Here is a 56,046-nt window from a genome sequence, read left to right as displayed (position 1 = left end):
ATATCCATTTGACGGAAGTGTTCCTCGGGATCTTCATTGGTGCGGTAACGTTCACGGGCTCTATCGTGGCGTTTGGTAAACTGCGCGGCAAAATTTCGTCTAAGCCGCTGATGCTGCCTAACCGTCACAAAATGAACCTGGCGGCGCTGGTGGTCTCCTTCCTGCTCCTGCTCGTCTTTGTCCGCACCGAGAGCGTGGGTCTGCAGGTGCTGGCGCTGCTGGTCATGACCATCATTGCGCTGGCATTTGGCTGGCATCTGGTGGCCTCCATTGGTGGCGCAGACATGCCGGTGGTGGTTTCGATGCTGAACTCTTACTCAGGGTGGGCAGCGGCGGCCGCAGGTTTTATGTTGAGCAACGATCTGCTGATTGTCACCGGGGCACTGGTGGGCTCTTCAGGCGCGATTCTGTCCTACATCATGTGTAAGGCAATGAACCGCTCCTTCTTTAGCGTTATTGCAGGCGGTTTTGGTACCGATGGCTCTGCTTCCAGCGGCGAAGAAGAAGTGGGTGAGCATCGTGAAATCAGTGCGGAAGAGACGGCAGAGATGCTGAAAAACTCGCACACCGTCATCATCACCCCAGGCTATGGAATGGCGGTGGCGCAGGCACAATATCCGGTGGCAGAAATCACCGAACGACTGCGTGCGCGTGGCATCAAGGTCCGTTTCGGTATTCACCCGGTCGCGGGCCGCCTGCCAGGACATATGAACGTCCTGCTGGCAGAAGCCAAAGTGCCATACGATGTCGTTCTGGAAATGGATGAGATCAATGACGATTTCTCCGATACCGACACCGTTCTGGTCATCGGTGCGAACGATACCGTCAACCCGGCAGCACAGGACGACCCAGGCAGCCCGATTGCCGGGATGCCGGTTCTGGAAGTGTGGAAGGCGCAGAACGTGATCGTATTTAAACGCTCAATGAATACCGGTTATGCTGGCGTACAGAACCCCCTGTTCTTCAAAGAAAACACCCACATGCTCTTTGGTGATGCCAAAGCCAGCGTGGATGCGATTCTGAAAGCGTTGTAAACGTCTTATTCAGACGTAAAAAAAAGCCGCCATCACTGGCGGCTTTTTTATGGGCGAGGGCAGCGCGACTTAATCGTCTTCCGCGTCGTCCAGTTCAACCGGCGTCTGGTACTGATCGGGTTTTATCACCAGCAGATCGCAGCGAAGATGGTCAATGACCTGCTCGGCGGTATTCCCAAGGAAGGCAGCAGAAATACCTGTGCGGCCTACCGTACCGAGGACCACAATCCCGGCCTGTAGATGCTCTGACAGGTCTGGGATCACCTCTTCAGGCAATCCTTTCTCAACGTGCGTCATCTTCTCATCGATACCGAATTTCTGACGCAGTGACTTCATGGCCAGCAGATGTTGTCCGCGAATGGCATCGTTGTAAACGCTGGGATCAAATTCCGGCAGCTCGATGGCAATATTAATCGGCGTGACCGGGTAGGCGCCAATGAGGTGCACTTCCGTATGGTTAACCTGCTCAGCAAGCTGGATGGTCTCCTTCACCAGCTTTTCATTCAGAGCATTGTGATAATCCTCTTCGCTGGCAAGATTAACGGCAACCAGCGCTTTGCCGCCTTCCGGCCACGGTTGATCTTTCACCATCCATACCGGACACGGGCATTTACGCAGCAAATGCCAGTCTGTCGGGGTGAAGATCACGGCTTCCAGTTTGTCGTGCTGATGGGCCATTTTCAGGAGCAGGTCATGGCCGCCGGCGATAACTTCCTGAATGATGGCTTCGAAGGGACGGTTATGCCAGACCACCTTGATTTCGATGGGCACACCCGCATCAAGATAAAATTTAGCCTGCTCACGGATCCATGCGGTACGCTGGCTGATCACTCCCTGACGCATGGCGGTGCGTTCGTCAGGCGACAGAAGGGTGGTCATTTCGTATGAGAAGTCATAGATCGGCAGAAACGCTTTGATTTTGCCACCAATCCGTTGATGTAAATACACGGCTCGACGTAATGCAGGTTGATCGTCCTGATTAGGATCGATGGCCACCAGCATATTTTGATACTTTGCCATACAGGTCTCCTTACTACTGTCACCACAGTCTGTAAGTAAAAGAGTAACCTATATATCTTGAATGAAACAGGGGAGAAGTTTTTACCAGATCAATAAATCATGAAAATTTATTGATCTGGTGAGGCTCGTTTAAAGGGATCAGGCTACGTTACGCGCGTGTCCGGCGAGAACCGCCAGCGCTTCACCGTTTTCGATGGTGATATATTTGCCTTTAACGGCCAGCATGCCGCTTTTCTGGAAACGACCCAGCAGACGGCTGATCGTCTCTACGGTCAGGCCCAGGTAGTTGCCAATGTCGCCACGCGTCATGGTCAGGCGGAACTCACGCGGGGAGAAACCACGCTCGGCAAAGCGGCGCGAGAGGTTATAAATAAAGGCGGCCAGACGCTCTTCGGCATTCTTTTTAGAAAGCAGAAGAATCATGTCCTGATCGCCTTTAATCTCGCCGCTCATCAGGCGCATCATCTGTTGACGCAGGTTAGGCATTTTGCCTGACAGATCGTCCAGCGTCTCAAACGGGATTTCGCAAACCATAGAGGTTTCGAGCGCCTGAGCAAAGCTCGGGTGATGGCCCGTACCGATAGCGTCAAAGCCGACCAGATCGCCTGCAAGATGGAAGCCAGTAATCTGCTCATCACCCTGTTCGGTGATGGTATAGCTTTTAATGGTGCCAGAACGGATAGCGTAGAGAGACTTAAGCTCATCTCCCGCTTTAAACAACGTCTGTCCTTTCTGAATAGGCTTTTTACGCTCGATGATATTATCAAGCTGATCGAGTTCATGCTCATTCAGAGTAAACGGGATGCAGAGCTGACTGATGCTGCAATCCTGACAATGGATAGCGCAACCGCCAGACTGAATACGTCGTATAATTCTCTTTTCCGGGATCATAAGTCTACTCAAGCCTTAATTGATATTGGTCAATTTTAACATCTTTTTGGTTCGGGCGTAAGCCTGGGAAACCATCAATGAGGACAAGAGAAGACAATGTGCTTTCATCTTCTTGAAATTCCACAGTTTATGTGTGGAAAAGTGACCTAAGAGGTAGAAAATTAAGCACAAAAAGCCTGGAATCTACAGCAGAAGATAGCCTTCATGACGCAACAGCCACTCTTTACGCTGTACACCGCCCGCGTAGCCGGTCATTGTGCCGTTTCGTCCTATGACACGGTGGCAGGGGACAACAATACTGACCGGATTTGATCCGTTCGCGGCACCGACGGCGCGGGCAGCGCCAGCACGTCCCAGCTTTTCAGCGAGCTGACCATAATGCATGACCTGCCCGCAGGGGATGGTGCGCAAGGCTTGCCACACTTCGCGCTGGAAAGACGTGCCAGCCGTCGCGGTGGGAAGGGTATCAATAATGGCTAAGTCCCCTTCAAAGTAGGCGGAAAGCTTTTCACTGAATCCACCGGGATTAACGGTATCAACCCGCTGAAATCCTCCAACCCGATAATGAACGTTCAGCAGTTGTTCCATACGGTCGCTATGCTCTTGCCATTCCACCGCGCGCAGCTGGTTCTGCTCATCGCACATGATCCAGAGGGGGCCGAGCGGCGTCGGAATGAGTTCCTGCAAAAGTGTTAACATCAGATTCACCTGAGATTAAGAGAAACTAAATATTGTCCGCAAACGAGGTCATAATCAAGAGGATACATTAGAATTAACGTAGTAAATCTTTCGGATTATATTTAGACGTACAGGGATTACTTTCAAATATTCACTCGTTAAAATAGCCTGATATTGTCACTGGATACTATTTACGTGTGTGAATCGCTGGTTCTATTCATAAGATTTATATTTGTAGGTGTTGCTAATACCGCCATTCATGCGCTTATATTTCTTCTTTTCTACATTTTGTTTTCCTTTCCGCAAAGTATGGCCAATGTCATCGCCTTTATTGTTGCGGCGACCTTTAGTTTCGTCGTCAACGCGACATGGACCTTCCGCAAGCGAAAATCCGCCCTGAAATATCTGTCATTCATCTCCTTTATGGCGTGTCTGGCCTGGGGGACAGGGAGAACGGCAGATCTGGTCGGGCTACCGGCTATTTTCACGTTATTAATTTTTTCGGCGATAAGCATGGTCGTCGGGTTTTTGCTTTCACGCTATATAATATTCACGGATTGAATATGTTAATTTCTCTTGTGATACCTGTTTTTAATGAAGAACAGGCGATTCCGCATTTTTTTGCAGCGCTTCGCAATGAAACGCGTTTGCAGGACTATCAGATGGAGCTGGTGTTTGTAGACGATGGCAGCACCGATGATACCGTGCAGGCTATTCATCGCGAGCATTACGCATCGGCTCAGATAAAAGTCGTTGAATTCAGCCGCAATTTCGGTAAGGAGCCTGCGCTCCTTGCGGGCCTTAAGACGGCAACGGGTGAGGCGGTTATCCCCATTGATGTCGACCTGCAGGATCCTCTCCACGTGGTGCCGTTGCTGATTGCCCGCTGGCAGGAGGGCTATGAGACCGTCCTTGCTCAGCGAATCGACAGGCGATGTGACACCTGGCTCAAACGTAAAACCGCAGAGTGGTTTTATCGGGCACACAATAAAATAAGTTCGCCGGGCATTGTAGAAAACGTGGGGGATTTCAGGCTTCTGTCACGCCAGACGGTGGATCATCTTCTTGAATTACCCGAAAGAACGCTCTTTATGAAAGGTTTGCTTTCCTGGGTAGGCGGCAAAACTGCCATCGTTGAATATACGCGTGAGAACCGTAAGGCGGGTAAAAGTAAATTCAACGGCTGGAAGTTATGGAAGCTGGCAATAGAGGGCATAACGTCATTTTCGATATTCCCATTACAACTCTGGACTTATCTTGGGTTTGTTATCGCATCGATTTCTCTTTTTTATGCCATCTGGATGGTCATCGACAAAATTGTCTGGGGAAATGATGTTCCCGGTTATCCCTCTTTAATGGTGGCTATTCTTTTTATTGGGGGTGTGCAGTTGATAAGCATAGGTGTGCTGGGTGAGTACATCGGCAGAATTTTCATCGAGGTCAAAGGAAGACCGCGCTATATCCTGAAGAATGGATGCAAAGGACAGCAAGATGTTGAAGAATAACGTTGTTTTATTTTGGTTGTTTGTAATTTGTGCAGTCGCTTATTTTCTGCCTGAACTTACGCAGACTTATTATTTCAATGATGATATCGGCCGCAATGCGATTGGTTTTGGCTTGTATGACAATTCTGGATGGGGTGAATATGCTGATAGCGGTCGTCCTGCGGCAGAAATAGTGATTCGTTTACTCTCAGGATGGATAGGGCGCGCAAAGGATGTTTTGGCAGTCGATATTGCTCCTGTGACTAAATTACTGAGCGCACTTTCTCTGGCAGCAACTGCGTGGATAATCTACCGCAAAGTGATTGAACATGTTTCATGGATGGGCTTTCTGCTTGCATTATCGGTGGTTTTTTCACCGTGGTTTATTCACTGTATCCAGTACAGTTTTGATTCTGTGACCATGGGGGCCGCATTACTTCTTACGGTGCTTCCTTTTTTAAGCCAAAGAAACAATAAGAGTTGTATATTTTTCTTTATTAGCTATTTTATTTCGCTCTGCTTTTACCAGTTATTCCTGGTTTCACCTTTTATAATCATAATCCTTATTCTTCTTAAAATATGGCTTGAGGAAGGGAAAATAAGCGATGATGTGCAGAACTACTATGGACGCGTAATTGTTTCCCTTGTGACGAGTTTTATAACTTACAAAGCTGCTCTCATGTTACTTCCACTACGGGATTACGCATTAATTCATAGTAAGTTGCTGTCAATCAGCCTTGTTTTACCGGCGCAGGTCGTTACCCGCATGGGGTATCTCATAGATGTATACTTCTCACCATTCTATGGTGTTGCGGGAATCGTTCTCATTGGGCTCATTTTTCTGGCTCTAACAGGGGTGGCAATGCAGGCGAAGATGTCGGGGCGTAACATCTGGCTGGTTATCCTGGCACATGTGATTATAGGCGTTTTCACCTTACTTGTTGCGTTGTTGCCCCAGTCTCTGTTACGTGATCCGGTATATGCAGGAAGAACGATGGCGGGAAATCAGTTTGTCATGCTGGTTTGGTTATACCCCCTTATCTATCTGCGCTCAGCCTTCTTTAAAACCGTCTGTATATCCTGGATAGTCTTTTTCACCTTAATGGCCGCATTAAATGCTGCGATTACTAACGCAATTCGTGCGCAATACAATTATGAAGACAGGTTGCTGAATGTGATCCTGACTTATCCCATGCATGACGTACTGCCGGCATCGATAACCTATATCCCACCTTATAATGCAAAAAATAAAATCTGGTTACGGCAGGCAAGGAATGTGCGTAACAATTTCCCTTTTGCAAAATATGTGCTTCATAACACTTATATGCTGAGTACCTCAATTTGGGCAACCCGGCAAACGCAGTTGTATAATCGCGAAGTAGCATTTAGCTTCGGCGATGGAAGCCGAGACTTTTGTCAGTGGCCCGACAAATTAGTGATGCAGGAATTTATTATGTACGGAAAAGGCGATAGACGCTATGTTGATTTTGGTAAAACAGCGTGTGATCCCGTGAAGTGAGTATTTGATATATTCTGAAAAAAAATAGAGCCTGCCGACATCGTCAGGCTCTACAGTACACACAGCAGTCGATCTTCTTGCATGCCCACTTATTATTTCCTTGTAGCAGGTATCCTTATTTATAGCATCTTTACTGAAAAAATAAAACTATTGAGAGTGATTGATTTCACGAATCCTTAAGATAAATCCTGACTTTTAATTTCTGGTAAATTTAACTTAAGCGTCATTTAAGTTTGCCAGACCATTATTTTACGCATGTTCCCACGTTATTATTTCGCTGTTGAGCACCCGTGGTTGTGCGGACGCCGTTGAGCCCCATGCTTAGCCCGGGTATAGTAAGCTTTCAGATGTAGCCGGAGAATTTCCATGAAACCAGACGACAAATCGCTTTTTCTTGACGCCATGGAAGATGTCCAGCCTCTGAGACAGTCAGCCGACGTTCACTGGCAGTCAGTGCGTAATACACGCACGCGGCAAGCCATGGATACCCTGCAACTCGACAATTTCCTCACGCTGGGCTTCCTTGAAATCATTCCGCTCGCCGAGCCGCTGGCCTTTCAGCGAGAGGGCGTGCAGCACGGCGTGTTTGATAAACTCCGCAGTGGCAAATACCCACGCCAGGCCAGCCTTAATCTGTTGCGTCAGCCAGCAGAGCAGTGCCGGCAAAAGCTGTTTGCGTTTATCCACCATGCCCAGCAGGACGGTTTGCGCAACCTGATTATCATTCACGGGAAAGGTCGCGATGATAACGCCCATCCCAATATTGTTCGCAGCTACCTGGCGCGCTGGCTAACAGAGCTGGACGCGGTTCAGGCCTTCTGTGTTGCGCTTCCCCATCATGGTGGAAGCGGGGCGTGCTATGTGGCTCTGCGTAAATCGGATGAAGCCCGGCTGGAAAACCGGGAACGGCATGCCAAGCGCAGTCGTTAGTCACCCCTGGAGCATCGCTGCCAGGAAATTGACGGCGATAAAACAGGCGAGGGTTGTTGTCCGCTCGCCTTTTGCGTGAACAGGTATTCAGAACGTTTCCCAGTTCCCTTCGGTTGCTGGCTGCAGCACTTTTACCGCTTTAACCGGCGCGGCGCGTGGTGTCTCGACGGAAGGCTGTGCATTAAGACGAAATGCCGCGACAGCCTGACGCAACTGTTCTGCCTGATCTTCCAGAGCGGCGGCAGCTGTGGCTGATTCCTGCACCAGCGCCGCGTTTTGCTGCGTGACGCTATCCATCTGCGAAACGGCCAGGCTGATCTGCTCTATACCGCGACTTTGCTCGTCGGAGGCAGAGGCAATTTCACCCATAATGTCGGTGACCCGTGTCACTGCCGCGACGATCTCCTTCATGGTATCACCGGCTTCGCTAACCTGATCGGAACCGGTATTCACGCGGTTGACCGAATTTTCAATCAGGGCTTTGATCTCTTTAGCCGCTTGCGCGCTGCGACTGGCCAGGGTGCGAACTTCACCGGCGACGACGGCAAATCCACGCCCTTGCTCACCCGCACGAGCCGCTTCTACTGCCGCGTTCAGGGCCAGAATATTGGTCTGGAAGGCGATGCTGTCGATAACGCTGGTGATGTGGGCAATTTGCTGAGAACTGTCGGCGATCTCGGTCATCGTGCGCACGACGTTATCCACCACGCGCCCGCCGCGCGCTGCCGTATCCGAGGCATTTTTCGCCAGCAGCGTGGCCTGACGGGCATTGTCGGAGTTTTGTTTTACCGTTGCCGTCAGCTCTTCCATGCTTGTGGCGGTTTCTTCCAGCGAGGCAGCCTGTTGTTCCGTGCGCGCAGAGAGATCGTTACTCCCCGCTGCAATCTCACCGGCGCCAGTGTAGATGGAATCCGTACTCCCGCGTACGACGCTGACGGTTTTGACCAGCGAGTGCTGCATCTCATGCAAACCGGCAGCCAGTTGGCCCATTTCGTTGCGGCTGTTGATGGCGAGGGTGTGGGTCAGATCGCCCTGAGTGATGGTGCGAATATGGTTCATCACGCTACGAAGCGGTTTCAGGAGCAAATTCTGCAGACCGTACCAGATCACAATCAACGTGGCGATCACCACCAGGAAAATGGTACCCAGCGTCCATTGCATATGGATGAAACTGTTTTGATTCTCAATGGCTGCGGCTTTAGAAAGGGTGTTATTTTCTGCACGCCAGCGGTTATAGACGCTCTCCATGGCATCCTGCGCCTGCTGTGCATCAAGATCGCCATAGGCCTGATAGTTATCGGCACGCAAATACTCAATCGACAGGCGCATGACGTTGTGCATATCGCCGTAGGCTTTTTTCATTTCAGCGGTTAATGCGGAATCTTGTCCTTTAACCGGCGGCATGGCTTCCCAGGCGCTGTAATAGGCTTCGGCTTTACTCAGTGATTGATCGGCCTGGCCAAGGAGTTTATTGATCCCCGCCAGAGCGGCCGGATCGCGTTGGTTCTTAAGAAAACGTATTGCTACCCGCGTGATGGTGACGCGCGTTTTGACCAGCGTGTTCACGCTATCACTCAGATTTTCCTGTTGAGCGTTGAGGCTACCGGTATTCTGGAAATTATGACGATCGTTGTTAACGGCCGAATAGAACAAGCCTCCCGTAAGGGCTTGCAGCAGACAGAACAAGACCAGTGCAAATATGATCCCGGTAACTACGTGCAGATTTTTCAGCATGACGGACGTCCATTATGTTTGCAGGAGTTGCATCATTACTATCGACGTAGCCGCCCTAAACTTTAATGTACTATCGCTTAACTAATCGATTTGTTTTTGTCGAATCTTTATACGAATGAGAGAAAAGCAGCGCGTCCCGATCCTCGTGTGACGCTAAGCTGTTGACGCGATTAGATTCGTGCCTTTTTACGCACCACCAGCCAGATTCCTGCCAGCACAGCGAGCATTGAAAAGAACATTCTCAGCGTCAGCGTTTCGCCTAAAAACAGTACCCCGGCGAGCGTCGCCAGGCAGGGGACACTGAGCTGCACCGTACTGGCGGTCACGGCGTCTATTTCAGGCATGATGGCATACCACAGCACATAAGCGCCTGCCGAAGCGAGTGCCCCAGACATGACGGCCAGAACGATACCGTGATAGTCATAGTGCAGGTCCGATCCCGAAACGAACAGAGCAACCACGGCAAAGGGAACCGCCAGTAAAAAGTTGGCGGCGGTAGACATCCCCGGATCCGTTGAAGATCTGCCGGACAGCGAATAGGCCGCCCATGCCGCGCCCGCAATGCCCATCAACAGCGCGCTCTTCAGAGGCGGCGCGACCACGGCAGGCAGCAGGAGTAGGGCGATGCCAGCGATCGCCACGATCAGCCCACAGCTTCTGGTGAGGTTAAGTCTTTCGCCGCGCAGTAACCCGGCCATGACCATCGTGATTTGCACGACGCCAAAAAGTAAAAGGGCACCGGTCCCTGCGTCCAGGCTGATGTACGCAACGGAGAAAAACAGCGCGTACAGTGCCAGAAAAAATGCCTCGCTCAGTTTCCAGCGGCGCGTTGCCTGCGTCCGCTTTTTTAAAAGCAGCGGTAACAACACCGCCGCGCCGCTGAGCAGCCGAAGCGTGCTGAACAAAACCGGTTCAATATGCGCGCCCTTAAGGGCGAGGCGGCATAAAACGGAGTTCGCGGCAAAGGCCACCATCGCCAGGCAAATTTTCACAGCGAGTGAGGAGCGATTAACGGACACAGCATCTCCGGCTTAAATTCTGAATGTCATCAAGACGTTCATTCAATTAAAACACACGCGGCTTGATCTGAGGGCAAAAAACATAATACTGTATATAAATACAGTTAACGATGTGGCAGGCAATTATGAGCGCGCTTTACGCATATGCATCCGGCAATATCATGGCGTTACCGCTTTTTCTTGAGCGTGTGGCCTGTGGCTTCCCCAGCCCAGCGCAGGATTATGTCGAGGATCGCATAGATCTAAACAAGCTGGTGGTGACGCACCCCAATGCAACTTACTTTGTCAAAGTCAGCGGCGATTCCATGATCGGCGTCGGGATTGGCGAGGGTGACTTACTGGTTGTCGATCGCGCGTTAACGGCGGGGCACGGCAACATCGTGGTGGCGGCTGTGGACGGAGAATTTACCGTAAAAGAGCTGCAAACGGTCCCTTTCCTGGCGCTGGTGCCGCACAACCCGCAATACCAGCCCATTACCTTTCAGCCAGACGAAGAGGTACAAATCTTTGGCGTGGTTACTCATAGCTTAAAAAGTCATCTTCATGTTCGCGCTGGTTGATGTTAATAGCTTTTACACCTCCTGTGAGACGGTTTTCCGGCCCGATTTGCAGGGTAAACCGGTGGTCGTGGTCTCGAATAATGACGGCTGCATTATTTCCCGCTCCGCAGAAGCAAAAGCGTTGGGCATTAAGATGGGCGCGCCCTGGTTCAAGATCAAGCACGATCTGCGGCGTCAGGATGTGGCGGTCTTCAGTTCGAATTATGCCCTGTATGCCGATCTCAGCCATCGGGTCATGGCGACGCTGGAAGAGATGGCCCCGGCAATCGAAGTCTATTCCATTGATGAGGCTTTCGTGGATCTCTCGGGTATCGCAAACCTCATGCCGCTGGAAAGCTTTGGGCGGCAGATGCGTGAACGGGTTAAAAAAATTACCGGCCTGACGGTCGGCGTGGGGATTGCTCCGACGAAAACGCTGGCTAAAGCAGCCAATTACGCGGCAAAAAAATGGTCGCAAACCGGCGGCGTTGTCGATCTATCACAGAGCAAACGCCAGCGTAAATTGCTTCCCCGGGTGCCCGTCGAAGAGGTCTGGGGCGTTGGGCGGCGGATTGCCAAAAGACTCAGGCTCATGGGCATTGAAACGGCGCAGCAGCTGGCAGACTGTTCTACCTGGGTGATACGCAAAGAGTTTAACGTCGTGATGGAGCGCACGGTCCGCGAACTGCGTGGAGAGTCTTGTCTGGAAGTCGACGAGTTAATCCCGACCAAACAGCAAATCATCTGTAGCCGCTCCTTCGGCCATCGGATCACGCAGTATGCAGATATGCATCAGGCGGTCTGTGCCTATGCCGAGCGTGCGGCGGAAAAGCTCCGGGCCGAGCACCAGTACTGCTGTGCAATCAGCGTCTTTTTACGCACCAGCCCGCATGCGGGGGATGACATTTTCTATGGTCCGCAGGCCAGCGGTCGACTGGCCGTTCCGTCTGATGACACGCGCGACATCCTTCGTGTCGCAACCCAGGCGCTGGACAGGATCTGGCGCGATGGCTTTCGCTACATGAAAGCAGGCGTCATGCTGAGTGATTTTTTCGGGGAGGGCGAGGCGCAGCTTAATCTGTTTGAGGAACATCAGCCGTACGCCAACAGCCAGGCGCTGATGGACGTTGTCGACAAACTAAATGGTTCCGGGCGGGGAACCATCTGGTTTGCCGGGCAGGGGGCGCAAAAAAGCTGGGCGATGAAGCGGGAAATGCTCTCACCGGGATACACCACGCGTTACGCCGATTTTCCGATAGCAAAATAGACCGTATCCCGGGTGCTAACGGAAACGAGCGGCAGGCCCTGCTTACAGGCAAGCAGCGGGCAGATTAAGTACGCCGCTTTCTGCTTATCGATGATTCATGTCGCTCAGTAAGACGGCGAGGGTTTTCCCGCCAGCCGTTTGTTCCAGGGCAATTTTAACGATTATCGTCAGCGGCACGGAGAGCAGCATTCCCACCGGGCCTAACAGCCACCCCCAGAAGATCAGTGACAAAAATACCACCAGCGTCGACAGTCCCAGGCCTCGTCCCATCATGCGCGGTTCAACAATATTGCCAAAGACCAAATTAATGACCAGGTAACCGGCCAGGACGATTAACGCGTCGTACAGTCCGCCGAATACCAGCACCTGCGCGATAGGCGGAATGGCCGCCAAAACGGAGCCAATGTTGGGGATATAGTTGAGGGCAAAAGCCAGCAACCCCCAGACAAAGGCGAAGCGCACATCCAGTGCCGCGAGCATGCCCCAGGCCACCAGCCCGGTCACAATGCTGATAGCCGTTTTCAGCACCAGGTAGCGAGAAACGCTATCGAGCGCGCGTTGTATCGCGCCCATCCCTTCAGCCGGACGGCTCATAATATGCTGCAGCTTAGCGGGTAACTGAGGCACCTCGAACAGCATAAAGACCACCGTCAGCAACAGTAAAAAAATGGAGGTCATGGCGTTAGAGAGTTGCGACAGAATACTGGTGACCAGCCCCATCGCGGCGTTAGGGTCGATGTATTTGAGTAACTCTTCAACCGAGACTTCAATGCCCGCCCGCTGCAACCAGGGTTCGATTTGTTGCAAAGGAATGACCAGCGATGAACGATACTGCGGCAGGGTACGGGCCAGTTCGTTGAGTGAGGTGCCAAGATAGGCCATCAGCAACACCATCGCCATGATGATCACCGTGATGAGCAGGGTAATCGCCAGCACCCGGGGAACGCGCAGCCGCACCAGACGCTGTACCAGCGGGTTCAGAATCACGGCGATGAACAGGGCCAGTATAAACGGCACGATAATATCCGCCGCAAAGCGGATCCCCGTAAGGATAATCACCAGCATTCCCAGCATAATGACAATTTTTAATCCGTTCAGGGTAATAATAGGTTTGGCCATGGGTGTTCCTGCATTTGTCCTTTTATTTATAATAGATGCAAAGGGCGGACAATATACTAACGTAAGTCAAACAGGCTGGGTAAAGAATTGAAAATCCTTTGAGTTTAAACTAAGCTTATGATACAAATCAGCCGTGTTTAACTACTGAGGACAATTTTCATCCGCAATGACGAGAAGCAATACCGCGGATAATTGTAATATTATGGACAATCGGTTCAGGACGTACGTTTCAAAAAACTTCGCTGATATCTCTACCTCCTTCTTCCTGCTGTCAGGTGAGCAACACTGGCGCAACGCACTGTAGTCCCGTCTTCTGCCTGAGCTGGCGCATCGCGCTTAGCTATCTGATTTTATATCTTTTTTCTGGAGTTTGTCGCTATCGGCAAGCTGCTGTAGATCATATTCTCATGCAGGAGAAAAAACATGTTTTACTGGATCCTGTTAGGCCTGGCGATCGTTGCTGAAATTACGGGTACGTTGTCCATGAAATGGGCAAGTATGAGTGATGGCAGTACCGGGTTTATTTTAATGCTGGTGATGATTTCCCTCTCGTATATTTTCCTGTCGTTTGCGATTAAAAAAATCGCCCTTGGCGTGGCGTATGCGTTATGGGAAGGGATCGGTATTCTGTTGATTACGCTTTTTAGCGTACTGATATTTGATGAAACTTTATCAACAATGAAAATTGCCGGACTGACCACGCTGGTGGCGGGGATTGTGCTGATCAAATCAGGCACGCGCAAACCGTCGAAAAAACAGAAGGAGCAGACTCATGCAACAATTTGAGTGGGTTCATGCGGCGTGGCTGGCTCTGGCAATTGTACTGGAAATTGTCGCCAACGTTTTCCTGAAATTTTCTGATGGTTTTAAGCGCAAAAGCTATGGGTTGATGTCCATTGCTGCGGTGCTGGGCGCGTTCAGTGCGCTATCGCAGGCAGTAAAAGGGATCGATCTGTCCGTGGCCTATGCACTGTGGGGCGGTTTCGGTATCGCAGCCACGCTGGCGGCAGGCTGGATCCTCTTTGGACAGCGACTCAACGCGAAGGGCTGGATAGGCCTGATCTTATTAATCGCCGGTATGGTGATGATTAAACTGGCCTGATGTGATCGCTGCCTGCATTTACAGGCAGCGAAATCCGTCGCCTGTATTACGCTTAGAAAAGGCGTGTTTCCGAGGGCGGCGAATGTATAACCCGTTAAGCTGGCGCAATATTTCTACCGCAAAAACGTTGTTTGTGATGACTTTCATGGCGGGGTTGGGCCTTATTGTCTCTATTGTCGCGCTACTTTACCTTTCGCTGCACCTCATCAGCAGTAAAACCAACGAAATTGACGAACACCGGACGGCATTGTCCGTAGAGGGTGCCATTCAAACGTCGGTAAACCGCGTCTGGTCTTTAGTGATTGATAACGCCGTCTGGGATGATGCCGTACGCGAAGTTTACCGTCCCGAGCTGGATACCGACTGGCTCTACAACACCTGGGGTGCAGGGTTTAAAATCAATAATCTCTACGACGGCACCTTTGTGCTGGATGAACATTTTAATGTCATGTGGGGGTCATCCTTCAGCAAACCGTTCACAGAAAAAGACCTCTCATTTTTTGGCGCTGGCCTGCACGCGATGATCCGTGAACACGCGGAGGGTTTAGCCTCAGAAAACACGATTTATGCCGGCATCACCCGCACCCGCAGCGGGATAGCGTTTATCGGAATCGGCCTGATTCGGCCTATGGTTGGCCGTCTGCAGGCCCGCGACGGCGTTCGTCGCTATCTGGTGATAACGCGTCACCTCAATCCGCAAATTCTTACCGCTCTCGGCAATACCTTTCAGATTGAAAACCTCACCTACACCCAGGATCGTATCACTCAGTCCAGCGTCCCGTTAAAAAGCGCAGGTAATGAACGTGTCGGTTATCTTAACTGGACGCCCGGGCAGACGGGGGCCCTGGCGGCGCGTGCAGCGTCCGGTGATTTCACCCGGATCGTTGTTTTGGCCGCAGGCTTAATCCTGCTGTTCATCCTGGTCAGCAGCATTGGGCTCTACAAGCTTGCGCGGGGAGAAAGTCTGGCCCGCAGGGTGGCGAGAACCGACTGGTTGAGTCATTTACCCAATCGCCGGGCTTTAATTGAGGAGCTGGAAAGCGTCAGCCAGCGCGGTGATAGCGATGTTAAGAGCGTGGTCTTCCTCGATCTGGATGGTTTTAAGGACGTGAACGATATCTACGGGCATGACGTAGGGGATGAGTTGATCATTCTGATTGCCCGCGAGTTGCGGGATCGCGTACCCCAGGGCGGCATGCTGGCTCGAATGGGGGGCGATGAGTTCGCCATGACCGTCGGCGGCGATCGCTCCGAAGCCCTGGCGGCTGAGTTCGCCGGCAACGTTTTGACCTTACTAAACACGCCCATCCGTCTGGGTGAACGCACTCTCTATATGAGCGCCAGCATTGGCATCGCCACCGGCAGGTTAACTGAATGTACCAGCTCAGAACTCTTTCGCCGGGCGGATATCGCTATGTACCACTCAAAAATAACCGGAAAAGGGCGAGTCACGCTTTATGATGCGGCGCTGAACAGCGCGCGCGAGCAACGCCTGTCTATTGAAAATGAGATCCGCGCGGGACTGGAACGCAATGAGTTCGAGGTGTGGTATCAGCCCATTATAGATGCCCACAGTCAGAAGATGACCAGTGTTGAAGCGCTGGTTCGCTGGCCGCGCCGTCCTGCGGGGGAACTGCGTCCGGATGCGTTTATAAGCATTGCGGAGACCAGCGGACTGATATATGGGCTTGGGCAGTTTGTGCTGCGCCGCGCCTGTCAGGATTTGGGTCCTTTCAGTGATTTAAAACTCTCGGTAAATATCTCTCCCGCACAGTTCCGCGATCCAGAATTTGAAGAGAAAGTGGCGAACGTCATCGAGATGACCCGATTCCCGTCAAATCGGCTGCAGCTTGAGGTGACCGAAACCTACGTTCTGGAAAACCCGGAGCGCGCACGTGTGGCCATTGCCAGCCTTAAAACACTGGGTATAGCGATGGCGCTGGATGATTTTGGCACCGGTTACTCCAGTATTGGCTATCTGCGTCAGTTTAACTTCGACACCATCAAAATCGACAAATCACTGGCAGGGCTGGTGGATAACGATGAACAGGCTGCGGCACTGGTAAGCGGGACCGTACGTATTGCCAACGCGCTGGGCATGACCGTGGTAGCGGAAGGGGTTGAAAACGAAAAACAGATGAAGCTGTTACGGCTGGCTGGCTGCGATCAGTTGCAGGGTTTCTGGTTCAGCCAGCCGATGCCAGTCGAGGCGTTAAGGGCAGTACGTCAGGTACGGCAGTGTTGATTTACTGCTGCGCCAGGGCATCCAGCTTGTCGCGAAAACCGGTCACCGAAAGTGCACGGTTATCGGCCCGATAGCGATCTTTTGCCGCAGGTGCAGAGCTTTGCACGCCGATTAACTGCCAGCCGCTGCCGGTGTTGAGCATTAACGGTGAGCCACTGTCGCCGGGCAACGTGTCGCATTGATGGGACAACACGTTATTTTGCGCCCAACCGGTGACGATGCAGTCGGTGTGCGTATAAAGCGAGTCCAGATGATCGAGCGGATAGCCTGACTGCGTTACTTTACGATCCACCGTTTTAAGCGCGGCGGTTAATGCCGCTTTATCTCCATCGAACAGCGGCAACGGGGTGATGCCGGAAGGGGGATTGCGCAAAATGATCAGCCCGAAATCCCATTCAGCCGCGCCGGGTGGCACAATCCAGCCGTCACCGTCGGGCTTCAGGTGTTTACCTAACGAGGCATCTACCCGGCCTTCAACGTCATGAATTTCATAACGCCACAGACCTTTTTTCGAGATAAAGCGCAACGCTACCGCTCTGTCCGGTTTCCCTTTCGGGGGGATCAGTAAACAGTGCCCGGCCGTTAATGCCAGATGCGAGGAGATCAACGTTGCAGTACATAAATTACCGCTGGCGGTTTCCAGTTGCCCGATAGCATCCCAGGGCGCTTGCGTTGGATCGGAGACACGCGTCCGGTCGTCATGACCAAAGAAGAGGGTTTTGACCTCCGGAGGCGTTATCGCATCTTCATCGCCATCATCCGCGTGCGAAAAGCCCGACATCAGGCATAACGTTCCCAGTAACAGCACAAAAGTTTTCCGCATATCTCACTCAAATGGGGTAATTATGATTATTAAAAGTGAACCCTATGAAAATACTATAGACGGGACGACGGGAAAGTGGGAGTAAAATCAGCGTGCTACATTCAGGAAAGATAAAAGTGGCTGGCGATGAGCGCGCATAAAATAAGCATGATAAGAATGAACTCAAACCGATAGCGCCGCAGCATACGCCCTCCGGATATCATTACGGCGCTGAGCCTTGTCGGGTTCAGCGCCGGTTTACTCACCTGCCCGTTAGGGCACGAATGACCTTGAAGCTTAAGCCGCTGGCTGAGCAGCAGGTTTAGCCGCGTCGTGTTTTACCGCTTTTTTGTGGTGCTTTTTAGCGGCCTGCGCTTTTTGCTCTACAGCAGGTTTTGCTGCTTTTTTATGATGTTTCTTAGCAGCCTGGGCTTTTTGCTCAACGGCTTTTTTGTGTTTTTTGTGATGCACAGTTTTTGCAGGTGCTGCTTTGGTGGTTGCAGCAGCAGTTGGCGCTTGCGCAGGGGTAGCGGTTGCGGTCATGTCAGCAGCGAATGCAGCAGAAGACAGACCCATAGCAGCGGCAACAACCAGAGCTAATACTTTTTTCATTGTGAAACCCTCGAATTTGGTTTTTCAGTTAACCCCACTGCGGGGCCGTTGAAAGAACTATATCCTTGTCGGTCGGGGGCTTCCGTGAGTGATTGGTTTCGGCGTGTAACCGTTTGTACAACGCCGGGGCACGCCCCGGCGAAGGCATTACAAATAGCGTGAGGTGAGATGTTCGCGGAAGTAGCGAATATTCAGATCTTCCCCTGTCGCCTGTGTAATAAGCTGTGAGGTGGTAAAGCGGCTACCGTGCTGCCAGATATTCTGGCGAAGCCACTCAAAGAGTGCAGAGAAATCACCTTCAGCGACGGACGCGCTCAGGCCCGGCAGGGCCGTTTTGGCCGCGCTGAACAGCTGTGCAGCATACATTGCACCGAGCGTGTACGACGGGAAGTAGCCGAAACCTCCGTCGGTCCAGTGAATATCCTGCATACATCCGTTACGATCGTTACCTTTCGTCGACAAGCCGAGCCAGGCCTGCATCTTTTCATCCCACAGGGCCGGGATATCCTCTACCTCGATTTCCCCGTTAATCAACGAACGTTCGATCTCATAGCGTAAGACCACGTGCGCCGGGTAGCTCACCTCATCTGCATCGACGCGGATATAGCCAGGCTTCACCCGCTGGTTCCAGGCAATAAAGTTTTCTTCGCTAAAGGCGGCCTGGCTGCCGAAGCGGGCATGAACCGCCGGGAGGAGATGTTTAAGAAATGCGTCGCTGCGTCCAAGCTGCATTTCAAAGAACAGGCTTTGTGATTCATGAATCGCGGTAGATCGCGCCAGCGCGATGGGCTGACCGAGCCAGTTTCGCGGTAAATTTTGTTCGTATCGTGCGTGACCTGTTTCATGGACTACGCCGAACAGCGCGCTGAGCAGTTCATCTTCATCATAACGGGTGGTGATACGTACGTCTTCGGGCACCCCGCCGCAGAAGGGATGCGCGCTTACGTCCAGGCGGCCGGCGTTAAAATCAAAGCCGAGCATTTTCATGGCTTCCAGACCCAGTTCGCGCTGAACGGCCGTCGGGAAAGGGCCTTGTGGCGGGACAAAAGCGTGCTGCGATTGTTTTTCTACCACCCGGGTCAGGAGATCCGGCAACCAGGTTTTCATGTCGCCAAACAGCCCGTCCAGCCGTGCGCTGGTCATGTCCGGCTCAAACAGATCGAGCAGCGCGTCGTAAGGCGTACAACCTTTCGCGTCTGCACGCAGTCGAGCCTCTTCGCGGCTGAGTTTAACCACTTCTTTCAGGTTGGCGGAAAAGCCCTGCCAGTCATTGGCGGGGCGTTGCGTGCGCCAGGCGTGCTCGCATTTGCTACCTGCCAGCGATTTGGCTTCAACAAGGGATTCCGGCAGCAAAGCGGCTTGCTGATAATGACGTTTCATTTCACGCAGGTTGGACTGTTCAACATCGTTCAGATCTTCACTTTCGGCTGCGGCCAGCCAGTCTGCCACCTTTTTATCCGTCAGTATTTGATGCTGCAAAACGCTCATTTCGGCCAGCGCTTCACCGCGTGCGGTGCTGCCGCCCGGCGGCATCATGGCGAACATGTCCCAGCTGGCGATGGAGGAGAGGTGAGCGAAACGATGCAGTCGCTGAAAGGTACGGGTGAGTTGTTGATAGTTGTTTGTCATAGGATCCTGTCAGGAATTTTATTCTTCGGTATGAGTGAAACGTTAAAAAAAGGTTGCGTTCAACTATCCACGCCAGCCGGGGCATGTCAATCATTCATATACCCAAAGACAGTATGAAAAATGATCGTTCGATCGGTGTTAACGATCAATAAGTTAAATTCATTTGATAAATCCTTTCAATGGCTTACTCTATGGGGGTTTTGCTTAATATGCCAACACCAGCTGAAGCAAAACGGACTGTTGAAAAAGCAGTCAACTAAAAAGGCCACGCGTTTGCGTGGCCTTTTTTTGTACTTTAGACGAGAGCAAATGACCTATTGTCAAAGAGGCGGGGTAGTGAGGCTATCGAGGTCAACTTCTGCATCGGCGTTCTCTATGAGTCTCGCAATGGCGAGCAGTTCGTTAAATTGCGTCAGCAGCATTTGTGCATCCGAGCGCAGAAGATCGTCAGATAACTCCATGGCAGAGTTAATGGCTTTATTGACACTTTCAACCATTTTTTCTACTCCGCCATTTTTGCCGACGGTCAGCAAAAGGGCGCTAAGCATCAGCGACTGTGCTTCTACCTGCGCGGTAAGCAGTTTTGCTTCCGCATCCATTTTTGAAATCTTGGCAACCATGCTGATGATGATATTTTTCATTTTTACCCCCGTTAATAATGCCCTGATTGTAGCGTGGCTAAAGAAGGAAACAGTGACGGTGGGTAAATATTTTAACTGGATATATCAGCGCAAACGTTTATGCACGCTTGCCCCGACCAGAAGGGCCGCGCAAAGCATCAAAGCGATGAAAATACCCACCCCGTTCCAGCCATAGCGATGCCAGAATACACCTCCAAGCGTGCCGGCGATACTGGAACCAAGATAGTAGCTAAACAGGTAGAGCGAAGAGGCCTGCCCCTTGGCGCGGCGCGCGCGTGGGCCAATCCAACTGCTGGCAACGGAGTGTGCAGCAAAAAAGCCCGCTGAAAAAAGTAACATTCCCGCAAATATCAGCCATAAAGAGGAAAACAGCGTCATCAGCAGGCCCAGCAGCATCACGCCGGTTGAAGCCAGCATGACCGGGCCACGGCCATAACGGGTGGTCATTGCCCCGGCTCTGGGCGAACTCCAGGTCCCGGTGAGATACGCCACGGAAAGCAGGCCGACAACGGCCTGGCTCAAATGCCATGGGGAGAGCATTAAGCGATAGCCAATGTAGTTAAAGAGCGTGACGAAAGATCCCATCAACAGAAATCCGGTCAAAAACAGGCGAGGTAAACCTTTATCTCGCCAGTGCAGACGAAAGTTAATTAATAATGTCTTAGGACGTAAAGCGGTGGGCCGAAAATGGCGCGATTCGGGCAGGATTTTCCAGAACATTAAGGCGGAGGCCAGGGCAAAGCAGCCGATGACCGCCAGGGCGATACGCCAGGTGAAAAAGTCGGTAAACAGCCCGCTGAGCAGGCGTCCACTCATCCCGCCAATTGAGTTACCGCTGATATAAAGCCCCATCGACAGGGCGACAAAGCTCGGGTGGATCTCTTCGCTCAGGTAGGTCATCCCAACGGCGGCCACGCCGCTTAACGATAAGCCAATCAGTGCTCGCATGAAAAGGATCCCGTGCCAGCTGGTCATCATGGTTGAAAGCAGGGTACAGACGGAGGCCAGTAACAGCGCCGTCACCATGACTTTTTTGCGGCCGATCGCGTCGGAGAGCGGGCCGGTGAAGAGTAAGCCAATCGCCAGCATCCCGGTTGAAATCGAGAGCGAAATACTGCTGGCCGCAGGCGACACGCCAAACTCATGCGACAGCACGGGCAAAATCGGCTGTACACAATAGAGCAGGGCAAACGTCGCCAGACCGGCGGAAAACAGCGCCAGCGTAACGCGCATAAACTGAGGGGTACCACGTTTTATAAACTGAGCGGGCTGGGTCACGGCGGGTGAATCATCAATATCGCTTACCGGAGCGTCATTGACGGTGGTTGAACGGCTCACATCGGGTCCTTGCGTTGGGGGTATGCTGTTTAGGGTAGGAAAATGTAAATATTCTGTCTAATATATTAATAATCTCAAATGATACGTATAAAGTATGAATATAGAGTTACGTCACCTGCGCTATTTTATCGCCGTGGCTGAAGAGCTGCATTTCGGACGTGCCGCTGCGCGGCTTAACATTTCTCAGCCACCCTTAAGTCAGCAAATTCAGATGCTTGAGCAGCAGGTGGGGGCGCGACTGCTGGCGAGAACCAACCGTAGCGTAAGCCTGACCGCCGCAGGCAGGCAATTTCTTGCCGACAGCCGCCAGATTCTGAGTTTAGTGGACGAAGCCGCCGCCCGGGCGGAACGTCTCCACCTGGGCGAGACCGGCGAGCTGCGCATTGGGTTCACCTCCTCGGCACCTTTTATTAGTGCGGTGTCAGAGACGCTATCCTCGTTTCGTCGGCATTATCCCGATGTCCATATCCAGACGCGGGAAATTAACACCCGTGAACAGATCGCCCCGCTTAATGAAGGCTCGCTGGATTTGGGACTGATGCGCAACACCCAACTTCCGGATACGCTGGCATGGCAGGTCATATTACGCGAGCCTTTGCTGGCGATGATCCCCCGCGATCATCCTCTTGCCTCTCAGCCGACGGTGTCTCTTTCGGCGCTGGCGAAAGAACCTTTTGTCTTTTTTGATCCCCACGTCGGGACGGGCCTTTATGACGACATACTGGGGCTGATGCGTCGCTATGGGCTGGCACCGATGATTACGCAGGAGGTGGGCGAGGCGATGACGATCATTGGTCTGGTCTCGGCCGGGCTTGGGGTTTCTATTCTTCCCGCCTCGTTTAAACGCGTCCAGCTAAGCGAAATGCGCTGGGTACCGATTGCACAAGAGGATGCGATATCCGAAATGTGGCTGGTATGGCCTAAACATCACGAACAGAGCAATGCGGCACAGCGTTTCAAAGAGCGGCTTATTGCCGCTTCACATCATCACAATTAAGCGGAAATACCCACAAAAATGTGCGGTAAATCACATGGCTAAGTAAAAATTTGACGACTGCGGGTGAAGTGCTTCACCATAGCTAAAGTTTATTTCGAAGCGCGAAAATAAGGGAGTAACAGGTGGTTGCTGATAGTCAGCCAGGACACATTGATCAGATTAAGCAAACCAATGCGGGTGCGGTGTATCGCCTGATTGATCAGCTTGGTCCGGTGTCGCGTATCGATCTTTCTCGTCTGGCCCAACTGGCGCCCGCCAGTATCACCAAAATCGTGCGCGAGATGCTGGAAGCGCATCTGGTGCAGGAGACGGAAATTCAGGAACCCGGCAGCCGTGGTCGTCCGGCCGTCGGCCTGGTGGTCGAAACCGAAGCCTGGCATTATCTCTCTCTTCGTATTAGCCGCGGTGAAATTTTCCTCGCGCTGCGTGATTTAAGCAGCAAGCTGGTGGTGGAGGATCGGCTGGAACTTCCGCTTCAGGCCGAACAGACCTTGCTTGAGCGCATCCTGACCCATATCGATCAGTTCTTTATTCGTCATCAGCAAAAGCTGGAGCGACTCACCGCGATCGCAATAACGTTGCCGGGAATCATCGATACCGAGAACGGTATCGTTCACCGAATGCCCTTCTACGAAGATGTTAAAGAGATGCCGCTGGGTGAAGCCTTGGAAAAACATACGGGCGTGCCGATCTATATCCAGCATGATATCAGCGCCTGGACCATGGCGGAGGCGCTCTTTGGTGCTTCGCGCGGGGCGCGGGACGTTATTCAGGTAGTGATTGATCATAACGTAGGCGCAGGGGTGATCACCGATGGACGCCTGCTTCACGCGGGCAGCAGCAGCCTGGTCGAAATAGGCCACACGCAGGTCGATCCCTATGGCAAACGCTGCTACTGCGGCAACCATGGCTGCCTGGAAACCATCGCCAGCGTAGAGAGCGTGATGGAACTTGCCCAGCTGCGTTTGAGCCAGTCAATGAGTTCCTCGCTGCACGGCCAGCCGCTGACTATTGATTCATTGTGCGATGCGGCACGGCAGGGCGATCTGCTGGCGAAAGACATCATTACCGGCGTGGGCAGTAACGTTGGACGCATCCTGGCCATTATGGTCAATCTTTTTAATCCGCAAAAAATCCTCATCGGTTCGCCATTGAACCAGGCGGCAGATATTCTGTTCCCGGCGATTGCTGATTGTATCCGCCAGCAGTCACTGCCGGCATACAGTAAAAATATCGCGGTCGAGGGAACCCAGTTTTCCAACCAGGGCACCATGGCCGGTGCGGCACTGGTTAAAGATGCTATGTACAGCGGCTCACTGTTGATTCGTCTGTTACAGGGTTAACTCTTTTCCACTGATTTACGAAAAATTGCGCTATCTCAAGCTGGCGTGTTCACGCATACCTTAGACTCACTCCACTGAATTATTTAGGTGGTTTATATTTTCAAAGCATAACGGTGGAGTAAGTGATGCTTAAGCGTTTCTTTGTAACGGGTACTGATACCTCTGTTGGTAAAACAGTGGTCTCCCGCGCCTTGCTGCAGGCCCTTGCGGCAAGTGGTAAATGCGTGGCTGGGTACAAACCGGTCGCGAAAGGAAGTAAAGAGACGCCAGAAGGACTACGCAATAAAGATGCGCTGGTTCTGCAAAGCGTCTCCAGCCTTACGCTGCCTTACGAGGCAGTGAACCCCATTGCGCTTAGCGAAGATGAGAGTAGCGTCGCGCACAGTGGCCTGATCGATTACACCTTGTTATCGAATGGCTTGCTGCATCTCAGCGAGCAGGTTGATCACGTCGTGGTGGAAGGCACGGGCGGCTGGCGCAGTCTGATGAACGACCTGCGCCCCTTATCTGAATGGGTTGTGCAGGAACAACTGCCTGTGGTCATGGTTGTCGGCATCCAGGAAGGGTGTATCAATCATGCGTTGCTGACCGCGCAGGCTATTGCGAACGATGGCCTTCCGCTCATTGGATGGGTGGCGAACCGCATTAACCCGGGCCTGGCGCATTACGCCGAAATTATTGACGTCCTGAGCAAAAAATTGCCGGGGCCGCTGGTGGGCGAATTACCTTATCTGCCGCGCGCCGAACAGCGTGACCTAACGCCCTACATCGATTTGGCGATGTTCGGCGACATGCTCTCCGTAAATCGAGTTGTGGCGTAAGGTCCGCGACAGCACGGAAGCAATAACGCAGGCAATCAGTAAACCGGGCAGAAGGACATACTGCCCGGTCATTTCACAGACCATCAGCGCGGACATGATCGGCGCGTGCGTCGTCGCTGCAAGCAGGGTTGCCATTCCGGCCAGCCCCGCCAGAATCGCCATTTCAGTGCCGGGAAAGCCCATCGAAATCACCTGAGCAAACAGCATACCTGTGGCCATTCCCACGAACAGTGTTGGGGTGAAAACCCCGCCCGGTGCGCCTGAGCCGCTACTGGCTAGCACCGCCAGCAGTTTGCAGATAAAAATGCCGGCGATGACGGACAGCAAAGGAGGCGACAACAAAAAGGCCTGCACCACGCTGTAACCGTTGCCCCAGACCGTCGGCGTCAGCAGGGACAACGCCCCAACGATCAATCCGCCCAGCGCCAGCTGCCAGGGCGGGGAAAGTTTAAGGCGTAAAAAGAGCGAATGGCTGTACTGCATCAGCCACATCAACAGCGGACCGCACAGTCCGGCCAGCAGACCTGTGCCTACCATAAGCGCATAATCCAGCGCGGTGAGCGTTCCGCTTAACTTAACCTCGTACAGAGTAGTAGCCCCCGGGCTGAGCAGGTGCGTGGTTAAAAGTGCGACCACTGCCGCGATAGCCACGGGTCCGAGTGAGGCCAGCATTAAGGTGCCAAAGAGAATTTCCGCAATAAACAGGCTGCCCGCCAGCGGTGCGTGATAAGCACTGGACATCCCGGCCGCGGCTCCGCAGGCGATCCACAGTTTCCATTCCGATTTTGGCGTATAGCGCCGGGCAAATAACGATGCGGCAAGGGCGGCCAACAGGATCATTGCCCCTTCGCGACCAATGGCGCTGCCGCTTGAGACCACCAGCAAAGAGGCCAGTGATTTGACCAGACTTCCACCGTAATCGAACTGCCCCTCGTCGGTGTCGAGGGCTTCCATGTAATCCGTGGGGGCATGGGGGCGTTGCTGATTCAGCCGTTGCCAACCCCAGAGAAGCAGACCTGCCGCAAGGCCGCCGAGGGCAGGCGTCAGTGCCCGACGCCACGGCGCGAGCTCACTGGCCGCCGCGACCAGGCTTCCGCTATGGTTACCTAAAAACAGCCCTTCGAGTAAAAACATCGAATGGCGAAAAACCGCCACGGCGAGCGCGGCGAGTACGCCGATCAGGGTGGCAATCAGTAAACGGCGGAACATCGCGCGAATGTCCGGATACACGTGAAGACGTTGCATGGTGATTCATCAGGCAGGAGCGATACGATATTGTGCGGTGAAAACGTGGGGTTAGCAAAAGTTATGCGTGCGAAAAAGGCAAACCCGGCATCAGGAAAGACTGCCGGGCAGGGGGATTAACTGTCGGTGTGAATATTCAGTGCACGACGCGTACGGCCGGAGCTGAGGTATTCCGCAATGTAATCCTGCGAAATTTCGCCGTTATAGCGACCCTCTTCATCCACGATAGGCATCCAGCTGGTATTACTCTCGTAAAGCCGTGAGAGCACCACACGCAGGTTATCTTCAGCTTTACCGGTCATGCGGAACGGATGCAGCATGTCAGCACACGAACCGGTAGCATGGCGTGCTTCGCGACGCTTAACAAAACCTAATGGTTTGCCCTGCGCATCTACCACCGTTATCGCGCGGATGTCGTTGTCATCCATCGTGGCAAAGGCTTCGGACAGAGAGGTAGATTCACGGACCGTCAGGGTCGGCTGCTGATCGGTGACGTCACCGGCAGAGACCAGAAGCAGGCGTTTCAGCGTTCGGTCCTGGCCGACAAAGGAGCCGATAAACTCGTTCGCCGGTTTCGCCAGCAGTTCATCGGGGCTGGCGCACTGTACGATGCGTCCCTGACGGAAGACCGCGATGCGATCGCCCAGCTTCAGCGCTTCGTCAATATCATGGCTCACCAGCATGACGGTTTTTTTCAGCTTTCTCTGCATCTCCAGGAACTGATTCTGGATCACTTCACGGTTGATCGGGTCTACCGCGCCGAAAGGTTCATCCATCAGCAGTACCGGAGGATCCGCCGCCAGGGCGCGGATCACGCCGATACGCTGCTGCTGGCCGCCCGACATTTCACGGGGATAGCGGCTAAGGAATTTATGCGGGTCCATCGCCACCATATCCATCAGCTCTTCGGCGCGGGCTTTACAGCGTGCCTTGTCCCAGCCGAGCATGCGCGGCACGACGGTAATGTTGTCTTCAATGGTCATGTTCGGGAACAGACCGATTTGCTGAATAACGTAACCAATATTGCGACGCAGGGTCACCGTATCCATAGCGCTGGTGTCTTCACCGTTGATCAGGATTTTACCGCTGCTCGGGGTAATGAGTCGGTTGATCATTTTCAGGGTGGTGGTTTTACCACAGCCCGATGGGCCGAGCAGTACGCACATTTCACCTTCAGGTACGTTCAGATTAACGTTGTCCACGGCCTTAAAGGTCTGGCCGTTTTTCTGTGAAAATTGTTTGGTGAGGTTTTCCAGTTTTATCATTATCGAATCCCCTTCGGAGTCAGTGCGATCTGCAATCGATGGAGTAACCAGTCGAGCACAATCGCTAAAAGACAGATCATTAATGCGCCAGCAATCAACATACGAATATCGCTACCGCCAATACCGTTCAGCAGTAACAGCCCCAGGCCGCCGGCGCCAATGACCGCGGCAATCGCCATCACGCCGATGTTCATCACGACGGCAGTACGGATACCGCCGAAAATCACCGGAAGCGCCATCGGAATTTCGACCCAGCGCAGACGCTGCCAGAAGGTCATGCCAATCCCGCGACCCGCTTCACGTAATCCGGGAGGCAGACTGTCGAGCGCGGTATGGGTGTTACGCACAATCGGCAGTAACGAGTAAAGGAATACCGCGGTAATCGCGGGCAGGGCGCCAATCCCCTGGCCGACCATCGAAAAGAGCGGGATCATCAGGCCAAACAGGGCGATGGACGGGATGGTCAGGACAATGGTGGCAATCCCGAGCACCGGCGTGGCCAGCCACTTGTGGCGGACGATCAGGATACCCAGCGGGACGCCGATAATAATCGCCAGCCCAACGGCCAGCGCGACCAGCCACAGGTGTTGAAACGTCAGCGAAAGCAAATAACCCCAGTTATCAATAATGTAATGAATCGTCTCCATAGCGCCTCCTTACAGCAGCTTTTTGCTTTGCAGGAACTCACGCGAAACCTGCTGCGGTGACTGATGGTCGATATCCACCCTCTTGTTCAGTTCGGTGATAACGTCGTTATTTAACTGGCTGGAGAGGGTATTTAAGGCCTCTTCCAGGCCCGGATTCGCCTCCAGCGTATCCTTGCGTACCACGGGCGTCACCGCGTAGCTCGGGAAGAAGCCTTTATCATCTTCCAGCACCTTCAGATCGAAGCCTTTCACGCGCCCGTCGGTGGTATAAATCAGCCCCGCCTCGACGAAGCCGTCGCGCACGGCGTTATAGACCAGGCCCGGATCCATCTGACGGATCTGCGGGCGATCCAGCGGCATGTTATAGGCGGCCTGCAGCGGCTTCATGCCGTCGCTGCGCCCGGAAAACTCCAGATCCAGCCCCAGCAGCCAGTTATTATCCGGATCGGTTTTGCGAATGTGTTCAATCTTCGCCACCAGCTCGGACATCGTATTGATGTTTTCGGCTTCCGCACGTTTGCGCTGCATGGCGAAGGCGTAGGTATTATTCATGTCAGCCGGTTTCAGCCAGACCAGACCATGTTTTGCATCCAGGCGTTTCACCGTCTCATACGACTCTTGTGGTGACATGCGTTTGTTGATGTGGTTGAAGATAATCAGCGAGGTACCGGTGTATTCCCATGTCATATCAATCTGTTTATTGATCATCGCATTTCGGGAAATCACCGTGGCAATGTTGGTTTTGGGCTGGACTTCAAACCCTTTCTTTTGCAAATACTGCACGGTCATTGCTGACAAAATGTGCTGCTCGGTAAAACTTTTTGTCGCCAGAATCAACGGGGCAGCGAGCGTCTGGCTGGAAAAGAGCGCAGCGGCGCACAGGGCCGTCAGGCCAGAAAGCAGTCTCATAAAAGCTCCTTGTTATTGTTATCGTGCGATGTGTGGGCTCATCACACGGCCCAGTAAGGCGAGCAGCGTGTCCAGAATCAGGGCGAATAAGGCGGTGGCGGCGGCGCCCAGAATCAGCGTCGGGAAGTCGTTAAGATAAATGCCCGGGAAGATCAGTTCCCCGTAACTGCTGGCGCCAATGAGGAAGGCCAGCGGAGCCGTGCCGACGTTAATCGCCGTTGCAATGCGAATGCCCGAAAGCATCACCGGCCAGGCGTTGGGGATTTCAACCTGGCGCAGACGCTGCCATTTGGTCATGCCGATACCGTTGGCAGCCTCCAGCAACGAGGCCGGGACGGAGCACAATCCTGCATAGGTATTGCGCACAATCGGCAGCAGAGAAGCCAGAAACAGCGCGATAATGGCCGGCGTATCGCCTATGCCCAGCACGACCATCGCCAGCGCCAGCACCGCCAGAGGAGGCAGGGTATTCCCGACGTTAAAGATCTGCATCACATATTCCGCTATACCGCGAGCGGCAGGGCGGCTCAGCAAAATTCCGCTGGGGATCCCGACCAGAAGTGCGAAGAACATGGATGAGAAAACCAGAATCAGATGCTGTTGACCCAGATAAAGCAGATCAACCCGGCGCGCTTTAATCGTCTCGAGTCCAATTCCCCACGTCAGCAGGGCAAGGACCACGGCGATTGCGCCGATAAATAACAGCGTACGTTTCAGTAATGATGATTGCATTGCGGTGTGTCTCCCTGTGCGCATGCGTTATAGCAATCCGCTGATTGCCTGTTGTTATGCCATGTTTCGGCAGGGGTAGATGACCTATAGCAAGCGATTGGGAGAGGTTCCAGCGAAGCGGCAAAATAAATGCGTGCTGAAAGCAGTATAAACAGAGGGTTACGCCTTATGGCGTCAAGGGTGAGGGCGACCAGGCAGAATAGTCTGAAACAGAAAGTGAAAAAGTGACGTTGTCACAAGTAGGGTGTTACCCGCACGGTATTCGTGCGGGTGGCTGGATTAACGGTAGAGCGGTTTTTCCGCAACGGGAATGATGAGCGTGGATTGCCAGTCAGCCAGCGTCAGCTGAGCAAGCCGGGCTAATGCGACATAAAACGGATGACCGGCTTCCTCAATAAAGACGGTCAGAAAACGGTGGCTCCAGGGCAGCAGATGCCAGGCCAGCAATTGAGCGCGTTCCACTTCTCGCCCGTTCTCTGCCAGCCAGGCGGCGAGCATGAGCAGGGTACCAAAATGGTCTTCGGGTTCGTTTTGTTTCATTTCGAAGGCGATGCCGTTTTCGCGCATCCATTGACGCAACGCAAGGGTGGAATCACCAAACAGAACGGACTCACGATCGAGCCACACGGAGCCCCACGGCGGCGCAGGTAGCGCCCAGGGTCCGATAAACAGACGCTGCCAGGCATCGGGCAACGGCTCATCTGACGGCGATTTCATCGCGCTGGCAAGCGGCAACAGGCTTTCCGACGTTAGCGGCCAGTCCTGATACCAGTCGGTGGAGGTTAATGCCGCGACCAGCGGAGATGCTTGTTCACTGTCAGGGGCAAAATAAAACAACGCACCCAATACCCGGGCGCTAAAAGCAAATCTCTCGCGTTGTGAAACGTCTCTCATTACTCTGTTCCTTACTCGCACGGCCAGCGCCGTGCGTCTGTGTTAACCGGCAACTGCCATACCCACGGTCATGTGTAACCCGTAGAACATTCCCCGGCCTATTAATTCACCTGCAATGACCAACACCAACCCTACGGCCAGCCCAGCCGACAGCGGGTCTTTACGTCGGACCAGCGGACAGATCCAGCACCCCAGTCCAGCGGCGATCAACGCGATTCGCCAGACCTGTAGTGAACCATAGTCAGGCAGAAGCGCGCTGGCTTGCTGCACAGAGCTGTGGATCGTATCCAGATGCGTGCCCTGTAGCACAATAATCGCCACCACGGCGAACAGTGCCAGCACGCTGACTGACGCGCCCATTGTTCCTCTGAGCGGAATGCTGGAACCGCGCAGCAGCAGAGCAGCAAACAGAGGGCCGCTTACCAGTGCGGTCAGGAAGAAGGCCAGCGTTGTATAACCCGTATACCAGGTAGGTACCGTCTCAATCTGGTAGACGCGCGTCATGGCCCAGATAAAGACAATACCGAGCGCCATGCTGACCATCAGCCAGATTTTACCCAGCGCAACGGGCATCTTACGCACGACTGAAAGCAACCACCAGAACCCACCCACGGCAAAAAAGAGGGAGCCTGCCGCTATCTCGTTACTTAACGCCGAGGCGCCAATACGGTTCAGGGAGTTAAATGCGCGTAATGGCGAGCCCAGATGTAGCACCGAGGCTATAAACCCTATGCCCATGACCAGCCATAAAAAGAACATGCTGCGTACGAGGCGGTCGCGCGCGGCTTCCTCTTTCAGGTTAAACCAGGCGATGCCGCAGACAATTAACGCGCCGGCCACGCACTGCCCGAAGACGGTGAAAATTACCAGCGGCCATTCATGCCATCCACTTCCCATCTCACACCTCCTTCGGGTTAGCCAGATAGCCGGTGGTATCACCCGTCGGACGGCTATTAGCGTTAGGTTTAATTACAATGCTCGGTCTGGTGAAGTGCGCTGATGGCAGCGGGGCAACGGCCGCAAGCTCACCATGTTTTTTACGCAGTTCGTCAATCGGACCAAAGTCCAGCGCGCGCAGCGGGCAGGACTCAACGCAGATCGGTTTCTTGCCGTCCGCGACGCGGGAATGGCAGCCATCACATTTGGTCATGTGGCCTTTGGCGGCGTTGTACTGCGGCGCGCCGTACGGGCAGGCCATATGGCAGTAGCGACAGCCGATGCAGACATCTTCATCCACCACCACAAAGCCATCGTCACGCTTGTGCATCGCCCCGCTCGGACAGACTTTGGTGCAGGCCGGGTCTTCGCAGTGGTTGCAGGCAATCGACAGATAATAGGCAAAGACGTTCTGATGCCAGACGCCGTTGTCTTCCTGCCAGTCGCCGCCCGCGTATTCATAAATCCGGCGGAAGCTGACGTCCGGGGTTAAGTCCTTGTAATCCTTGCAGGCCAGTTCGCAGGTTTTGCAGCCGGTGCAACGACTTGAATCAATAAAAAAGCCATACTGGGTTGTCATCGGTTACTCCTTACGCCTTCTCGATCTGCACCAGATTCGTGTGCTGCGGGTTGCCTTTCGCCAGCGGCGAAGGACGATGGGTGGTCAGGGTGTTGATGCACGAACCGTGATCGACCCGATCGCCATTCATATTGGCATCGTGCCAGGCTCCCTGGCCCATCGCGCTCACGCCCGGCATAATGCGCGGGGTGACTTTTGCTTCAATGCGCACTTCGCCACGGGCGTTAAATACCCGCACCAGATCGCCGTTTTTGCTGCCGCGTTTTTCAGCATCGACAGGGTTAAGCCACACCTCCTGACGGCACGCCGCTTTAAGTACATCGACATTGCCGTAGCTTGAGTGGGTGCGCGCCTTGAAGTGGAAACCGAAAAGCTGAAGCGGGAAACGGTCGCGTTCAGGCGCATCCCAGCCGTCAAAGGTAGAGGCGTAAACCGGGAGAGGGCTGATGGTCTCGTCTTTTTCCAGCTCCCAGGTGCGGGCGATGTCAGCCAGCTGGCTGGAGTAGATTTCGATCTTACCGGACGGCGTTTTCAGCGGATTGGCCTGCGGGTCGTCGCGGAATTTTTTGTACGCGACAAAATGACCTGCCGGATCTTTTCGCTTATAAATCCCCATTTTTTTCAGCTCATCATAGGACGGCAGTTTGGGATCCTTCTCCAGCATTTTGGCGTACAAATACTGTAACCACTGCGCCTGGGTACGCCCTTCGGTAAATCTCTGATAGATATCCGGCCCCAGTCGTTTCGCCAGCTCACTCATGATCCAGTAGATCGGTTTGCGCTCAAACTTCGGTGCAGTGACCGGCTGAAGGAAGATGAGATAGCCCATATTGCCCGCGTAGTCGTTTGGAATGATGTCTTCCTGTTCAACGGTCATTAAATCGGGCAGCAGGATGTCAGCATATTTTGCCGACGAGGTCATAAAGTTATCAATCACCACAATCATTTCGCACTGTTTGTCGTCCTGCAAAATGTCGTGGGTCTTATTGATGTCGGAGTGCTGGTTAATGATGGTATTACCGGCGTAGTTCCAGATGAATTTAATCGGCACATCGAGTTTATCTTTACCGCGCACGCCGTCGCGCAGCGCAGTCATTTCCGGCCCGCGGGCGATGGCATCCGTCCAGCTAAAGCAGGAGATTTGGGTTTTGACCGGATTCTCCGGCAGCGGCATACGTTCAATCGTGATGGTGTAGGTCGATTCGCGTGCGCCGCTGTTCCCGCCGTGAATCCCGACGTTACCGGTTAAAATCGGCAGCATCGCAATAGCGCGCGAGGTCAGTTCGCCATTGGCCTGACGCTGCGGACCCCACCCCTGGCAGATGTACGCCGGTTTAGTACTGCCGATTTCACGGGCGAGCTGAATAATGCGTGATGCAGGAATGCCGGTAATCCGCGAAGCCCATTCCGGCGTTTTTGCGACGCCATCGTCCCCGGTGCCCAGAATGTAAGCTTTGTAATGGCCGTTGGCAGGCGCGCCTTCCGGCAGCGTTTTTTCATCATAGCCGACGCAATAGTTATCCAGGAAAGGCTGGTCGACCAGGTTCTCGGTGATCAGTGTCCACGCCATACCCGCGACCAGCGCAGCGTCCGTGCCCGGGCGAATCGGGATCCACTCATCTTCACGGCCTGCGGCGGTGTCGGTATAGCGCGGATCGATAACAATCATGCGCGCATGAGAGCGTTCCCGCGCTTGCTCCAGAAACCAGGTGATCCCGCCGCCGCTCATGCGAGTCTCTGCCGGGTTATTGCCGAACATCACCACCAGTTTGCTGTTTTCAATATCGGAGGTGCTGTTGCCATCGTTGGACCCGTAGGTATACGGCATCGCGCAGGCGATTTGTGCGGTGCTGTAGGTGCCGTAATGGCTAAGGAAACCGCCGTAGCAGTTCATCAGACGGGCAACTAAAGAGGCATAAGGCGAAGAACGGGTGATGTTACCGCCCACAATCCCGGATGAGTAGTTGATATACACCGCTTCGTTGCCGTACTTCGCCACAACGTCCTTCAGGCTGTTGCTGAGGATATCCAGCGCTTCGTCCCAGCTGATGCGTTCGAATTTACCTTCGCCGCGTTTACCGGTGCGTTTCATGGGGTAATTCAACCGATCGGGATGGTTGATACGGCGTCGAATCGAACGCCCGCGCAGACAGGCGCGCACCTGATGATTCCCGTAAATATCCTCGCCGGTATTATCGGTTTCGACCCAGTACACTTCCTCATCGCGTACATGCAGTCGTAACGCGCAGCGGCTGCCACAGTTGACGGAGCATGCGCCCCATACCACTTTGTCCTCCGCAGGGTTCAGGGCGTTTTGGACGGCCGCCGCCGCGCTTTTCAGGCCGAAGGGCAGAGAAAGCCCCCCGGCGGCAAGCGCCAGTGAGCCAATTGCAGTGGATTTAACCAGAGATCGGCGACTGATCCCGCCGGTATGTTCGACATCGGACATGACTCACTCCATCATTGTTGTTGCGTATTATTTAGCTCCGTGATTACAACCGGGCTAATGATAATGATGGAGTGAGTGTTACTTATTTAGGAGTAAGAAGTCTTAATCCGTGTCAATACAATGGGTATTGATGGAAATTATTGTGGTTCGGTTGGCGCGTTACCCTGGGTGCTGGCACCGCTGGTCCGGGTATAAAGAATTTTAAAGGTATCATTTGCACAGTGACCTACCACCTGCGCATCAGGCTGATCGGCCTGATCGTTTGGCACAATATTGAGGGTGAATCCGGATTCAGGCACACCGTTCTGAATAATGCGTTGCTGAATATCGCTTTTCACGCGTTCGCAGGAATCGGGGGCGGCCAGGGCAGAAGATGAGACGCCAGCCAGCATCAGGGCAGTGACCCAGGTTAACCTTTTCATATCAAGCTCCTTTATCTGTGTGTAAGTTAATGTTAGCAGATTTCGTGTAAATGACTGTATTTGCTAATATGATTGGGAATTATCTCCACGCAACGGTGAAAATGTGAAGAAACTTGCAGTGACAATCGCGTTGGCAGCTTTGCTGGCAGGCTGTGACAACAGCTCGGCGCCGCTGTCATTCACGCCTGAAATGGCCAGCTTTTCGAATGAATTTGACTTCGATCCGCTGCGCGGGCCGGTGAAAGATTTTACCCAGACGCTGCTCAATGACAAAGGTGAAGTCAGCAAACGCGTCACGGGTACCGTCTCGGCAGAAGGCTGCTTCGATACCCTCGAATTGCACGACCTTGAGGCTAATACCGGCATGGCTCTGGTCCTCGACGCCAACTTTTATCGCGATGCGGAAACACAGCAGCAGAAGATCAAACTGCAGGGCAAATGCCAGCTCGCCGAATTGCCCGCGGCGGGAATGACCTGGGATACCGACGATCGGGGCTTTATCGTCCGTGCCCACGGGAAAGAGATGGAGGTGAGTTACCGTTATGACGACGATGGTTATCCGTTAGGTAAAACCACGGTGTCGGGCGATCAGCAGCTCTCCATCACGTCGACCCCGTCGAAAGATAAACGTAAAAAGCTCGACTACTCTGCAGTGAGCCTGCTTAACGATAAACCTCTGGGCAGCGTAAAGCAGAGCTGCGAATACGATCGTCGTCACAACCCGGTCAGTTGCGAGCTGGTTATCCAGGATAACAGCGTGAAACCGGCCGTTGAACACCGCTATACGATTAAAAACAGTATCGATTATTACTAACAGGGGATGAAACCGCGCAGGTTACTGCGCGGTCGGTTTCAGCAGGGTGCTGCCGGGGGCTTTCGGTTCAGCCAGATGCTGGTGCTGGAAAATACACATGCGAATGGTGTTGCGGTACTCGCCGTTGATAAAGAACTCATGGATCAGTTCACCTTCGACCATAAAGCCTAATTTACGGTAGATGTGAACGGCTTTCTCATTCTCTTTATCCACGATCAGGTAAAGCTTGTAGAGGTTGAGGACGTTAAAACCATAATCCATGGCCAGCCTGGCCGCACGTGAAGCCAGCCCTTTGCCCTGATATTCCGGAGAAATAATAATCTGAAATTCAGCGCGGCGATGGACATGGTTAATTTCAACCAGTTCAACCAGCCCGGCTTTTTCACCGTCGCACTCCACCACAAAACGGCGCTCGCTCTGATCGTGGATGTGCTTATCGTAAAGATCCGACAGCTCAACAAACGCCTCGTAAGGTTCTTCGAACCAGTAACGCATGACGCTGGCGTTGTTGTCGAGCTGATGCACGAAGCGAAGATCTTCACGCTCCAGCGGTCTCAGTTTTACGGGTAAAGTCGTCGGCATAATCATCCTTTCAGGCCGGGTTTATCAGGGTGCTACGGTACGGCCAGTGCGGCGATCCAGACAACGCAGCGTATTGGGTTCCCAGTAAGCGTTGACGTTCGCGCTTTGTTGACACTTATCGCGCGCATCGAAAGCGACGTCTTCTTTATCCCACTCTTTTTCGGCACGTTTGTTCACCTTCTGACGAAGGTTGCGGGTGTCATTCCACTGTTCTTTGTCCATGGCAGCATTCTGTCGGCTTTGCGCGCTGTCGCCTGATTCAATGATCAGTTTGCTGGTTTCAGCAGAAACCGGTGCGGTGAACGCGAAAGCGGTCAACGACAGCATTGCCGCCAGGCAGAAGCGTTTGCTTAATGTACTCATTGCATGTTCCTTATCGTGGTGCAGACAAACAGGTTATCTGAAGCAATTCTACACGCAATCTCGGGTATGATGTTTAAATCAATCCTCACCTGATGTTGAAAATGATCAAAACTACGCTGCTTTTTTTTGTGACTGCACTGTGCGAAATCCTCGGCTGTTTCTTACCCTGGCTCTGGTTAAAAAAGGGCGCATCGGTCGTGCTTTTGATCCCTGCGGCAATCGCGCTGGCGCTTTTCGTCTGGCTATTAACCCTTCATCCTGCCGCAAGCGGGCGCGTATATGCCGCCTACGGCGGGGTCTATGTCTGCACGGCATTAGTCTGGCTACGCGTGGTCGATGGGGTCAAACTCAGCCCTTACGACTGGGCTGGGGCGCTCATTGCCTTATGCGGCATGTTAATTATTGTGGCTGGCTGGGGGCGCGCGTAAGCGCCTTTGTTTTGTGATCCAGGGATGATTTTTTGATCATCATACTTGTATGGTAGTAGCTCAGTTGGTTAAATTTCTTACATCACAACGAACGATGTAAGGAAAAGGATTATGAAGATTGTCAGGGCTGAAGTATTTGTTACCTGCCCGGGGCGCAATTTTGTCACCCTAAAAATCACCACCGACGAGGGGATAGTGGGCCTGGGGGACGCCACCCTGAATGGCCGCGAGTTATCCGTTGCCTCTTATCTTGAAGATCATCTGTGCCCCCAGCTGATTGGGCGCGATGCGCATCGTATCGAGGATATCTGGCAATTCTTCTATAAAGGTGCTTACTGGCGTCGCGGCCCGGTCACCATGTCGGCGCTTTCCGCCGTGGATATGGCCCTGTGGGATATCAAGGCGAAGGCCGCAGGGATGCCGCTTTATCAGCTTCTCGGTGGCGCTTCCCGTGAAGGGGTGATGGTGTATTGCCATACTACCGGCCATACCATTGACGATGTCCTTGAAGATTACGCCCGCCATAAAGAGATGGGCTTTAAAGCCATCCGCGTGCAGTGCGGCGTACCGGGAATGAAAACCACCTACGGTATGTCTAAAGGAAAGGGGCTGGCGTATGAACCCGCCACCAAGGGCAACTGGCCTGAAGAGCAGTTATGGTCCACGGAAAAGTACCTCGATTTCACGCCAAAACTCTTTGAAGCCGTGCGCAGTAAATTTGGTTTTGACGAGCACCTTTTGCATGACATGCATCACCGCCTGACGCCGATAGAAGCGGCGCGTTTTGGTAAGAGCATAGAAGCGTACCGGATGTTCTGGATGGAAGATCCGACGCCTGCAGAGAATCAGGCATGTTTCCGTCTTATTCGCCAACATACCGTCACGCCGATCGCCGTCGGCGAAGTCTTTAACAGCATCTGGGACTGTAAGCAGCTCATCGAAGAGCAACTGATCGATTATATCCGGACCACCATTACCCATGCGGGCGGTATTACCGGAATGCGCCGGATCGCCGACTTTGCCTCGCTGTATCAGGTGCGCACCGGATCGCATGGCCCATCGGATCTGTCGCCGATTTGCCACGCTGCCGCGCTGCACTTTGACCTGTGGGTACCCAACTTCGGCGTACAGGAATACATGGGCTACTCCGAGCAGATGCTTGAGGTCTTCCCGCACAGCTGGACCTTTGATAATGGCTATATGCACCCTGGCGATAAACCGGGCCTGGGCATCGAGTTTGACGAGAAGCTGGCCGCGAAATATCCGTACGATCCGGCTTATTTACCGGTAGCGCGACTGGAAGATGGCACCTTGTGGAACTGGTAAAACAGGAGCGAAAAATGAAAAGCATCGTGATTCAACAACCGAACGACCTGGTCATTGAAACGCGTCCTCTCCCGGAGCCGGTGGCGGGGGATGTGCGGGTCCGTATCAAGCTCGCCGGGATTTGCGGCTCTGACAGCCACATTTACCGCGGCCACAATCCTTTTGCGAAATACCCGCGCGTTATCGGGCATGAGTTCTTTGGCGTCATCGATGCGGTGGGCGAGGGCGTGGATCGTGCCCGTCTGGGGCAGCGCGTCTCTGTCGATCCGGTCATCAGTTGCGGCACATGTTATCCCTGCTCGGTGGGCAAGCCGAACGTCTGTACCTCGCTGGTGGTGCTGGGCGTGCATCGCGACGGCGGGTTTAGCGAATATGCCGTTGTGCCCGCTAAAAATGCATGGCCTGTTCCCGATGAGATCCCCGATGAACAGGCGGTGATGATCGAACCTTTCACCATTGCCGCAAACGTCACGGGCCACGCGCAGCCAACAGAACAGGATGTGGCGCTGATCTACGGCGCAGGGCCGATGGGGCTGGTCACCGTCCAGGCGCTGAAAGGCGTGTATAAGGTTAAGCAGGTCATCGTGGTCGACAGAATTGACGAGCGGCTGGCGATGGCGCAGCGCAGCGGTGCGGACTGGGTCTTTAATAATCGCGAACAACCCGTGGCGACGGCGCTGGCAGAGAAGGGGATCAAGCCCACGTTGATCATCGACGCGGCCTGCCATCCGTCGATATTGCAGGAGGCGGTGAGCCTGGCGTCACCGGCAGCCCGTATCGTGCTGATGGGCTTCTCCAGCGAGCCGAGCCAGGTGGTTCAGCAGGGCATCACCGGCAAAGAGCTGTCCATCTTCTCTTCGCGCCTGAATGCCAACAAATTCCCGGTTGTGATCGACTGGCTGCAAAAAGGGCTGATCGATCCCGGCAAACTCGTTACCCATCGTTTTGATTATCACCACGTAACAGACGCCATCGAACTGTTTGAGAAGGATCAGCGGCAGTGCTGCAAGGTCTTACTCACGTTCGCACAATAACAACTGACGCGGTTAAGAGCCTGCAACGACAGGCTCTGAGTGGTACGCATCTTACCTTTCAGAGATAGCCATTATGACGCAAGTACAACCTCAAAGAACGACGACCGATCTGGTGAAAGCCGCCGTTTCCGGCTGGCTTGGCACCGCACTGGAGTTTATGGATTTCCAGCTTTACTCGCTGGGTGCGGCGCTGGTGTTCCACGAAATCTTCTTCCCCGAACAGTCCGCCGCCATGGCCTTGATCCTGGCAATGGGAACCTACGGCGCGGGGTACATTGCGCGCATCGTCGGGGCCTTTATTTTTGGCCGAATGGGCGACCGCATTGGCCGTAAGAAAGTGCTGTTTATCACCATCACCATGATGGGGATCTGTACAACGCTTATCGGGGTCTTACCCACTTACGCACAGATCGGTATTTTCGCACCGGTACTACTGGTCACGCTGCGTATCATCCAGGGTCTGGGTGCAGGGGCAGAGATCTCGGGCGCAGGCACTATGCTGGCGGAGTACGCGCCAAAGGGCAAACGCGGCATTATCTCCTCGCTGGTGGCGATGGGCACGAACTGCGGTACCCTGAGCGCCACGGCGATCTGGGCGGTGATGTTCTTTGCGCTGGATCGTGAAGAGCTGGTCGCCTGGGGATGGCGCATCCCGTTCCTCGCAAGTGTGGTGGTCATGATATTTGCCATCTGGCTGCGTATGAATCTGAAAGAAAGCCCCGTTTTTGAGAAGGTGAACGATACGCAAACCGATGCGGTAGCCGACGCGCAGGAAACCTCTCTGGGGGCCATGTTCAAAAGCAAATCTTTCTGGCTTGCCACCGGGCTGCGTTTTGGTCAGGCGGGTAACTCTGGGCTGATTCAGACCTTCCTCGCCGGATATCTGGTGCAAACGCTGTTGTTTGATAAAAGCATTCCGACCGACGCGTTGATGATCAGTTCTATCCTTGGGTTTATCTCAATTCCGCTGCTGGGGTGGCTGTCCGATAAGGTGGGGCGTCGCGTGCCGTACATTATCCTCAATATTTCCGCCATCATTTTGGCCTGGCCGATGCTGTCGATTATCGTCGACAAAAGTTACAGCCCCGGGGTCATCATGATGTCAATCATCGTAATTCACAACTTCGCGGTCCTGGGCCTGTTCGCGCTGGAAAACATCACGATGGCCGAGATGTTTGGCTCACGTAATCGCTTTACGAGAATGGCGATTTCAAAAGAGGCAGGCGGGCTGGTTGCGGTTGGGTTTGGGCCGGTGCTGGCGGGGATTTTCTGCAACATGACCGGTTCCTGGTGGCCGATTGTGGCGATGCTGGTGGTTTATTCGCTGATCGGTCTCATCGCTGCGATTCTTATGCCCGAAGTGCGCGACCGCGACCTGAGTCTCGCCGAAGACGCTGCGGAAACCCCGGACAAGGATGCGCTGGCGTACGGTGCGCTGAACACACATCGATAAGGTTTTGGTTTACAACATCAGAGATTTATCACACAGCTTTCAATTCATGTCACACCACATGAACAAAAGTTAATATAAATCAATATCTGAATGGTGCGTATCAGTATGGTTAATGGCAGTTATTTTTTTACCTCAGCTGCCATTCTAGTTGGTGTAGTCAGCAGGCGCTGCCGTCCGTAAGGGCGGCAGTGAATCACAGCATTTACCTAACGAGTCACAATCATGGAAAACCGGTTATTAACGGCGAAAGCCACGCTTCCTCAGTACGATCGCGACAATCTCAACGCGCGAATGGTCCATCTTGGATTTGGCGCCTTCCACCGCGCACATCAGGCGGTCTATACCGATATTCTGGCGGCGGAACACGGTAGCGACTGGGGTTACTGCGAAGTTAACCTGATTGGCGGCGAACAGCAGATCGCCGATCTTAAGGCACAGGACACGCTCTACTCCGTGGCGGAAATGTCTGCCGATGCCTGGACCGCCCGGGTGGTGGGCGTGGTAAAAAACGCGCTGCATGCGCAGGTTGATGGACTCGAAACCGTACTTGCAGCTTTGTGTGAGCCGCAGGTGGCGATTGTTTCCCTGACCATTACCGAGAAAGGCTATTGTCATGCACCGGCGACCGGACAGCTTATGCTCGATCATCCCCTGATTGCTGCCGATCTGCAAAACCCGCATCAGCCAACATCCGCTCCGGGGGTGGTGGTTGAAGCGCTGGCCCGCCGCAAAGCCGCTGGGCTACCCGCTTTTAGCGTCATGTCCTGTGACAATATGCCGGAAAACGGTCATGTGATGCGCAATGTGACGCGGGCTTATGCGGCCGCCGTTGACCGCGAGCTGGCCGAATGGATTGATGCTCACGTTACCTTCCCGTCCACCATGGTCGATCGTATTGTTCCCGCCGTTACGCCCGATACGCTGGATAAAATTGAACATATCACCGGCGTTCGCGATCCGGCGGGCGTGGCGTGCGAGCCGTTCCGCCAGTGGGTGATTGAAGATAACTTTGTTGCCGGTCGCCCGGCGTGGGAAAAGGCGGGCGCAGAGCTGGTAAAAGATGTGGTGCCCTTTGAAGAGATGAAACTGCGTATGCTCAACGGCAGCCACTCTTTCCTGGCCTACCTGGGCTATCTGGCAGGCTATGCCCACATTAACGACTGTATGGAAGACGAAAACTACCGCCGCGCCGCGCGAGCGCTGATGCTCGATGAACAGGCTCCGACCCTGAAGGTGAAAGGGGTGGATCTTGCCGGCTATGCTGACCAGCTGATCGCGCGCTACAGTAACCCCGCGCTGCAGCACCGGACCTGGCAAATTGCCATGGACGGCAGTCAAAAGCTTCCGCAGCGTATGCTGGATTCCGTGCGCTGGCATCGTGTCCATCAAAATGCCTTCCCGTTGCTGGCCCTCGGGATTGCCGGATGGATGCGCTATGTAGGGGGCGTCGATGAGTGCGGCAACCCGATTGAGGTGTGCGATCCGTTACTGTCAGTCATTCAGGCAGCGGTTAAAGGAAGTGAAGAGGGCGCTCAACGCGTCACTGCGCTGCTGGGGATTAAGGCCATTTTTGGTGAAGAGTTACCGCAGGATGCCGTTTTTGTTGAGGCGGTGATGCAGGCGTATCAGACATTAGTCGAGAAGGGGGCAAAAGCGACCGTCGCGCAGTATAGTGTGCAACGATAACGCCGTCGATGCCGCCGGAAACGGCGGCATCAAGATGCATGCTTAGTGCATGCCGAGGCGAATCAGTTCAATGGGTTCAACTTTCCCCTCACACCCTTCAACTTCTACCGTTTTGCTGCGACGGATCTGCGCGGCATCCAGCCCTTCGCTATGAATAGCTTTAATCACGCCGGTGTGTCCGGTGCCATTAATCATTACGCGGCTGCCAGTAGTAATCGCATTTCGGTTACGATCGTAAGTCATCATGGTTATATCTCCTCTCAAGCTTACCCGTTACGGCTAAATACAGGTGCTGCCGTTTCGGGGAACTATAAATACGCCTTTTGCGTTTTTCATTTTTTGTTTTTGATCAAACTCACACTTTTTTCTTCTTAAAGACATGCATTGACCTGCATTGACAATACAGACAATTATTTGCGTTAGATGATTATTTCACTGTGCGACCGTTTAGGCTTCGTTTCATTAACCCATGTCACTCTTAATCCAGACAAGTTATGCGGTTATCGTTAAAAGGAGTAGGGCTTATGTATAACAAGATATTGATGCCTGTAGATGTGTTCGAAATGGATTTGAGCGACAAAGCGGTACGCCATGCAGAATTTCTGGCGAAGGCCGACAACGCGACCATTACGCTGTTTAACATCCTTCCCAACAGCAGCCGTTCCTTGCTGCGCGGCTTTAATGCAGACATTAAAAAGTTTGAAGCTTTTATGGTGGAAGAGTCAGAAAAGAAAATGAATAACCTGAAGCGGTTATTCGATCTCCCACCGGAGAAGATTAACACCCTCGTGCATTTCGGCAACGTGCGCGATGAAATTATCGCCATGAGCGATAAAGGCGAATATGACGTTATTGTCATTGGTTCGAAAACGCCTGGATTATCCACGCACCTGTTAGGGTCCAATGCCGAGTCGGTATTACGCTACGCTAAAATCCCGGTGCTGGTGGTACGTTAAAATAAATGCCGCATCCCGATAATTAAGCGGGATGCGGTTACGCTTACTCTTCGGAAAACCACTCGCTGTTTTCCTGACGAATTAACTGCACAGATTCACCAATTTCCTGCAAATGCAGGGTCATTGCTTTTTCTACCGCATCACCATCGCGCTTTTCCAGCGCGGCGAAAATATCATGATGCTGGCGCAGCAGCATATCCGGCGGTGAAACGTGGTCAAGGCTCATATACCGCACGCGGTCAATCGTCGCCTTAATGTTTTCGATGGTATCCCACGCCAACTGGCAATCGGCGATCAGGGCCAGTTTCTGATGAAACTCGTCGTCCAGCTGGAAAAAGTCATTCAGCTGTTTGCGCTCAATGGCAATGCGTTGCTGATGAAGATTCTGCTCCAGCAAATAACACTGGTGATCGTCCACCAGCGCGGCGGCGCGCCTGACGACAGCGCATTCAATGGCCTGCCGGACAAAACAGCCATTTCGCACCTGAGACAGCGAAATCTTATTAACGTAGCTGCCGCGCTGCGGGCGGATCTGAATTAAACCGTTTTCAGCCAGTTTGATAAAGGCTTCGCGCACAGGCTGACGTGAAACGTCAAAACGCACCGACACCTCTTTTTCAGAAAGCGGCGTTCCAGGTGGGATCAGGCAATGGACAATATCCCGCCGTAATATACGGTAGATTTGTTGATTAACGGGCTGGGTGGGATTCAGTTGCGATTCAACGGCCATGGCGTGTGATGTCTCAGAGAGTTAACCTTTGAATACTACCATTCTTTTACCGGGCATCCCATACCCGGCCTGCGGGCCGGGTATGGAGAAATCAGCCGCGATGAACGCTTAAGCCTGCAAAGCTCTGGCTGACTGGCATGATTTCGAGGGAGTTAATGTTAACGTGCTTGGGTAAGTTCGCCACCCACCACACCGCCTCGGTCACATCTTCCGGGGTCAGGGCTTCGGTGTTTTCATACGTTTTGCCCGCCTTCGCATCATCCCCTTTAAAGCGGACGTTAGAGAATTCGGTGCCGCCGACCAGACCCGGCTCGATATCGGTAACGCGAATTGCGGTGCCGTGCAGATCGGTGCGCAGGTTCAGGCTGAACTGGCGTACAAAGGCTTTGGTTGCGCCATAGACGTTACCGCCCGCGTAAGGCCAGCTGCCCGCCGTTGAGCCAATATTAATCACGTGTCCACGGTTACGCTCAACCATACCCGGCAACACGGCGCGGGTCATATACACCAGGCCTTTGTTGTTGGTGTCGATCATGTTTTCCCAGTCTTCTACGCTGGCTTTATGCGCTGGCTCCAGGCCTAACGCCAGACCGGCATTGTTGACCAGTACGTCGATCGCTTTCCATTCAGCCGGCAGGTTTGCCATCATCTCTTCGATGGCGGCGCGATTACGCACGTCAAGTTGTGCGGTCAGAATGCTATCGCCCAGCTCGTCTTTCAGCTCCTGCAAACGCTCCTGACGACGGCCGGTGGCAATCACTTTGTGCCCGTTGGCGACGAAGCGACGCGTGATGCTTTCCCCAAAACCCGCCGTTGCCCCAGTCACTAATATAATCATCTCACTGTTCCTCAACGCTTTTTGTGTTGTACTACCATAGCACGCACTTGCGCACCGCGTTAAGGCAACTTTTGTTACGCACTGAACGCCAGTTATTGCAGCTTGTTGCGTGCTGGCCTACTCTGGGGGAATGACCCGTCCTCAGGAGTAAAAAATGTCGGTTTCAAACCCTTTTTTTGAAGTCAGTTATTTGCCTTATCAGGCCCCGCGCTTTGATGTTATTGAAGACGCGCACTATCGCCCGGCATTTGACGAAGCCCTGCGCCAGAAGCGGGCTGATATCGCGGCCATTATTGCTGACACCGCCGCCCCTGATTTTGCCAACACCGTCCTTGCCCTGGAGAAAAGCGGGGCGATGCTGTCGCGCGTGAGCAGCGTCTTCTTTGCGATGACCTCTGCGCATACCAACGATTATCTCCAGGCCCTGGATGAAGCGTTCTCCACGGAGCTTGCCGATCTGGCGAATGAAATCTGGCTGAACGAAACGCTTTTTGCGCGCGTCGAGCGCGTTCGTCAGGATCAGACGACCCTGGATGACGAATCCCGACGCCTGGTTGAAGAGATGCATCAGCGCTTTATTCTGGCCGGTGCGCAACTTACGGAAGAACAAAAAACGGAACTGAAAGCGCTTAACACCGAGTCAGCGTCGCTGACCAGTCAGTTTAATCAGCGTCTGCTCGCTGCCGATAAAGCGGGCGGGCTGGTGGTGGATTACCGTCATCAGCTTGAGGGAATGAGTGCAGAAGAGATTGCCACTGCCGCGCAGGCGGCGGCTGAGAAAGGCTTAACCGATCGCTGGCTCATACCTTTGCTCAATACGACACAGCAACCCGCGCTTGCCGTGCTCCAGGATCGCCAGACGCGTGAAAATCTTTTCATGGCGGGCTGGAACCGTACGCAGAAAGGCGATGAAAACGACACGCGCAAGCTGGTGCTGAGACTTGCAGCGCTTCGCGCCCGCCAGGCGCAACTGCTGGGTTTTGACAGCTATGCCAGCTGGAGCACCGCCGATCAAATGGCGAAAACGCCCCAGGCCGCGCTGGACTTTATGCGGGGCATCGTCCCGGCGGCACGCAGGCGTGCAGAACGCGAGCAGGCCGATATTCAGAGCGTTATTGACACCGAGCAGGCCGGGTTTAAGGCCGAGGCATGGGACTGGGCCTACTACGCCGAGCGTGTCCGGCTGGCAAAATATGCGCTGGACGAGTCACAGATCAAACCCTATTTTGCGCTGAACACGACGCTGGAAAAGGGCGTATTCTGGGCGGCCAGCCAACTGTTTGGCCTGCGCTTCGTCGAGCGGTTCGATATCCCGGTTTATCACCCCGACGTGCGCGTCTGGGAAATTTTTGCTGAAAACGGGGAGGGCATGGCGCTGTTCTACGGTGATTTCTTTGCCCGGGATTCAAAAGGCGGCGGGGCGTGGATGGGCAATTTCGTCGAACAATCGCATGAATTTGCCTCACGCCCGGTGATCTATAACGTCTGTAACTACCAGAAACCCGCCAGCGGACAGACGGCTCTGCTGTCCTGGGATGATGTCATCACGTTATTCCACGAGTTTGGTCATACCCTGCACGGACTCTTTGCGAATCAGCGTTTCGCAACGCTTTCCGGCACCAATACCCCGCGTGATTTTGTTGAGTTCCCGTCGCAAATCAACGAACACTGGGCCAGTCATCCTCAGGTCTTTGCGCATTACGCGCGGCATTACCAGACCGGCGAGCCTATGCCGGACGCCCTGCGCGAAAAAATGCTCGCCGCCACGCAGTTTAATAAAGGATACGATATGACCGAGCTGCTCAGCGCAGCACTGCTTGACATGAACTGGCACGGGATTTCAGCCCAGACCAGCGTGACCAGCGTCGAGACGTTTGAGTCAGAAGCCCTTAAAAAAGAGGGCGTGGATCTGTCTGCCGTCCCGCCACGCTATCGCAGCAGCTATTTCTCCCATATCTTCGGCGGCGGCTATGCGGCAGGGTATTACGCTTATCTGTGGACGCAAATGCTGGCGGACGATGGGTATCAGTGGTTTGTTGAACAGGGTGGATTAACCCGCGAGAACGGGCAAAAATTCCGCGAGGCGATTTTGTCGCGCGGGAATAGCGCTGATTTAGCTGAGCTTTATCGGAACTGGCGCGGGCACGATCCACAGATTGAACCGATGCTGGAGAACCGTGGGTTGAGCGAGTAGAGCCATTATGAGCAGATAACAGAACCGGGCGTAATGCCCGGTTTTTTGTCCGATTTCTTCCCCAAAACCCCTCCAAAATTCCTCCCCAAAATGAATCCTTAAATTATGCGAAACTGGCAGGAGGATAGGGCCAAGATATTCACGTAGTTACACCTTCACTTTCACCCAGTCGAGACCGCGATCGTTGTGATACTGGGCTGTCATCCTGACAGAAACGTGACACAAATGGCTACAAATGTAATTGCTATCCCTAACCATTGTGGCGCACACAGTCCTTCATCAGGCCTAAAAAACTGTCGTCCCATGCCAGCAAAAACTGGAACGGTATAAGGCCATTGTGTAATCCGCTTGCAGCGGGTCTCATAGTTTATGCTTTGAGCATATAGATACATGAATGCACTGTCTGACCGGTAATTATGGTTACCTCTACCGGAACACGTTCATACTCATAACCTTCGAACTCATCGAGTATGTGCCAGTGATGATGTAAATTCTCTGACGTGAAAAGAAAACCCTGTACACGATTTCCTGACTCACCCAGCACAATTCCCGGATAACCCATTTCTGCTCCCCAACCTTTGGCAAGAAGTGATCCTCCCACGTGACCCTCCTGCCATGTGCCCCCAATATTTTCAAGAATATGAGCATTAGGCCGGCCAGGACCGAGAGTCCCGTAAACAAACAAACTTTCCATTATTCCTCCGGTATCGCGATGAAAATAGTAATGGTCTTTATGTTAATTTTGATTTTCGGACTCTGACCTGACAAATTATTTGTTCTCACAACATGCGTGAATTATTATCACGCGTATGATATTCGATCGCCTTCCCCCATTGCAGACTCTGCGCGCTTTTGAAGCCACAGCCCGCCTCTCAAGCATGACGCTGGCGGCAGCGGAGTTGCACGTTACGCATGGCGCGATAAGCCGGCAAATCCGGAAGCTCGAAGAGCATCTGGGGTTTAAGCTATTTTTCAGGCTGACACGGCGGATAATTCTGACGGAGCAAGGGGGCGAATTTCACCAAGTGGTTACCCGTCTTTTGAGTGACTTAATGAAGGAGTCTGAGCGTCTGCGTGGAAGAAACCTGATAAAGAGTTTACGTATAAGCACAACGGTTTCATTTGCCAGTAAATGGTTAGCACCGCGTCTCAGCCGGTTCAGGCAGAGATATCCAGAATTTGATATTCAACTGGATGTTACTGACATTAATGTGGATCTTAATGATGGTCAGGTAGATGCTGCAATTCGTTACGGCCCTGGCAATTATCACAATGTTTCGTCTGAGCGTATGTTTGATGAAACCGTCACCCCTGTCTGTAGTCCAGGTTTTCTTGAGAAACATAATGGTCTGAAAGGGATTAAGGAACTTTTAAACTGCGTTCTTCTTCATGAGTACAGAATGCAGGCGAACTGGCAGGCATGGTTTGAGTTGGCCGGAGAAAAAAATTTCTGTTGCCATCAGGGGCCCTTATGGACTCTTGGCAGCATGGCGACTGAGGCTGCTATACGTGGCGAAGGTGTTGCTCTCGGACGCAGTCTTCTGATTGCAGATGATGTAGCTGCTGGAAGGCTTGTTGTTCCGTTTCCACAGTACAAGCTTAAGGCTGAACGGGGGTACGATTTAGTCTACCGTCCAGATAATCAGGATTCATTTAAAATAAGCATCCTGAGACAATGGCTCTCTGAAGAAATGAGCTTGCTAAAAGATTGAATGGCGCTTTTGGAAAGGTCCGCTTCTGGCACAAAGCCGACCTTAAGCCCTCCCTAAAAATTAATGAACATACCTAATAAACCCTAGCTAATTACCCCATCTAATCGAATAAATCAGTTTGCGTTATGCTTTTCCAACACAACAGCTGAAGGATAACGTCATGCAAACTGTAAAACTGAACAACGGTATTGAAATGCCCCTACTCGGCTTTGGTGTGTTTCAGATGTCTGATGCCGCTGAATGCGAAAGAGCGGTTATTGATGCGATCGATACGGGATACCGCCTGATCGATACTGCAGCGTCTTACCAGAATGAAACCCAGGTAGGGAACGCTCTGAAACAGACCGGTATCGCCCGCAACGAACTTTTTGTGACGACCAAACTTTGGCTACAGGATACCCATTACGAAGGCGCTAAAGCCCAGTTCGAACGCTCCCTGAATCGGCTGCAACTTGATTATGTTGACCTGTACCTGATTCACCAGCCTTACGGTGATGTCCATGGGGCATGGCGTGCCATGGAAGAACTGCATCAGGCAGGCAAAATTCGCGCCATTGGTGTCAGCAATTTCCATCCTGACAGACTGGCCGACCTTATCGTCTTCAACAAAGTGGCCCCTTCGGTAAACCAGATTGAAGTAAACCCCTTCAACCAGCAGCTGCATGCCGTTCCATGGAATCAAAGCCATGGCATTCAGCCGGAAGCCTGGGCACCGTTTGCTGAGGGTAAAAATGGTCTGTTCCAGCATCCCGTGTTAACGGCAATTGGTCAGAAGTACGGCAAAAGCGTGGGCCAGGTTGTGCTGCGTTGGATCTTCCAGCGAGGCATCATTTCACTGGCGAAATCGGTGCGCAAAGAACGCATGGAAGAGAACATCAATATTCTCGATTTTGAACTCTGCTCTGAAGATATGCTGCAGATTGCCGCCCTCGACACCGCAACCAGCGCCTTCTTCTCTCACCGCGACCCGGCGATGGTGGAATGGCTGACGGGCCGCAAACTTGATGTTTAAGTCGCGATAAAAGAGGTATTCATTCAATGCAAAAACGTTATCTGGGTAAATCCCGACTCGAAGTCTCCGCACTTGGGCTCGGCTGCATGGGCTTAAGCCACGGCTACGGCCCGGCGACCGATACCCGACAGGCTATCGAATTGATTCGCGCAGCGGTTGAACGTGGCGTCACCTTCTTCGATACCGCTGAAGTGTATGGCCCTTTCCTTAATGAAGAGGTTGTCGGCGAAGCCTTAAAACCGTTTCGTGACCGTGTGGTCATTGCCACCAAGTTTGGTTTTACTTTTGGCGACGACAACAAGCAGCAGGTTTTAAACAGCCGTCCGGAGCATATCCGCGAAGCAGTGGAAGGATCATTACGCCGTCTCAAGACTGATGTTATTGATCTGCTGTATCAACATCGTGTCGATCCGGATGTCCCAATTGAAGACGTTGCGGGAGCCGTGAAAGACCTGATCGCTGAAGGCAAAGTTAAACATTTCGGTCTGTCCGAGGCGGGTGCGCAAACCATTCGTCGTGCGCATGCCGTACAACCGGTCACTGCGCTGCAAAGCGAATACTCCATGTGGTGGCGCGAGCCTGAGCAGGAGATCCTGCCGTTGCTGGAGGAACTGGGTATTGGTTTTGTTCCCTTCAGCCCATTAGGTAAAGGCTTCCTGACGGGCTTGATTAAGCCAGGAACTACTTTTGGGAAAGATGATTATCGCAGCACCGTACCGCGTTTCGCCGAGCAGGCGATTGAAGCCAATGAAAAGCTGGTCTCATTGCTGGGTGAACTGGCGGCAGAGAAAGGCGTGACGTCTGCACAAATCGCGCTGGCATGGCTGCTGGCACAAAAGCCGTGGATTGTTCCTATCCCAGGTACCACCAAGCTACATCGGCTGGAGGAAAACTTGGGGGCTACCGACATCATTCTTTCGCAGGATGACTCATGGCAGATAACCCAGGCGCTTGAAACGATTAAAATCGTCGGCGAACGTTACTCTCCTGAGCACCAGGCCCGCGTAGGCCGTTAATATCCGGGCGGGTCCGCTGAGATTGGGGGACCCGTTATTCCTGGTAGCGAAGCGCATCGATCATCAGCGCAAAAGCGGGTGGATGCTGCTTACGGCTCGGGTAGTAGAGGTAATATCCCGGGAAAGATGGGCACCAGTCCTGCAAAACCTGAATAAGCTCTCCTGACTTTATATAATCCTGCACTCTGTCTTCAGGTATACAGGCGATGCCAAAACCGGATAACGCCGCATCAATTCTTTCCGCCTGCAGATTAAACGTTACCTGCCCTTCCACTCTGACACGTAACGGTTTCCCTTCCTTCTCAAACTCCCAGTGGTAAAGCCCACCGGCTGTCGGCAGGCGCATATTGATACACCGATGATTTTGTAGCTCGTGCGGCGTTTCAGGTACAGGATTTGCAGCGAAATAAGACGGCGCTCCTACCACGGCCATTCTCATATCCGGCCCAATTCTTACCGCAATCATATCCTTATCCACACTTTCGCCAAGGCGGATCCCGGCATCAAAACGCCCCTCAACAATATCGACAAAGCCGTTATCAACCACCAGTTCGAGATTGATTTCCGGGTATTCCCGCAGAAAAGGCTTTAGCTTCGGCCATACCAGACTTCGCGCGGCATGCTCCCCGGCTGATAAACGGATATTGCCGGAGGCAGTGCCGTTCAGTTGAACAAGCGATTCCAGTTCCTGCTCAAGATCGGCAATGCGAGGTTCAAGGCAGGCAATAATTCTCTCACCGGCTTCCGTAGGGGCTACGCTTCGGGTCGTACGGGTCAGAAGGCGGATATTCAGCCTTTCCTCCAGGGCCTTCATCGCATGGCTAAGTGCAGACTGAGAAACCCCCAGTTTACCCGCTGCTTTGGTAAAACTTCGCTCCCTCGCCACCACAAGAAAGATTTGCAGTTCGTTGAAATTTTCTTTGAGCATCGGCGATTTCCTTATGGGGGCATTCCCTTCATCGCGTACTCATGAAGGGTGTTCATAGACACAATCATTTTAGCTCCATTACTGACATTAATGATAATTGATATTCTGACCGTATCGTAAATAAGTCTGCATTATCAGTAGGTTTATCATGAGAATACTCGTTGCAGGGGCGACAGGAAGTATTGGCCTTCAGGTTGTGTATATCACTATCAAAATGGGCCATCAGCCCGTCGCGCTGGTCAGAAATTAACGCAAAGTAAAATTGCTTCCTCGTGGAACAGATGTTTTTTACGGCGATGTTTCAATGCCTGAAACACTCACCGAATTGCCGAAAGATATTGATGGCATCATCTTCACCCTCGGTTCCGATGGACAGGGACGTATTGGTGCCAGAGCGATAGATTACGGCGGAGTGCGCAATATTTTACGAATATTTAGGGATGTACCTATTCATATCGCTCTGATGACCACGATTGGTGTGACTGAACGACTCAGCACCTGGAATCAACGCACTGAGGTTCATGACTGGAAAAGACGTGCCGAGCGTCTGGTCAGGGCAAGTGGTCACCCCTATACCATCGTCAGACCCGGCTGGTTTGATTACAACCATGATGATGAGCACAGAATCGTTATGCTTCAGGGGGATCGTCGCCATACGGGAACACCGGAAGATGGTGTGATATCCCGGGAGCAAATCGCCCAGGTTCTGATCAGTGCCCTGACCCACGACGAGGCAAAAAATAAAACGTTCGAGCTGGTTGCTGAGCAAGGCGAAGCACAGCAGGATCTTACCCCACTGTTTGCAGACCTGCTGGCTGATGATCCACAAAAAAATGATGGGGTTCTGGACATTGACAACATGCCTCTGCGTGAAGAACCTGACTGCATTATTAACAAGCTGAATTTGTATTCAAAAAAATTAACCAATCGACAACCCTGACAATTTTGTCATATAGCCGTCAGCCTCATGACAGCTTAGGTCTGTATATTTGTATATACAGACGGGGATTGTTTCCCCTGATGCGAGTCCAGTTTCAAACATAGAGTTTAAAAGAGGTATTAGATATGAAAGCACTACTTATTACTTCATTGGTCGTGGGATTTATTACAGTGAATGCCGCATCTGCCGCTCAGGAAATTAACCATGCAGATGGGAAAGAAAAGATCGGTGTAGTCTCAGCCAGCAATGCCTATACGCTTGATGAGTTATCAGATGTTCTTTCTCGTAAGGCTGATGAGCAAGGGGCAACGTCATTCAAAATCCTTTCGACAACGGGGGATAACAGGCTACATGGGGTTGCTGAAATATATAAGTAAATCATTAGCATCCCAAACAGGATGTATCACAGCCCTCTTATAGTGAGCGTCGATTTATGTTCAGAATAGAAGATATCATCGATGAAATAGCTCGATGGATTGATTCAAACTTACATAAACCGCTGAAGATAGAAGATGTTGCTGCGCGGGCAGGTTACTCCAGGTGGCATCTTCAGCGGATTTTTGTACAGGTAAATGAAGTTAGCCTTGGGAAGTACATAAGAGATACGAAACTTAGACTTGCAGCAAAAGATCTTATCGAGACTAATGAGCCAGTGATGGTTATCGCCTTTAAATATGGATTCGATTCACAACAAACTTTTACTCGAGTTTTCTCTAAACAATATAAATTGCCACTATTGAAATATAGAAACGCCGAAAAGAGAAAAAAATATTAACACTTCAAAGTTATCAACCTTACTTAACACAACCAGAATAATAATATATTCCAGCATCCAAAGTTGACGGCCTTTTGATCTAGAAGCTTATTGTTCGGAACAAAGCTCCGCCTATTTTTTAACATACAATATCTAGACAATGACCTTCAGCAATTACGCATTAGCGGAAAAATCGATCAGAACCAGATCGATATATCAACCACATACCCATCGTGGCAAACCATTAGCTTTTAGATATCTTATTTACCCTTGCAGTCGATTCATGGCACTGAGTAGACAAGCTAACAGAGCTGAAGGTCCGCTGTGAGCGAACAGCGGACGTTGAGGCATCTAATAAATCGTCTCAATTTTCAACGTTTCTTACCCTTAATGTCCTGATTAGCAAATCATACAAACTATCCACAGCTGAAGAGCCCTGAGAGGCACGACTTCTGAACAATGCTACTTCCATAGGTTCAAGAGGCCCCAAAAGATGTTCACTGCCAAGAACTTGTAAATGGGGTGGCACGCTGCACTGGGTCAGAACGGCAACAGCCAGGCCACTTTCTACTGCTGTAATTTGTCCCGACAGACTGGAGCTGTTATAGACCACCTTATATCTACGCCCCTGTAATGCTAATGCATTGATAGCACTACGCTTAGCAAGGCTCGTGCTTTCATATACCGCAATGGGTAATGGATCTCGCCTCCACACTTCAAATTGCGGAGAACCTATCCACACCATAGGTTCATAAAACAGTAACGAGCCCTGGCTGTGATGTTCCCGGGAAACCAGGGCCAAATCAAGTTCGCCGCTCTCAACGCGAGGAATGAGTGACGTTGATTGCTCACAACTAAGTTCGATCTCGACTGATCCAAAGTTAGGCGCAAATCTCTTTAGAGCAGGTGTAAGGTATTTTGCTGCATAATCATCAGGAACCCCCAGACGAATACGCCCTGTTAATTCCTTACCGTGGAATGCTGCCTGCATTTCATCATGAAGGTCGAGCATCCTTCGGGCATATCCCAACAGTTTTTGTCCTTCAGACGTGAGTTGATGTTGGCGAGGACCGCGAAGTAAAAGCTGACACTCTAATGCGGATTCCAGCTTTTTAAGCTGCATGCTGACCGCAGACTGTGAGCGATGGACCTCAGGTGCCGCAGCTGAAAGCGACCCCGCGTCCACTACCGCAACAAAACATTTAAGCCAGTCCATCTGGAGGTCTTGGTAATGCACCTTTGATCCTTGTATTTGATTATCAAATAGTAATATCAATTATTATTCGTTTTTATTGATTTCACAACACTGTCATAGTGGCCCTCTGTTTAACATTACTGAGAGGAAGATCATGAGGCCTCAGATGACGTATCATGAGCCCGATTTTTCTCAACTTAATCATTCACTTATTTGTGCTGGTTTTCGGCAACTTGTCCCGGTTTCACTTTTTGTCGCTGTTTTTGGGGCCGCCTTTGGCCTGGCTGCATCACAGAAAGGATTGGACCAGATGACTGCGACAATGATGAGCTTGTTGGTATTTGCCGGTTATGCACAATTCGCAGCGTTAGAGCTTTGGACGCCTCATATTCCTGTAATAACGCTAATAGCCACCGTCTTTGCCATTAATGCCAGACATCTGTTGATGGGGGCCACCTTATATCCCTGGTTGCGCTCTTTAACACCCGCTAAACGCTACGGAATCATGATGGTTGCATCCGATGCAAACTGGGCTATGTCAATTCAGGCATTCAGCAGGGGAAAAGCAGGACTGGGATTGCTCTTTGGCGGCGGTCTTGCGTTATGGCTTTTTTGGGTAATAGGGACTCTTGTAGGACTGTATTTCGGTAATGCTATCCAGGAGCCTAAAAACTATGGTCTTGACATGGTCATGGGATGTTTTCTCCTTTCCATGGTGTTTGAAGGAGAAAGAAATCTAAGAATATTTTGTATCTGGGCCGTAGCGGCCGGAGCTTCGCTGATTGCTTATAAATGGTTACCAGAAAATAGCCACGTGATCACCGGAGCCATCGCCGGAGGGGTAATGACTCCAACTTATTGATAGTGTTTTATGTTCAGATAATGCCCGATGACTTTGTCATGCAGCTCCACCGATTTTGAGAACGACAGCGACTTCCGTCCCAGCCGTGCCAGGTGCTGCCTCAGATTCAGGTTATGCCGCTCAATTCGCTGCGTATATCGCTTGCTGATTACGTGCAGCTTTCCCTTCAGGCGGGATTCATACAGCGGCCAGCCATCCGTCATCCATATCACCACGTCAAAGGGTGACAGCAGGCTCATAAGACGCCCCAGCGTCGCCATAGTGCGTTCACCGAATACGTGCGCCACAACCGTCTTCCGGAGCCTGTCATACGCGTAAAACAGCCAGCGCTGGCGCGATTTAGCCCCGACGTATCCCCACTGTTCGTCCATTTCCGCGCA

Annotated in this window: 58 protein-coding genes and 2 pseudogenes (1 of these 60 only partly in view); 29 read left to right on the top strand and 31 right to left on the bottom strand. The window is 52.6% G+C overall.

The features are described 5' to 3' along the window. Nucleotides 1-1,034 carry the 3' portion of a Re/Si-specific NAD(P)(+) transhydrogenase subunit beta gene (gene pntB, locus LZP96_RS00285; RefSeq protein WP_064325933.1) on the top strand. Its footprint begins 355 nt before the window's first position, so the window shows 1,034 of its 1,389 coding nt (coding positions 356-1,389); the start codon falls outside the window, past its left edge; the stop codon is at nt 1,032-1,034. A gap of 69 nt (nt 1,035-1,103) precedes the next feature. Here the strand turns inward: pntB and uspE are convergent, their stop codons facing one another. From uspE to ogt, 3 genes are all read right to left on the bottom strand, one after another. Beyond that, nucleotides 1,104-2,054: a universal stress protein UspE gene (gene uspE / locus LZP96_RS00280; RefSeq protein ID WP_064325934.1), complete on the bottom strand. Its 951-nt coding sequence runs from the start codon at nt 2,052-2,054 to the stop codon at nt 1,104-1,106. 138 nt (nt 2,055-2,192) lie between these two features. After that, entirely contained in the window at nt 2,193-2,945 is a 753-nt protein-coding gene (gene fnr, locus LZP96_RS00275) for a fumarate/nitrate reduction transcriptional regulator Fnr (RefSeq protein WP_006174991.1), read from the bottom strand. A gap of 183 nt (nt 2,946-3,128) precedes the next feature. Next, a complete protein-coding gene (ogt, locus tag LZP96_RS00270; protein ID WP_258925601.1) occupies nt 3,129-3,644 on the bottom strand; it encodes a methylated-DNA--[protein]-cysteine S-methyltransferase in 516 nt (171 codons plus the stop codon). Between the two features lie 174 nt (nt 3,645-3,818). On the opposite strand from ogt, the gene LZP96_RS24170 reads away from it, so the two are divergent. The 4 genes from LZP96_RS24170 (at nt 3,819) to smrA (ending at nt 7,556) form a co-directional block, all read left to right on the top strand. Further along, nucleotides 3,819-4,184, top strand: coding sequence for a GtrA family protein (locus tag LZP96_RS24170; protein ID WP_157685355.1), 366 nt, complete (start codon nt 3,819-3,821; stop codon nt 4,182-4,184). A 2-nt stretch (nt 4,185-4,186) separates the two neighbouring features. Further along, nucleotides 4,187-5,128: a glycosyltransferase family 2 protein gene (locus LZP96_RS00265; protein WP_258925726.1), complete on the top strand. Its 942-nt coding sequence runs from the start codon at nt 4,187-4,189 to the stop codon at nt 5,126-5,128. Further along, nucleotides 5,115-6,626, top strand: coding sequence for a glucosyltransferase domain-containing protein (locus LZP96_RS00260; RefSeq protein WP_258925600.1), 1,512 nt, complete (start codon nt 5,115-5,117; stop codon nt 6,624-6,626). The genes LZP96_RS00265 and LZP96_RS00260 overlap by 14 nt, the downstream gene beginning before the upstream one ends. Nucleotides 6,627-6,992: 366 nt before the next feature. Further along, nucleotides 6,993-7,556, top strand: coding sequence for a DNA endonuclease SmrA (smrA, locus tag LZP96_RS00255; protein ID WP_258925599.1), 564 nt, complete (start codon nt 6,993-6,995; stop codon nt 7,554-7,556). Between the two features lie 87 nt (nt 7,557-7,643). On the opposite strand, the gene tcp is transcribed toward smrA, so the two are convergent. Both tcp and LZP96_RS00245 read right to left on the bottom strand, forming a co-directional pair. Further along, entirely contained in the window at nt 7,644-9,290 is a 1,647-nt protein-coding gene (gene tcp, locus LZP96_RS00250; protein ID WP_258925598.1) for a methyl-accepting chemotaxis citrate transducer, read from the bottom strand. Nucleotides 9,291-9,460: 170 nt separating this feature from the next. Further along, entirely contained in the window at nt 9,461-10,264 is an 804-nt protein-coding gene (locus LZP96_RS00245; protein WP_258925725.1) for a DMT family transporter, read from the bottom strand. 170 nt (nt 10,265-10,434) lie between these two features. Between LZP96_RS00245 and umuD the strand changes: the two genes are divergently transcribed. Together umuD and umuC are read left to right on the top strand one after the other, a co-directional pair. Next, entirely contained in the window at nt 10,435-10,869 is a 435-nt protein-coding gene (gene umuD / locus LZP96_RS00240) for a translesion error-prone DNA polymerase V autoproteolytic subunit (RefSeq protein WP_064325940.1), read from the top strand. Then, nucleotides 10,853-12,115, top strand: a complete 1,263-nt coding sequence (gene umuC, locus LZP96_RS00235) for a translesion error-prone DNA polymerase V subunit UmuC (RefSeq protein WP_258925597.1) — start codon at nt 10,853-10,855, stop codon at nt 12,113-12,115. Before umuD ends, umuC begins: the two co-directional genes overlap by 17 nt. A gap of 84 nt (nt 12,116-12,199) precedes the next feature. Here the strand turns inward: umuC and LZP96_RS00230 are convergent, their stop codons facing one another. After that, nucleotides 12,200-13,234 carry an AI-2E family transporter gene (locus LZP96_RS00230; protein WP_064325942.1) on the bottom strand — a complete coding sequence of 345 codons (1,035 nt, stop codon included), beginning with the start codon at nt 13,232-13,234 and terminating at the stop codon, nt 12,200-12,202. Nucleotides 13,235-13,400: 166 nt separating this feature from the next. Between LZP96_RS00230 and LZP96_RS24270 the strand changes: the two genes are divergently transcribed. The 4 genes from LZP96_RS24270 to LZP96_RS00215 all read left to right on the top strand — a co-directional run bounded on the left by LZP96_RS24270 (nt 13,401) and on the right by LZP96_RS00215 (nt 16,581). Then, on the top strand, nt 13,401-13,538 hold the full coding sequence (locus tag LZP96_RS24270; RefSeq protein ID WP_445297871.1) for a protein YdgV: 138 nt from the start codon (nt 13,401-13,403) through the stop codon (nt 13,536-13,538). A 119-nt stretch (nt 13,539-13,657) separates the two neighbouring features. Continuing rightward, nucleotides 13,658-14,020, top strand: coding sequence for a multidrug/spermidine efflux SMR transporter subunit MdtJ (gene mdtJ / locus LZP96_RS00225; RefSeq protein WP_258925596.1), 363 nt, complete (start codon nt 13,658-13,660; stop codon nt 14,018-14,020). Further along, nucleotides 14,007-14,336, top strand: coding sequence for a multidrug/spermidine efflux SMR transporter subunit MdtI (gene mdtI / locus LZP96_RS00220; protein ID WP_258925595.1), 330 nt, complete (start codon nt 14,007-14,009; stop codon nt 14,334-14,336). Before mdtJ ends, mdtI begins: the two co-directional genes overlap by 14 nt. A gap of 82 nt (nt 14,337-14,418) precedes the next feature. Next, complete coding sequence (locus LZP96_RS00215; protein ID WP_258925594.1) at nt 14,419-16,581, top strand: putative bifunctional diguanylate cyclase/phosphodiesterase; 2,163 nt, start codon at nt 14,419-14,421, stop codon at nt 16,579-16,581. Nucleotide 16,582: 1 nt separating this feature from the next. Here LZP96_RS00215 and LZP96_RS00210 read toward each other — a convergent pair whose 3' ends face one another. The 6 genes from LZP96_RS00210 to ynfM form a co-directional block, all read right to left on the bottom strand. Further along, the gene (locus LZP96_RS00210; protein WP_258925593.1) at nt 16,583-17,404 is read right to left on the bottom strand and encodes a trypsin-like serine peptidase; all 822 of its coding nucleotides are present in this window, start codon (nt 17,402-17,404) and stop codon (nt 16,583-16,585) included. 101 nt (nt 17,405-17,505) lie between these two features. Continuing rightward, nucleotides 17,506-17,589, bottom strand: coding sequence for a small membrane protein YdgU (ydgU, locus tag LZP96_RS24165; protein ID WP_087892597.1), 84 nt, complete (start codon nt 17,587-17,589; stop codon nt 17,506-17,508). Nucleotides 17,590-17,680: 91 nt separating this feature from the next. After that, complete coding sequence (gene asr, locus LZP96_RS00205; protein ID WP_064325947.1) at nt 17,681-17,995, bottom strand: acid resistance repetitive basic protein Asr; 315 nt, start codon at nt 17,993-17,995, stop codon at nt 17,681-17,683. A gap of 147 nt (nt 17,996-18,142) precedes the next feature. Continuing rightward, nucleotides 18,143-19,624, bottom strand: a complete 1,482-nt coding sequence (locus LZP96_RS00200; protein WP_258925592.1) for a carboxypeptidase M32 — start codon at nt 19,622-19,624, stop codon at nt 18,143-18,145. Between the two features lie 320 nt (nt 19,625-19,944). After that, complete coding sequence (gene iraP / locus LZP96_RS00195) at nt 19,945-20,265, bottom strand: anti-adapter protein IraP (protein ID WP_064325949.1); 321 nt, start codon at nt 20,263-20,265, stop codon at nt 19,945-19,947. Between the two features lie 84 nt (nt 20,266-20,349). Beyond that, nucleotides 20,350-21,603, bottom strand: a complete 1,254-nt coding sequence (gene ynfM / locus LZP96_RS00190) for a multidrug efflux MFS transporter YnfM/SxtP(Kp) (protein ID WP_258925591.1) — start codon at nt 21,601-21,603, stop codon at nt 20,350-20,352. Nucleotides 21,604-21,697: 94 nt separating this feature from the next. Between ynfM and ynfL the strand changes: the two genes are divergently transcribed. The 3 genes from ynfL (at nt 21,698) to bioD (ending at nt 24,764) form a co-directional block, all read left to right on the top strand. After that, nucleotides 21,698-22,600: a multidrug efflux transcriptional activator YnfL/SxtR(Kp) gene (ynfL, locus tag LZP96_RS00185; RefSeq protein ID WP_258925590.1), complete on the top strand. Its 903-nt coding sequence runs from the start codon at nt 21,698-21,700 to the stop codon at nt 22,598-22,600. 122 nt (nt 22,601-22,722) lie between these two features. Continuing rightward, entirely contained in the window at nt 22,723-23,943 is a 1,221-nt protein-coding gene (gene mlc, locus LZP96_RS00180) for a sugar metabolism global transcriptional regulator Mlc (RefSeq protein WP_064325952.1), read from the top strand. A gap of 125 nt (nt 23,944-24,068) precedes the next feature. After that, entirely contained in the window at nt 24,069-24,764 is a 696-nt protein-coding gene (gene bioD / locus LZP96_RS00175) for a dethiobiotin synthase (RefSeq protein ID WP_064325953.1), read from the top strand. On the opposite strand, the gene clcB is transcribed toward bioD, so the two are convergent. The 10 genes from clcB to LZP96_RS00125 form a co-directional block, all read right to left on the bottom strand. Continuing rightward, on the bottom strand, nt 24,699-26,009 hold the full coding sequence (gene clcB, locus LZP96_RS00170; protein ID WP_064325954.1) for a voltage-gated ClC-type chloride channel ClcB: 1,311 nt from the start codon (nt 26,007-26,009) through the stop codon (nt 24,699-24,701). The two genes, bioD and clcB, sit on opposite strands and share 66 nt — an antisense overlap. A gap of 116 nt (nt 26,010-26,125) precedes the next feature. After that, the gene (gene osmV, locus LZP96_RS00165) at nt 26,126-27,274 is read right to left on the bottom strand and encodes an osmoprotectant ABC transporter ATP-binding protein OsmV (RefSeq protein WP_064325955.1); all 1,149 of its coding nucleotides are present in this window, start codon (nt 27,272-27,274) and stop codon (nt 26,126-26,128) included. Then, nucleotides 27,274-27,921: an osmoprotectant ABC transporter permease OsmW gene (gene osmW / locus LZP96_RS00160; protein WP_064325956.1), complete on the bottom strand. Its 648-nt coding sequence runs from the start codon at nt 27,919-27,921 to the stop codon at nt 27,274-27,276. Before osmW ends, osmV begins: the two co-directional genes overlap by 1 nt. 9 nt (nt 27,922-27,930) lie before the next feature. Further along, nucleotides 27,931-28,830 (bottom strand): osmoprotectant ABC transporter substrate-binding protein OsmX, encoded by a 900-nt coding sequence (gene osmX / locus LZP96_RS00155; RefSeq protein ID WP_064325957.1) that lies wholly within the window; start codon nt 28,828-28,830, stop codon nt 27,931-27,933. A gap of 18 nt (nt 28,831-28,848) precedes the next feature. Continuing rightward, entirely contained in the window at nt 28,849-29,562 is a 714-nt protein-coding gene (osmY, locus tag LZP96_RS00150; protein WP_064325958.1) for an osmoprotectant ABC transporter permease OsmY, read from the bottom strand. A 279-nt stretch (nt 29,563-29,841) separates the two neighbouring features. Next, the gene (gene dmsD, locus LZP96_RS00145) at nt 29,842-30,456 is read right to left on the bottom strand and encodes a Tat proofreading chaperone DmsD (RefSeq protein WP_064325959.1); all 615 of its coding nucleotides are present in this window, start codon (nt 30,454-30,456) and stop codon (nt 29,842-29,844) included. A gap of 42 nt (nt 30,457-30,498) precedes the next feature. Continuing rightward, a complete protein-coding gene (locus tag LZP96_RS00140) occupies nt 30,499-31,353 on the bottom strand; it encodes a dimethyl sulfoxide reductase anchor subunit family protein (RefSeq protein ID WP_064325960.1) in 855 nt (284 codons plus the stop codon). Between the two features lies 1 nt (nt 31,354). Further along, nucleotides 31,355-31,972: a DMSO/selenate family reductase complex B subunit gene (locus tag LZP96_RS00135; protein WP_064325961.1), complete on the bottom strand. Its 618-nt coding sequence runs from the start codon at nt 31,970-31,972 to the stop codon at nt 31,355-31,357. Between the two features lie 10 nt (nt 31,973-31,982). Next, nucleotides 31,983-34,421, bottom strand: coding sequence for a selenate/tellurate reductase subunit YnfE (gene ynfE / locus LZP96_RS00130; RefSeq protein WP_258925589.1), 2,439 nt, complete (start codon nt 34,419-34,421; stop codon nt 31,983-31,985). Nucleotides 34,422-34,558: 137 nt separating this feature from the next. Then, complete coding sequence (locus LZP96_RS00125) at nt 34,559-34,843, bottom strand: DUF1161 domain-containing protein (protein ID WP_064325963.1); 285 nt, start codon at nt 34,841-34,843, stop codon at nt 34,559-34,561. 103 nt (nt 34,844-34,946) lie between these two features. Here LZP96_RS00125 and LZP96_RS00120 point away from each other — a divergent pair, with 103 nt between their 5' ends. Then, nucleotides 34,947-35,657, top strand: a complete 711-nt coding sequence (locus LZP96_RS00120) for a YnfC family lipoprotein (RefSeq protein WP_064325964.1) — start codon at nt 34,947-34,949, stop codon at nt 35,655-35,657. A gap of 21 nt (nt 35,658-35,678) precedes the next feature. Here the strand turns inward: LZP96_RS00120 and speG are convergent, their stop codons facing one another. Together speG and LZP96_RS00110 are read right to left on the bottom strand one after the other, a co-directional pair. Further along, the gene (gene speG, locus LZP96_RS00115; protein WP_064325965.1) at nt 35,679-36,239 is read right to left on the bottom strand and encodes a spermidine N1-acetyltransferase; all 561 of its coding nucleotides are present in this window, start codon (nt 36,237-36,239) and stop codon (nt 35,679-35,681) included. Nucleotides 36,240-36,263: 24 nt separating this feature from the next. After that, a complete protein-coding gene (locus tag LZP96_RS00110) occupies nt 36,264-36,602 on the bottom strand; it encodes a DUF1283 family protein (RefSeq protein ID WP_064325966.1) in 339 nt (112 codons plus the stop codon). 101 nt (nt 36,603-36,703) lie between these two features. On the opposite strand from LZP96_RS00110, the gene LZP96_RS00105 reads away from it, so the two are divergent. The 5 genes from LZP96_RS00105 (at nt 36,704) to LZP96_RS00085 (ending at nt 42,529) form a co-directional block, all read left to right on the top strand. Further along, entirely contained in the window at nt 36,704-37,030 is a 327-nt protein-coding gene (locus tag LZP96_RS00105) for a YnfA family protein (protein WP_064325967.1), read from the top strand. Nucleotides 37,031-37,141: 111 nt separating this feature from the next. Beyond that, a complete protein-coding gene (gene manD / locus LZP96_RS00100) occupies nt 37,142-38,356 on the top strand; it encodes a D-mannonate dehydratase ManD (protein WP_064325968.1) in 1,215 nt (404 codons plus the stop codon). Between the two features lie 14 nt (nt 38,357-38,370). Continuing rightward, nucleotides 38,371-39,390, top strand: coding sequence for a Zn-dependent oxidoreductase (locus tag LZP96_RS00095; RefSeq protein WP_064325969.1), 1,020 nt, complete (start codon nt 38,371-38,373; stop codon nt 39,388-39,390). A gap of 73 nt (nt 39,391-39,463) precedes the next feature. After that, on the top strand, nt 39,464-40,843 hold the full coding sequence (locus LZP96_RS00090) for an MFS transporter (RefSeq protein WP_064325970.1): 1,380 nt from the start codon (nt 39,464-39,466) through the stop codon (nt 40,841-40,843). Between the two features lie 222 nt (nt 40,844-41,065). Beyond that, nucleotides 41,066-42,529 (top strand): mannitol dehydrogenase family protein, encoded by a 1,464-nt coding sequence (locus LZP96_RS00085; RefSeq protein ID WP_064325971.1) that lies wholly within the window; start codon nt 41,066-41,068, stop codon nt 42,527-42,529. 42 nt (nt 42,530-42,571) lie between these two features. Here LZP96_RS00085 and ydfZ read toward each other — a convergent pair whose 3' ends face one another. Beyond that, complete coding sequence (gene ydfZ, locus LZP96_RS00080; RefSeq protein ID WP_064325972.1) at nt 42,572-42,775, bottom strand: putative selenium delivery protein YdfZ; 204 nt, start codon at nt 42,773-42,775, stop codon at nt 42,572-42,574. 278 nt (nt 42,776-43,053) lie between these two features. Between ydfZ and LZP96_RS00075 the strand changes: the two genes are divergently transcribed. After that, nucleotides 43,054-43,485 carry a universal stress protein gene (locus LZP96_RS00075; protein ID WP_064325973.1) on the top strand — a complete coding sequence of 144 codons (432 nt, stop codon included), beginning with the start codon at nt 43,054-43,056 and terminating at the stop codon, nt 43,483-43,485. A 43-nt stretch (nt 43,486-43,528) separates the two neighbouring features. On the opposite strand, the gene LZP96_RS00070 is transcribed toward LZP96_RS00075, so the two are convergent. Continuing rightward, nucleotides 43,529-44,215: a GntR family transcriptional regulator gene (locus LZP96_RS00070; protein WP_064325974.1), complete on the bottom strand. Its 687-nt coding sequence runs from the start codon at nt 44,213-44,215 to the stop codon at nt 43,529-43,531. A gap of 91 nt (nt 44,216-44,306) precedes the next feature. Next, nucleotides 44,307-45,053 (bottom strand): bifunctional NADP-dependent 3-hydroxy acid dehydrogenase/3-hydroxypropionate dehydrogenase YdfG, encoded by a 747-nt coding sequence (ydfG, locus tag LZP96_RS00065; RefSeq protein WP_064325975.1) that lies wholly within the window; start codon nt 45,051-45,053, stop codon nt 44,307-44,309. 154 nt (nt 45,054-45,207) lie between these two features. Here ydfG and dcp point away from each other — a divergent pair, with 154 nt between their 5' ends. Further along, nucleotides 45,208-47,247: a peptidyl-dipeptidase Dcp gene (dcp, locus tag LZP96_RS00060; RefSeq protein ID WP_258925588.1), complete on the top strand. Its 2,040-nt coding sequence runs from the start codon at nt 45,208-45,210 to the stop codon at nt 47,245-47,247. A 367-nt stretch (nt 47,248-47,614) separates the two neighbouring features. Here the strand turns inward: dcp and LZP96_RS00055 are convergent, their stop codons facing one another. Then, complete coding sequence (locus LZP96_RS00055) at nt 47,615-47,941, bottom strand: gamma-glutamylcyclotransferase family protein (RefSeq protein WP_258925587.1); 327 nt, start codon at nt 47,939-47,941, stop codon at nt 47,615-47,617. A gap of 115 nt (nt 47,942-48,056) precedes the next feature. On the opposite strand from LZP96_RS00055, the gene gcvA reads away from it, so the two are divergent. The 3 genes from gcvA (at nt 48,057) to LZP96_RS00040 (ending at nt 50,987) form a co-directional block, all read left to right on the top strand. Continuing rightward, complete coding sequence (gene gcvA, locus LZP96_RS00050; RefSeq protein WP_258925586.1) at nt 48,057-48,959, top strand: transcriptional regulator GcvA; 903 nt, start codon at nt 48,057-48,059, stop codon at nt 48,957-48,959. A gap of 160 nt (nt 48,960-49,119) precedes the next feature. Next, entirely contained in the window at nt 49,120-49,971 is an 852-nt protein-coding gene (locus tag LZP96_RS00045) for an aldo/keto reductase (RefSeq protein ID WP_258925585.1), read from the top strand. A gap of 26 nt (nt 49,972-49,997) precedes the next feature. After that, entirely contained in the window at nt 49,998-50,987 is a 990-nt protein-coding gene (locus tag LZP96_RS00040) for an aldo/keto reductase (RefSeq protein ID WP_258925584.1), read from the top strand. A gap of 34 nt (nt 50,988-51,021) precedes the next feature. On the opposite strand, the gene LZP96_RS00035 is transcribed toward LZP96_RS00040, so the two are convergent. Further along, the gene (locus LZP96_RS00035; RefSeq protein ID WP_064325980.1) at nt 51,022-51,915 is read right to left on the bottom strand and encodes a LysR family transcriptional regulator; all 894 of its coding nucleotides are present in this window, start codon (nt 51,913-51,915) and stop codon (nt 51,022-51,024) included. Nucleotides 51,916-52,063: 148 nt separating this feature from the next. Here LZP96_RS00035 and LZP96_RS00030 point away from each other — a divergent pair. The 3 genes and pseudogenes from LZP96_RS00030 (at nt 52,064) to LZP96_RS00020 (ending at nt 53,630) form a co-directional block, all read left to right on the top strand. After that, nucleotides 52,064-52,855: pseudogene (locus LZP96_RS00030) on the top strand (SDR family oxidoreductase). Nucleotides 52,856-52,980: 125 nt separating this feature from the next. Further along, nucleotides 52,981-53,232 carry a YdgH/BhsA/McbA family protein gene (locus tag LZP96_RS00025; protein WP_064325981.1) on the top strand — a complete coding sequence of 84 codons (252 nt, stop codon included), beginning with the start codon at nt 52,981-52,983 and terminating at the stop codon, nt 53,230-53,232. A 56-nt stretch (nt 53,233-53,288) separates the two neighbouring features. Beyond that, nucleotides 53,289-53,630, top strand: coding sequence for a helix-turn-helix domain-containing protein (locus LZP96_RS00020; RefSeq protein WP_064325982.1), 342 nt, complete (start codon nt 53,289-53,291; stop codon nt 53,628-53,630). 343 nt (nt 53,631-53,973) lie between these two features. Here the strand turns inward: LZP96_RS00020 and LZP96_RS00015 are convergent, their stop codons facing one another. Next, on the bottom strand, nt 53,974-54,825 hold the full coding sequence (locus tag LZP96_RS00015) for a LysR family transcriptional regulator (RefSeq protein WP_232462967.1): 852 nt from the start codon (nt 54,823-54,825) through the stop codon (nt 53,974-53,976). A 145-nt stretch (nt 54,826-54,970) separates the two neighbouring features. On the opposite strand from LZP96_RS00015, the gene LZP96_RS00010 reads away from it, so the two are divergent. Next, on the top strand, nt 54,971-55,666 hold the full coding sequence (locus tag LZP96_RS00010; protein ID WP_258925583.1) for an AzlC family ABC transporter permease: 696 nt from the start codon (nt 54,971-54,973) through the stop codon (nt 55,664-55,666). Here the strand turns inward: LZP96_RS00010 and LZP96_RS00005 are convergent. Then, nucleotides 55,660-56,046, bottom strand: a pseudogene (locus LZP96_RS00005) (IS1-like element IS1B family transposase); the annotation flags it as partial. The gene LZP96_RS00010 and the pseudogene LZP96_RS00005 overlap by 7 nt on opposite strands.

Source organism: Huaxiibacter chinensis (assembly GCF_022171985.1).
GTDB classification, from domain to species: Bacteria; Pseudomonadota; Gammaproteobacteria; order Enterobacterales; family Enterobacteriaceae; genus Enterobacter; species Enterobacter chinensis_A.
This window is presented reverse-complemented; position numbering and strand designations above follow the sequence as displayed.

Excerpts from the sequence above, each read along its gene's own strand:
- uspE (WP_064325934.1), bottom strand. The coding sequence starts at position 2,054 with ATGGCAAAGTATCAAAATATGCTGGTGGCCATCGATCCTAATCAGGAC.
- fnr (WP_006174991.1), bottom strand. The coding sequence starts at position 2,945 with ATGATCCCGGAAAAGAGAATTATACGACGTATTCAGTCTGGCGGTTGC.
- ogt (WP_258925601.1), bottom strand. The coding sequence starts at position 3,644 with ATGTTAACACTTTTGCAGGAACTCATTCCGACGCCGCTCGGCCCCCTC.
- LZP96_RS00265 (WP_258925726.1), top strand. The coding sequence starts at position 4,187 with ATGTTAATTTCTCTTGTGATACCTGTTTTTAATGAAGAACAGGCGATT.
- LZP96_RS00260 (WP_258925600.1), top strand. The coding sequence starts at position 5,115 with ATGTTGAAGAATAACGTTGTTTTATTTTGGTTGTTTGTAATTTGTGCA.
- smrA (WP_258925599.1), top strand. The coding sequence starts at position 6,993 with ATGAAACCAGACGACAAATCGCTTTTTCTTGACGCCATGGAAGATGTC.
- tcp (WP_258925598.1), bottom strand. The coding sequence starts at position 9,290 with ATGCTGAAAAATCTGCACGTAGTTACCGGGATCATATTTGCACTGGTC.
- LZP96_RS00245 (WP_258925725.1), bottom strand. The coding sequence starts at position 10,264 with ATGGTGGCCTTTGCCGCGAACTCCGTTTTATGCCGCCTCGCCCTTAAG.
- umuD (WP_064325940.1), top strand. The coding sequence starts at position 10,435 with ATGAGCGCGCTTTACGCATATGCATCCGGCAATATCATGGCGTTACCG.
- umuC (WP_258925597.1), top strand. The coding sequence starts at position 10,853 with ATGTTCGCGCTGGTTGATGTTAATAGCTTTTACACCTCCTGTGAGACG.
- LZP96_RS00230 (WP_064325942.1), bottom strand. The coding sequence starts at position 13,234 with ATGGCCAAACCTATTATTACCCTGAACGGATTAAAAATTGTCATTATG.
- LZP96_RS24270 (WP_445297871.1), top strand. The coding sequence starts at position 13,401 with ATGACGAGAAGCAATACCGCGGATAATTGTAATATTATGGACAATCGG.
- mdtJ (WP_258925596.1), top strand. The coding sequence starts at position 13,658 with ATGTTTTACTGGATCCTGTTAGGCCTGGCGATCGTTGCTGAAATTACG.
- mdtI (WP_258925595.1), top strand. The coding sequence starts at position 14,007 with ATGCAACAATTTGAGTGGGTTCATGCGGCGTGGCTGGCTCTGGCAATT.
- LZP96_RS00215 (WP_258925594.1), top strand. The coding sequence starts at position 14,419 with ATGTATAACCCGTTAAGCTGGCGCAATATTTCTACCGCAAAAACGTTG.
- LZP96_RS00210 (WP_258925593.1), bottom strand. The coding sequence starts at position 17,404 with ATGCGGAAAACTTTTGTGCTGTTACTGGGAACGTTATGCCTGATGTCG.
- ydgU (WP_087892597.1), bottom strand. The coding sequence starts at position 17,589 with ATGCTGCGGCGCTATCGGTTTGAGTTCATTCTTATCATGCTTATTTTA.
- asr (WP_064325947.1), bottom strand. The coding sequence starts at position 17,995 with ATGAAAAAAGTATTAGCTCTGGTTGTTGCCGCTGCTATGGGTCTGTCT.
- LZP96_RS00200 (WP_258925592.1), bottom strand. The coding sequence starts at position 19,624 with ATGACAAACAACTATCAACAACTCACCCGTACCTTTCAGCGACTGCAT.
- iraP (WP_064325949.1), bottom strand. The coding sequence starts at position 20,265 with ATGAAAAATATCATCATCAGCATGGTTGCCAAGATTTCAAAAATGGAT.
- ynfL (WP_258925590.1), top strand. The coding sequence starts at position 21,698 with ATGAATATAGAGTTACGTCACCTGCGCTATTTTATCGCCGTGGCTGAA.
- bioD (WP_064325953.1), top strand. The coding sequence starts at position 24,069 with ATGCTTAAGCGTTTCTTTGTAACGGGTACTGATACCTCTGTTGGTAAA.
- clcB (WP_064325954.1), bottom strand. The coding sequence starts at position 26,009 with ATGCAACGTCTTCACGTGTATCCGGACATTCGCGCGATGTTCCGCCGT.
- osmV (WP_064325955.1), bottom strand. The coding sequence starts at position 27,274 with ATGATAAAACTGGAAAACCTCACCAAACAATTTTCACAGAAAAACGGC.
- osmW (WP_064325956.1), bottom strand. The coding sequence starts at position 27,921 with ATGGAGACGATTCATTACATTATTGATAACTGGGGTTATTTGCTTTCG.
- osmX (WP_064325957.1), bottom strand. The coding sequence starts at position 28,830 with ATGAGACTGCTTTCTGGCCTGACGGCCCTGTGCGCCGCTGCGCTCTTT.
- osmY (WP_064325958.1), bottom strand. The coding sequence starts at position 29,562 with ATGCAATCATCATTACTGAAACGTACGCTGTTATTTATCGGCGCAATC.
- dmsD (WP_064325959.1), bottom strand. The coding sequence starts at position 30,456 with ATGAGAGACGTTTCACAACGCGAGAGATTTGCTTTTAGCGCCCGGGTA.
- LZP96_RS00140 (WP_064325960.1), bottom strand. The coding sequence starts at position 31,353 with ATGGGAAGTGGATGGCATGAATGGCCGCTGGTAATTTTCACCGTCTTC.
- LZP96_RS00135 (WP_064325961.1), bottom strand. The coding sequence starts at position 31,972 with ATGACAACCCAGTATGGCTTTTTTATTGATTCAAGTCGTTGCACCGGC.
- ynfE (WP_258925589.1), bottom strand. The coding sequence starts at position 34,421 with ATGTCCGATGTCGAACATACCGGCGGGATCAGTCGCCGATCTCTGGTT.
- LZP96_RS00125 (WP_064325963.1), bottom strand. The coding sequence starts at position 34,843 with ATGAAAAGGTTAACCTGGGTCACTGCCCTGATGCTGGCTGGCGTCTCA.
- speG (WP_064325965.1), bottom strand. The coding sequence starts at position 36,239 with ATGCCGACGACTTTACCCGTAAAACTGAGACCGCTGGAGCGTGAAGAT.
- LZP96_RS00110 (WP_064325966.1), bottom strand. The coding sequence starts at position 36,602 with ATGAGTACATTAAGCAAACGCTTCTGCCTGGCGGCAATGCTGTCGTTG.
- LZP96_RS00105 (WP_064325967.1), top strand. The coding sequence starts at position 36,704 with ATGATCAAAACTACGCTGCTTTTTTTTGTGACTGCACTGTGCGAAATC.
- manD (WP_064325968.1), top strand. The coding sequence starts at position 37,142 with ATGAAGATTGTCAGGGCTGAAGTATTTGTTACCTGCCCGGGGCGCAAT.
- LZP96_RS00095 (WP_064325969.1), top strand. The coding sequence starts at position 38,371 with ATGAAAAGCATCGTGATTCAACAACCGAACGACCTGGTCATTGAAACG.
- LZP96_RS00090 (WP_064325970.1), top strand. The coding sequence starts at position 39,464 with ATGACGCAAGTACAACCTCAAAGAACGACGACCGATCTGGTGAAAGCC.
- LZP96_RS00085 (WP_064325971.1), top strand. The coding sequence starts at position 41,066 with ATGGAAAACCGGTTATTAACGGCGAAAGCCACGCTTCCTCAGTACGAT.
- ydfZ (WP_064325972.1), bottom strand. The coding sequence starts at position 42,775 with ATGATGACTTACGATCGTAACCGAAATGCGATTACTACTGGCAGCCGC.
- LZP96_RS00075 (WP_064325973.1), top strand. The coding sequence starts at position 43,054 with ATGTATAACAAGATATTGATGCCTGTAGATGTGTTCGAAATGGATTTG.
- LZP96_RS00070 (WP_064325974.1), bottom strand. The coding sequence starts at position 44,215 with ATGGCCGTTGAATCGCAACTGAATCCCACCCAGCCCGTTAATCAACAA.
- ydfG (WP_064325975.1), bottom strand. The coding sequence starts at position 45,053 with ATGATTATATTAGTGACTGGGGCAACGGCGGGTTTTGGGGAAAGCATC.
- dcp (WP_258925588.1), top strand. The coding sequence starts at position 45,208 with ATGTCGGTTTCAAACCCTTTTTTTGAAGTCAGTTATTTGCCTTATCAG.
- LZP96_RS00055 (WP_258925587.1), bottom strand. The coding sequence starts at position 47,941 with ATGGAAAGTTTGTTTGTTTACGGGACTCTCGGTCCTGGCCGGCCTAAT.
- gcvA (WP_258925586.1), top strand. The coding sequence starts at position 48,057 with ATGATATTCGATCGCCTTCCCCCATTGCAGACTCTGCGCGCTTTTGAA.
- LZP96_RS00045 (WP_258925585.1), top strand. The coding sequence starts at position 49,120 with ATGCAAACTGTAAAACTGAACAACGGTATTGAAATGCCCCTACTCGGC.
- LZP96_RS00040 (WP_258925584.1), top strand. The coding sequence starts at position 49,998 with ATGCAAAAACGTTATCTGGGTAAATCCCGACTCGAAGTCTCCGCACTT.
- LZP96_RS00035 (WP_064325980.1), bottom strand. The coding sequence starts at position 51,915 with ATGCTCAAAGAAAATTTCAACGAACTGCAAATCTTTCTTGTGGTGGCG.
- LZP96_RS00025 (WP_064325981.1), top strand. The coding sequence starts at position 52,981 with ATGAAAGCACTACTTATTACTTCATTGGTCGTGGGATTTATTACAGTG.
- LZP96_RS00020 (WP_064325982.1), top strand. The coding sequence starts at position 53,289 with ATGTTCAGAATAGAAGATATCATCGATGAAATAGCTCGATGGATTGAT.
- LZP96_RS00015 (WP_232462967.1), bottom strand. The coding sequence starts at position 54,825 with ATGGACTGGCTTAAATGTTTTGTTGCGGTAGTGGACGCGGGGTCGCTT.
- LZP96_RS00010 (WP_258925583.1), top strand. The coding sequence starts at position 54,971 with ATGACGTATCATGAGCCCGATTTTTCTCAACTTAATCATTCACTTATT.